The 57,671-nt window shown below is 29.8% G+C and carries 53 protein-coding genes and 1 other RNA gene (2 of these 54 running past the window's edge); 33 read left to right on the top strand and 21 right to left on the bottom strand.

The annotated features are described in order from the left end of the window. The 4 genes from WH52_RS10000 to WH52_RS09985 form a co-directional block, all read left to right on the top strand. Positions 1 to 107: the 3' end of an OmpA family protein gene (locus WH52_RS10000; protein ID WP_086030807.1), read on the top strand. The gene continues 838 nt to the left of window position 1, outside the view; 107 of the gene's 945 nt are visible here — the last part of the coding sequence; its start codon lies off the left edge, out of view; it ends in the stop codon at positions 105 to 107. Positions 108 to 129: 22 nt separating this feature from the next. Continuing rightward, entirely contained in the window at positions 130 to 621 is a 492-nt protein-coding gene (locus WH52_RS09995; protein ID WP_143592135.1) for a hypothetical protein, read from the top strand. A gap of 56 nt (positions 622 to 677) precedes the next feature. Continuing rightward, the gene (locus WH52_RS09990; protein WP_086030805.1) at positions 678 to 1,085 is read left to right on the top strand and encodes a lipocalin family protein; all 408 of its coding nucleotides are present in this window, start codon (positions 678 to 680) and stop codon (positions 1,083 to 1,085) included. A 69-nt stretch (positions 1,086 to 1,154) separates the two neighbouring features. Further along, positions 1,155 to 1,535 carry a lipocalin-like domain-containing protein gene (locus WH52_RS09985; RefSeq protein WP_086030804.1) on the top strand — a complete coding sequence of 127 codons (381 nt, stop codon included), beginning with the start codon at positions 1,155 to 1,157 and terminating at the stop codon, positions 1,533 to 1,535. Positions 1,536 to 1,572: 37 nt separating this feature from the next. Here WH52_RS09985 and recR read toward each other — a convergent pair whose 3' ends face one another. Then, on the bottom strand, positions 1,573 to 2,190 hold the full coding sequence (gene recR / locus WH52_RS09980; RefSeq protein WP_086030803.1) for a recombination mediator RecR: 618 nt from the start codon (positions 2,188 to 2,190) through the stop codon (positions 1,573 to 1,575). A 71-nt stretch (positions 2,191 to 2,261) separates the two neighbouring features. Between recR and WH52_RS09975 the strand changes: the two genes are divergently transcribed. The 17 genes from WH52_RS09975 (at position 2,262) to WH52_RS09895 (ending at position 21,937) form a co-directional block, all read left to right on the top strand. After that, on the top strand, positions 2,262 to 3,728 hold the full coding sequence (locus WH52_RS09975) for an aminoacyl-histidine dipeptidase (protein ID WP_086030802.1): 1,467 nt from the start codon (positions 2,262 to 2,264) through the stop codon (positions 3,726 to 3,728). Between the two features lie 63 nt (positions 3,729 to 3,791). After that, positions 3,792 to 4,376: an acyl carrier protein phosphodiesterase gene (locus WH52_RS09970; RefSeq protein WP_086030801.1), complete on the top strand. Its 585-nt coding sequence runs from the start codon at positions 3,792 to 3,794 to the stop codon at positions 4,374 to 4,376. A gap of 9 nt (positions 4,377 to 4,385) precedes the next feature. Continuing rightward, positions 4,386 to 6,071 (top strand): gamma-glutamyltransferase, encoded by a 1,686-nt coding sequence (gene ggt / locus WH52_RS09965; protein WP_086030800.1) that lies wholly within the window; start codon positions 4,386 to 4,388, stop codon positions 6,069 to 6,071. Between the two features lie 11 nt (positions 6,072 to 6,082). Continuing rightward, a complete protein-coding gene (locus tag WH52_RS09960) occupies positions 6,083 to 6,952 on the top strand; it encodes an RluA family pseudouridine synthase (RefSeq protein ID WP_086030799.1) in 870 nt (289 codons plus the stop codon). Between the two features lie 44 nt (positions 6,953 to 6,996). Then, positions 6,997 to 7,677: a tRNA (guanosine(37)-N1)-methyltransferase TrmD gene (gene trmD, locus WH52_RS09955; protein ID WP_086030798.1), complete on the top strand. Its 681-nt coding sequence runs from the start codon at positions 6,997 to 6,999 to the stop codon at positions 7,675 to 7,677. Continuing rightward, the gene (locus tag WH52_RS09950; protein WP_086030797.1) at positions 7,667 to 8,425 is read left to right on the top strand and encodes a glycosyltransferase; all 759 of its coding nucleotides are present in this window, start codon (positions 7,667 to 7,669) and stop codon (positions 8,423 to 8,425) included. Before trmD ends, WH52_RS09950 begins: the two co-directional genes overlap by 11 nt. Positions 8,426 to 8,433: 8 nt before the next feature. Then, entirely contained in the window at positions 8,434 to 9,831 is a 1,398-nt protein-coding gene (locus WH52_RS09945) for an ArnT family glycosyltransferase (RefSeq protein WP_086030796.1), read from the top strand. 146 nt (positions 9,832 to 9,977) lie between these two features. Continuing rightward, positions 9,978 to 10,328, top strand: coding sequence for a 50S ribosomal protein L19 (gene rplS, locus WH52_RS09940; RefSeq protein ID WP_086030795.1), 351 nt, complete (start codon positions 9,978 to 9,980; stop codon positions 10,326 to 10,328). 675 nt (positions 10,329 to 11,003) lie between these two features. After that, positions 11,004 to 13,229 carry an NADP-dependent isocitrate dehydrogenase gene (locus WH52_RS09935; RefSeq protein WP_086030907.1) on the top strand — a complete coding sequence of 742 codons (2,226 nt, stop codon included), beginning with the start codon at positions 11,004 to 11,006 and terminating at the stop codon, positions 13,227 to 13,229. An 82-nt stretch (positions 13,230 to 13,311) separates the two neighbouring features. Then, positions 13,312 to 14,127, top strand: coding sequence for an N-acetylmuramic acid 6-phosphate etherase (murQ, locus tag WH52_RS09930; protein WP_086030794.1), 816 nt, complete (start codon positions 13,312 to 13,314; stop codon positions 14,125 to 14,127). Then, complete coding sequence (locus WH52_RS09925) at positions 14,120 to 14,359, top strand: DUF6095 family protein (RefSeq protein ID WP_086030793.1); 240 nt, start codon at positions 14,120 to 14,122, stop codon at positions 14,357 to 14,359. Before murQ ends, WH52_RS09925 begins: the two co-directional genes overlap by 8 nt. Positions 14,360 to 14,362: 3 nt before the next feature. After that, positions 14,363 to 15,418, top strand: a complete 1,056-nt coding sequence (locus WH52_RS09920) for an ATP-grasp domain-containing protein (protein WP_086030792.1) — start codon at positions 14,363 to 14,365, stop codon at positions 15,416 to 15,418. Positions 15,419 to 15,499: 81 nt separating this feature from the next. Next, positions 15,500 to 16,459, top strand: coding sequence for a hypothetical protein (locus WH52_RS09915; protein WP_086030791.1), 960 nt, complete (start codon positions 15,500 to 15,502; stop codon positions 16,457 to 16,459). A 39-nt stretch (positions 16,460 to 16,498) separates the two neighbouring features. Continuing rightward, positions 16,499 to 17,200: a hypothetical protein gene (locus tag WH52_RS09910; protein ID WP_086030790.1), complete on the top strand. Its 702-nt coding sequence runs from the start codon at positions 16,499 to 16,501 to the stop codon at positions 17,198 to 17,200. A gap of 14 nt (positions 17,201 to 17,214) precedes the next feature. Next, positions 17,215 to 18,528: a hypothetical protein gene (locus WH52_RS09905; protein WP_086030789.1), complete on the top strand. Its 1,314-nt coding sequence runs from the start codon at positions 17,215 to 17,217 to the stop codon at positions 18,526 to 18,528. Between the two features lie 87 nt (positions 18,529 to 18,615). Next, positions 18,616 to 20,778 (top strand): hypothetical protein, encoded by a 2,163-nt coding sequence (locus WH52_RS09900; protein ID WP_086030788.1) that lies wholly within the window; start codon positions 18,616 to 18,618, stop codon positions 20,776 to 20,778. A 1-nt stretch (position 20,779) separates the two neighbouring features. Continuing rightward, complete coding sequence (locus WH52_RS09895; RefSeq protein WP_086030787.1) at positions 20,780 to 21,937, top strand: gliding motility-associated C-terminal domain-containing protein; 1,158 nt, start codon at positions 20,780 to 20,782, stop codon at positions 21,935 to 21,937. Between the two features lie 9 nt (positions 21,938 to 21,946). On the opposite strand, the gene WH52_RS09890 is transcribed toward WH52_RS09895, so the two are convergent. Next, entirely contained in the window at positions 21,947 to 22,441 is a 495-nt protein-coding gene (locus WH52_RS09890) for a DinB family protein (RefSeq protein WP_086030786.1), read from the bottom strand. 217 nt (positions 22,442 to 22,658) lie between these two features. On the opposite strand from WH52_RS09890, the gene WH52_RS09885 reads away from it, so the two are divergent. Then, a complete protein-coding gene (locus tag WH52_RS09885; protein WP_086030785.1) occupies positions 22,659 to 23,408 on the top strand; it encodes a hypothetical protein in 750 nt (249 codons plus the stop codon). Positions 23,409 to 23,470: 62 nt separating this feature from the next. On the opposite strand, the gene rny is transcribed toward WH52_RS09885, so the two are convergent. From rny to WH52_RS09865, 4 genes are all read right to left on the bottom strand, one after another. After that, a complete protein-coding gene (gene rny / locus WH52_RS09880) occupies positions 23,471 to 25,036 on the bottom strand; it encodes a ribonuclease Y (RefSeq protein WP_086030784.1) in 1,566 nt (521 codons plus the stop codon). Between the two features lie 47 nt (positions 25,037 to 25,083). Continuing rightward, a non-coding RNA gene (ssrS, locus tag WH52_RS09875) (6S RNA) lies at positions 25,084 to 25,191 on the bottom strand. Between the two features lie 55 nt (positions 25,192 to 25,246). Continuing rightward, the gene (locus WH52_RS09870; protein WP_086030783.1) at positions 25,247 to 25,534 is read right to left on the bottom strand and encodes a cell division protein ZapA; all 288 of its coding nucleotides are present in this window, start codon (positions 25,532 to 25,534) and stop codon (positions 25,247 to 25,249) included. A 14-nt stretch (positions 25,535 to 25,548) separates the two neighbouring features. Beyond that, positions 25,549 to 25,839 (bottom strand): hypothetical protein, encoded by a 291-nt coding sequence (locus tag WH52_RS09865; protein WP_086030782.1) that lies wholly within the window; start codon positions 25,837 to 25,839, stop codon positions 25,549 to 25,551. A 149-nt stretch (positions 25,840 to 25,988) separates the two neighbouring features. Between WH52_RS09865 and WH52_RS09860 the strand changes: the two genes are divergently transcribed. The 3 genes from WH52_RS09860 to WH52_RS09850 are packed head-to-tail and all read left to right on the top strand — an operon-like array spanning position 25,989 to position 31,367. Further along, entirely contained in the window at positions 25,989 to 27,680 is a 1,692-nt protein-coding gene (locus WH52_RS09860) for a M23 family metallopeptidase (protein ID WP_233131544.1), read from the top strand. Between the two features lie 22 nt (positions 27,681 to 27,702). Further along, positions 27,703 to 30,147, top strand: coding sequence for a TonB-dependent receptor (locus WH52_RS09855; RefSeq protein WP_086030780.1), 2,445 nt, complete (start codon positions 27,703 to 27,705; stop codon positions 30,145 to 30,147). Between the two features lie 41 nt (positions 30,148 to 30,188). After that, positions 30,189 to 31,367 carry a DUF5018 domain-containing protein gene (locus tag WH52_RS09850; RefSeq protein ID WP_143592134.1) on the top strand — a complete coding sequence of 393 codons (1,179 nt, stop codon included), beginning with the start codon at positions 30,189 to 30,191 and terminating at the stop codon, positions 31,365 to 31,367. A gap of 35 nt (positions 31,368 to 31,402) precedes the next feature. Here WH52_RS09850 and lgt read toward each other — a convergent pair whose 3' ends face one another. The 8 genes from lgt to WH52_RS09810 form a co-directional block, all read right to left on the bottom strand. Then, positions 31,403 to 32,257, bottom strand: a complete 855-nt coding sequence (lgt, locus tag WH52_RS09845) for a prolipoprotein diacylglyceryl transferase (RefSeq protein ID WP_086030778.1) — start codon at positions 32,255 to 32,257, stop codon at positions 31,403 to 31,405. A gap of 8 nt (positions 32,258 to 32,265) precedes the next feature. Then, positions 32,266 to 32,517 carry a membrane protein insertion efficiency factor YidD gene (gene yidD, locus WH52_RS09840; protein WP_086030777.1) on the bottom strand — a complete coding sequence of 84 codons (252 nt, stop codon included), beginning with the start codon at positions 32,515 to 32,517 and terminating at the stop codon, positions 32,266 to 32,268. Further along, positions 32,518 to 33,990: a cysteine--tRNA ligase gene (cysS, locus tag WH52_RS09835; RefSeq protein WP_086030776.1), complete on the bottom strand. Its 1,473-nt coding sequence runs from the start codon at positions 33,988 to 33,990 to the stop codon at positions 32,518 to 32,520. It lies immediately after the preceding gene. A gap of 57 nt (positions 33,991 to 34,047) precedes the next feature. Then, entirely contained in the window at positions 34,048 to 34,488 is a 441-nt protein-coding gene (locus tag WH52_RS09830; protein ID WP_143592132.1) for a hypothetical protein, read from the bottom strand. Then, complete coding sequence (locus tag WH52_RS09825) at positions 34,485 to 35,963, bottom strand: hypothetical protein (RefSeq protein ID WP_086030774.1); 1,479 nt, start codon at positions 35,961 to 35,963, stop codon at positions 34,485 to 34,487. Before WH52_RS09825 ends, WH52_RS09830 begins: the two co-directional genes overlap by 4 nt. Further along, the gene (locus tag WH52_RS09820) at positions 35,920 to 36,498 is read right to left on the bottom strand and encodes a hypothetical protein (protein WP_086030773.1); all 579 of its coding nucleotides are present in this window, start codon (positions 36,496 to 36,498) and stop codon (positions 35,920 to 35,922) included. The genes WH52_RS09825 and WH52_RS09820 overlap by 44 nt, the downstream gene beginning before the upstream one ends. Then, the gene (locus tag WH52_RS09815; RefSeq protein WP_086030772.1) at positions 36,491 to 37,039 is read right to left on the bottom strand and encodes an RNA polymerase sigma factor; all 549 of its coding nucleotides are present in this window, start codon (positions 37,037 to 37,039) and stop codon (positions 36,491 to 36,493) included. The genes WH52_RS09820 and WH52_RS09815 overlap by 8 nt, the downstream gene beginning before the upstream one ends. A 158-nt stretch (positions 37,040 to 37,197) precedes the next feature. Next, on the bottom strand, positions 37,198 to 39,708 hold the full coding sequence (locus WH52_RS09810) for an FG-GAP-like repeat-containing protein (protein WP_086030771.1): 2,511 nt from the start codon (positions 39,706 to 39,708) through the stop codon (positions 37,198 to 37,200). A gap of 109 nt (positions 39,709 to 39,817) precedes the next feature. On the opposite strand from WH52_RS09810, the gene meaB reads away from it, so the two are divergent. After that, positions 39,818 to 40,888, top strand: a complete 1,071-nt coding sequence (meaB, locus tag WH52_RS09805) for a methylmalonyl Co-A mutase-associated GTPase MeaB (RefSeq protein ID WP_086030770.1) — start codon at positions 39,818 to 39,820, stop codon at positions 40,886 to 40,888. Between the two features lie 61 nt (positions 40,889 to 40,949). On the opposite strand, the gene WH52_RS09800 is transcribed toward meaB, so the two are convergent. From WH52_RS09800 to WH52_RS09785, 4 genes are all read right to left on the bottom strand, one after another. After that, the gene (locus tag WH52_RS09800) at positions 40,950 to 45,692 is read right to left on the bottom strand and encodes a T9SS type A sorting domain-containing protein (RefSeq protein ID WP_086030769.1); all 4,743 of its coding nucleotides are present in this window, start codon (positions 45,690 to 45,692) and stop codon (positions 40,950 to 40,952) included. A 92-nt stretch (positions 45,693 to 45,784) separates the two neighbouring features. Next, complete coding sequence (gene rlmF, locus WH52_RS09795) at positions 45,785 to 46,639, bottom strand: 23S rRNA (adenine(1618)-N(6))-methyltransferase RlmF (RefSeq protein ID WP_086030768.1); 855 nt, start codon at positions 46,637 to 46,639, stop codon at positions 45,785 to 45,787. Then, complete coding sequence (gene bshC / locus WH52_RS09790; RefSeq protein ID WP_086030767.1) at positions 46,639 to 48,231, bottom strand: bacillithiol biosynthesis cysteine-adding enzyme BshC; 1,593 nt, start codon at positions 48,229 to 48,231, stop codon at positions 46,639 to 46,641. Before bshC ends, rlmF begins: the two co-directional genes overlap by 1 nt. A 36-nt stretch (positions 48,232 to 48,267) precedes the next feature. Then, on the bottom strand, positions 48,268 to 48,930 hold the full coding sequence (locus WH52_RS09785) for a class I SAM-dependent methyltransferase (protein WP_086030766.1): 663 nt from the start codon (positions 48,928 to 48,930) through the stop codon (positions 48,268 to 48,270). Between the two features lie 122 nt (positions 48,931 to 49,052). Here WH52_RS09785 and WH52_RS09780 point away from each other — a divergent pair, with 122 nt between their 5' ends. The 5 genes from WH52_RS09780 to WH52_RS09760 are packed head-to-tail and all read left to right on the top strand — an operon-like array spanning position 49,053 to position 54,219. Then, entirely contained in the window at positions 49,053 to 50,990 is a 1,938-nt protein-coding gene (locus tag WH52_RS09780) for a BatA domain-containing protein (RefSeq protein WP_086030765.1), read from the top strand. Next, on the top strand, positions 50,987 to 52,243 hold the full coding sequence (locus tag WH52_RS09775; protein ID WP_198938428.1) for a dihydroorotase: 1,257 nt from the start codon (positions 50,987 to 50,989) through the stop codon (positions 52,241 to 52,243). Before WH52_RS09780 ends, WH52_RS09775 begins: the two co-directional genes overlap by 4 nt. Before the next feature lie 5 nt (positions 52,244 to 52,248). Continuing rightward, a complete protein-coding gene (locus WH52_RS09770; RefSeq protein WP_086030763.1) occupies positions 52,249 to 52,575 on the top strand; it encodes a hypothetical protein in 327 nt (108 codons plus the stop codon). A 3-nt stretch (positions 52,576 to 52,578) separates the two neighbouring features. Next, complete coding sequence (locus tag WH52_RS09765; RefSeq protein ID WP_086030762.1) at positions 52,579 to 53,217, top strand: alpha/beta hydrolase; 639 nt, start codon at positions 52,579 to 52,581, stop codon at positions 53,215 to 53,217. A gap of 39 nt (positions 53,218 to 53,256) precedes the next feature. Beyond that, on the top strand, positions 53,257 to 54,219 hold the full coding sequence (locus tag WH52_RS09760) for a sterol desaturase family protein (RefSeq protein ID WP_086030761.1): 963 nt from the start codon (positions 53,257 to 53,259) through the stop codon (positions 54,217 to 54,219). 21 nt (positions 54,220 to 54,240) lie between these two features. Here WH52_RS09760 and WH52_RS09755 read toward each other — a convergent pair whose 3' ends face one another. Continuing rightward, the gene (locus tag WH52_RS09755) at positions 54,241 to 54,627 is read right to left on the bottom strand and encodes a response regulator transcription factor (RefSeq protein WP_086030760.1); all 387 of its coding nucleotides are present in this window, start codon (positions 54,625 to 54,627) and stop codon (positions 54,241 to 54,243) included. Between the two features lie 260 nt (positions 54,628 to 54,887). On the opposite strand from WH52_RS09755, the gene WH52_RS09750 reads away from it, so the two are divergent. Both WH52_RS09750 and WH52_RS09745 read left to right on the top strand, forming a co-directional pair. Next, complete coding sequence (locus WH52_RS09750; RefSeq protein WP_158091373.1) at positions 54,888 to 56,525, top strand: sensor histidine kinase; 1,638 nt, start codon at positions 54,888 to 54,890, stop codon at positions 56,523 to 56,525. 2 nt (positions 56,526 to 56,527) lie between these two features. Next, complete coding sequence (locus tag WH52_RS09745; RefSeq protein WP_086030758.1) at positions 56,528 to 57,154, top strand: response regulator transcription factor; 627 nt, start codon at positions 56,528 to 56,530, stop codon at positions 57,152 to 57,154. Between the two features lies 1 nt (position 57,155). Here WH52_RS09745 and WH52_RS09740 read toward each other — a convergent pair whose 3' ends face one another. Further along, on the bottom strand, positions 57,156 to 57,443 hold the full coding sequence (locus WH52_RS09740) for a hypothetical protein (RefSeq protein WP_086030757.1): 288 nt from the start codon (positions 57,441 to 57,443) through the stop codon (positions 57,156 to 57,158). Positions 57,444 to 57,576: 133 nt separating this feature from the next. Continuing rightward, positions 57,577 to 57,671 carry the 3' end of a helix-turn-helix transcriptional regulator gene (locus WH52_RS09735; protein ID WP_086030756.1) on the bottom strand. It continues 640 nt past the right edge of the window, so only the last 95 of its 735 coding nucleotides appear in the window; its start codon lies beyond the right edge, outside the window; its stop codon occupies positions 57,577 to 57,579.

Genomic DNA, 57,671 nt, shown 5'->3' with positions numbered 1-57,671 from the left:
CTTCTAAAATAAAAACAACTTCTAAAGGAGAGAATATTCCTATTGATGATAACACTACTAAAGATGGTAGAGCTAAAAACAGAAGAATTGAAATAACTATTAAATAACAATCCCCTAAACTACTACAACATGTCTTTAATACAACTAACCTTAACTTATAATCTAGAACTCTTTTTATGGATGCTTGGAGCTTTTTTAATTGGTTATTTTTTTGCGATGAGTTACTATAGTAAAAAGAATAATCAGATTAAATCTACCAATACTGAAGAGACTATTATTACAAGCGAACCTACTGAAGAAACTCAAGAAGACTTGCCTCCAGTAATAAGAGCTAAAAAGACTGTTGAAAGAGGAGGTATTGAAATTAAAGAACCTAAATCTTTAAATTTTGATTCCATTGGTACAGCTACGGAAGATGAAAAAGACGACCTAACCAAAATTAAAGGAATAGGAAGTTTTATTGAAGAAAAACTAAACGCAATTGGAATTTACACATACAATCAAATAAGTAATTTAACTGAAAAAGATATTGATACTATTACAGATTTAATTCAGTTTTTCCCTGGAAGAATAGTTAGAGATAATTGGAAAGAGCAAGCTAAAAACTTGTTGAAAAATTAATTATTATAACGTCAGAATATATCTATATATTCGCGGACGAATTAAAAAACCCTACTATGAAAAAGTTCTTATATATAATCGGTATTATTTTAAGCTTAATCTCTTGTACAGACAACCAAGATAATAACACAAAAAAAGATCCTATTATTGGTAAATGGTATCTTTATAGCCAAAATGGAAAAGAAGTTTCAAGTTGCAAAAAAAAGAATACTACAGATTTTTCACCAAGTGGAGAAGCTTATATAGAAACATATTCAAAAAGTAATAATCCATCTTGTCAATTAATAAGTAATTACCAAGGAAATTGGCTTAAGAATCAAGACGGAACATATACCTTAAAAATTAAAGATCAAAATTCTTCTATACCAATTATTGCTATATTTAATTTAGAAAACACAAATACTCTAACTATTATAAATGGGAGTCCGACTGTAGGTGTAAATTCAATCTTAAAAAAAATATAATTTCCCAAAAACTCATCTATAATACAGTTAAGTAACATATATTAGCTGTTAAATTTAAAACAAAAAAATATGAAAAAAATCTTATTCTTATCAATTGCTATTTTAAGTATAGTCTCTTGTTCTTCAGACGATGAAAATTTTGATCCTTTTGTAGGTACTTGGGGGCTATTTTCAAGAAACAATAATGAAGTGAATGATTGTGAGAAAAGAACTACTGTCATTATTAATCAAAATGGAAGTTTTTCTTCGACATCATATGAAGAAGTAAACGGAATCTGTTCTACAGATGTTAAATCTACTGGCACATGGACAAATAAAGGAAACGGAGTATATACTACAAAAGAGAGCAGTAGCAATACCGAAGAACCTGCTAACCTAACATTTACAAACAACAACAATACCCTAATTGTTAATTTCAGTAATAGTAAAACAACTTTTAAAAGAAAGTAATAAAATAAAAAAACGAAGCCTTAGAGCTTCGTTTTTTTTAAGCCTTTAAACTATTTTCAAAAGGAATTCTGTTTACAATACTTCTCCCCAGCGTCACTTCATCTGCATACTCTAACTCATCCCCCACAGAGATTCCTCTTGCAATGGTAGAAGTTGTAATATTATATTTTTCAATCTGCTTATAAATATAAAAGTTGGTAGTATCACCCTCCATGGTAGAGCTCAAAGCGAAAATAAGTTCTTTTACTTCTCCATTCCTCACCTTTTCAACCAAGCTTTCTATTTGTAGATTTTGCGGACCAATTCCTTCTATAGGAGAAATTTTCCCTCCTAAAACATGATACAAACCTTTAAATTGTGCTGTATTTTCAATAGCCATTACATCTCTAATATCTTCCACCACACAAACAACCTCTGTATGTCTATTCGGATTTGCACATATTTCACATAAAATAGTATCAGAAATATTATGGCATTTTTTACACGATTTCACCTCATTCCTTAAAACAGACAAAGCTTCTGTTAAATACTTTGTATGCTCAGTAGGTTGTTTTAATAAATGTAATACCAAACGTAATGCTGTACGCTTTCCAATTCCAGGTAAACGACTCACTTCATTTACCGCATTTTCTAAAAGTTTAGAAGAAAAATCCATACGGCGAAATTACAATTTTAACAGCTAAAAACGTACCTTTGAAACATCAAAAATTTAACAAACAATTTAAGATGAGTTCAGAAATTAGAAACCTAGAACCTAAAGCAGTTTGGAATCATTTTGCCGATTTAAACTCGGTTCCAAGACCTTCTAAAAAAGAAGAAAAAGTAATTCAATTTATGATTGATTTTGGTAAGAAATTAAACTTACCAACCGAAGTAGATAAGGTAGGAAATGTAATTATTCGTAAACTAGCAACTACTGGTATGGAAGACAGAAAAACGGTAGTAATGCAAAGTCATTTAGATATGGTTTGTCAAAAAAATGCAGATACCGATTTTGATTTTGATTCTGAAGGAATTAAAATGTTTGTTGATGGTGATTGGGTAAAAGCACAAGGAACTACACTTGGTGCCGATAATGGTTTAGGAGTAGCTTCAATCATGGCAGTTTTATCTTCCACCGATATTGCACATCCAGCAATCGAAGCTTTATTTACTATTGATGAAGAAACAGGTATGACAGGTGCTATGGGATTAGAAGGCGGTATTTTAACAGGAGATATTTTATTGAATTTAGATACTGAAGAAGATGATGAAATTGGTATTGGTTGTGCTGGTGGTGTTGATATTACTGCTACTAGAACTTATACTGAAGAAAATACTCCAGAAAACACTACTGCTTTTGAAATTTCTGTTACTGGATTAAACGGTGGGCATTCTGGAATGGATATTCACAAAGGCTTAGGAAATGCTAATAAAATTATGAATCGTTTATTATTTGACGGATTCACAAATTACGGTTTGCGTATTACTGAAATTAACGGTGGAAGTTTACGTAACGCTATTCCGCGAGAAAGTTTTGCTACGGTTGTTATTGATACAGTTTCAAAAGAACCTTTCTTATTCGAATTTAACGAGTTGATAAATACAATTAAGAGTGAATTTGCTTCATTAGAAGAAAACTTAACCATTGAATTAAAAGAAGTAGAAACACCAAAAACGGTAATGAATTTAGGAGTTCAAGAAGGACTTATAAAAGCAATCTATACTGCTTTAAATGGCGTATACCGTATGAGTCCAGATATTGAGGATTTAGTTGAAACTTCCAACAATATCGCACGTGTAATTGTAAAAGATGGAGCTATTAAAATAGGTTGTTTAACACGTTCTTCATCAGAAACTAATAAGTGGGATTTAGCAAATTCATTACGTTCTGCTTTTGAATTAGCTGGTTTCGATGTTGAATTTTCAGGATCGTATCCTGGTTGGTTACCAAACGTAAATTCAGAAATCTTAAAAGTATTAACCGATTTATATGTAAAAATGAATGATGGAGAGCAACCTCACGTTGCCGCTTGTCACGCAGGTTTAGAATGCGGTATTTTAGGAACGAACTATCCTAATATGGATATGATTTCTTTTGGTCCAAATATCAGAGGAGCACATTCACCAGATGAACGAGCACAAATCTCATCAACTCAAAAATTCTGGAAGTATTTATTAGAAATTCTAAAGAATACTCCATCAAAAAATTAAGGATGTTAACATCTAATTTAAACCACAGCTTTTTAGTTGTGGTTTTTTGTTTACATTTATCAAATGAATTTTTTGGCGCATTTATACCTTTCTGGTAATAATAAAGAGTTAATGATTGGCAATTTTATTGCAGATCATGTAAAAGGAAGAAATTTTTCTCATTTCTCAGAAGAGATTCAAAAAGGAATTACTCTACATCGACAAATTGATAGTTTTACCGATTCCCATGAAATTGTTCGTAAAAGTAAACACAGACTACATGAAAGGTACAGACATTACGACGGAGTAATTATCGATATTTTCTACGATCATTTTTTAGCTAAAAACTGGAAGAATTATTCTGAAATTCCGTTAGGTGTTTATGTAAACTCCGTGTATCAATTACTAAATGAGAATATTAAGATACTTCCAGAAAAAACTCAAGAAATGTTACCGTATATGATTCAATATAATTGGTTGTATAATTATCAATTTGCCAAAGGAATTCAAGAAGTTCTCAACGGTATGAATCGTAGAACCAATGGTAAGTCTCAAATGAACTTAGCTACAGAAGATTTACTAAATCACTATTCCGATTTTGAAAAAGACTTTACTTCATTTTTCAAAGAATTAAAAGAATTCGCTTCACAGTACCAATTAACTGTCTAACCTATTTTTATGAAAAAACTATTTATATATAGCCTATTTGCTATTGCTATTTCTTCGTGTAAAAAGAATCCTGAAAAAATTATAGGATTAATTTCTGATAAAGCTATGGTAGTTTCTGCACGTGAAGAAGCTTCAAAAATTGGTGTTCAAATTTTAGAAAAAGGTGGAAATGCATTCGATGCAATGGCTGCTACAGAATTGGCGCTAGCAGTTGCTTATCCGTATGCAGGAAATATAGGTGGTGGTGGATTTATGGTTTATCGAAAAAACAATGGTGAAATAGGTGCATTAGATTATAGAGAAAAAGCACCTCTTTCTGCTCATAAAAACATGTACCTCGATAGCTTAGGAAATGTAATTAAAAACAAAAGCACACTGGGGGCTACTGCCGTTGGAGTACCAGGTACTGTAGCTGGTGTCTTCGCTTCACATAAAAAGTTTGGTTCTTTGCCTATTGAAGAAATTATGCAGCCAGTAATCGATTTAGCTAAACGAGGTGTTATTGTTACTCAAAAACAAGAAGACCGTATAAAAAAATACCAACATTACTTTTTACAAGCCAACAAAGACAGTATCCTTTTTGACAAAGCTTGGAAAAAAGGAGATACCATAAAATATAATGCTTTAGCAGAAACTTTAACTCGTATTCAACAAAATGGAAGAGATGAGTTTTACAAAGGAAAAACTGCAAAAAAACTAGCTTCTTTTTTACAAACCAATGGCGGCTATGTTACCGAAGAAGATTTAGCTAAATTCGAAGCTAAATGGAGAACTCCAATTACTTTTCAATATGATGATTTACGAGTAATTTCTATGTCTCCTCCTTCTAGTGGTGGAATTTGTTTAGCGCAAATAATGAACGCTATTGAACCTTTTGATTTAGACAAATTAGGACACAATACAACGAAATCTATTCAAGTAATTACAGAAGCAGAAAGAAGAGCTTATGCAGATAGAAGTCACTTTTTAGGTGATCCTGATTTTGTAAAAATCCCTATGAAAGAGTTAATATCAAAAACATACTCTAATGATAGAATGAAGAGTTTTTCATTCGAGGTTCCTACAAAATCATCAGAAGTATCTCATGGAAATATCCAAATGGTAGAAAGTGATGAAACAACCCACTACTCTATCGTAGATCAGTTCGGAAATGCTGTTTCTGTTACTACAACAATTAACGGTGCTTACGGTTCAAAATTATATTGTTCTGAATTAGGTTTCTTCCTTAATAATGAAATGGATGATTTTAGCAGTAAACCAGGTGTACCTAATATGTTTGGTTTAATTGGTGCTGAAGCCAATGAAATTGAACCAGAAAAACGTATGCTAAGTTCTATGACTCCAACAATTGTTGAGAAAAATGACAAACTATGGATGGTTGTTGGAACTCCAGGTGGTTCTACAATTATCACTTCAGTATTACAAACTATTTTAAATGTTCACGAACACAAAATGGGAATGCAAGAAGCTATTAATCAACCACGTTTTCATCATCAATGGTTACCCGATGTGATTAAAATGGAACCTAACGGATTTCAACAAGAAGTGAAAAATGAGTTACAACAATTAGGATATACTTTAGACGAAACAAACTCACCTGTAATTGGTAAAGTTGAAGGAATTTTAGTATTACCTAACGGAAAATTAGAAGGAGGTGCTGATCCTCGTGGAGATGATAAAGCCGCTGGATTTTAATCTATTTTTAATTGAAAGAAAAATCAATCATAGAATCTCATTTAGTTCCTGAATTAGAAACTCCTATTCGTTTACAAGAATATGGTGTAGGCATTTTTAAAACTTTACCTACAAAATCGGGATTTAAAAAAGCTATTAAAAAAGAGTTAATTTTTGTCAATGATACAATTGGAACTACAGCATTATTTATTAAAGGTGGAGAAACTATTACTTTATACCAAGTTAATGAACTCCCAAAAGCTATTGACAAATTAAAAGTTCCTTTAAAAGTTCATTATGAAGATGATTTTTTAGCTGTTATTGAAAAACCTCCCGGAGTTGTGGTAAGCGGTAATAGTTTTGTGACTATTTATAATGCGTTACCTCAAAACTTACAAAAGAGTACGCAGCCTGATGCTATTCGCCCCACTCCTATTCACCGATTAGATTATCCCACAAGTGGTTTATTATTAATTGGAAAAACGAGTTCTAGTATCAGAATTTTATCCAAACTTTTTGAAAATAAAGAAATTCGAAAGGCTTACTACGCTATCAGCATTGGTAAAATGGAATCTGAAGACGAGATTAACCTTCCTTTAGAAAATAAAAAAGCTATTACTCAGTTTAAAGTAGAACAAACAGTAATTTCAGAACGTTTTGAGTTTTTAAACCTAGTACAACTTTTTCCTATAACAGGAAGAAAACATCAACTAAGAAAACATTTATTTTCAATTGGAAATCCGATTTTAGGAGATCGAGAATATCATTTAAAAGATAAGCTGTTAAAAGGTAAAGGTTTGTATTTACATGCAAATTCCTTACAATTTACACATCCTTTCACCCAAGAAAAGCTAATAATTACATCTGAACTTCCTAAAAAATTTAAAAAGATTTTTCCTTAATATTTATCTATTCAAATTCATAAGAAAACACCTACTTTTGCACTATGCGAATTGATATTATAACTGTAGAACCCGATTTAATAAAAAGTCCTTTTGAAAACTCTATGATGAAAAGAGCTATCGAAAAAGGATTGGCAGAGGTACATTTTCATAATTTAAGAGAATACGGAATTGGTAATTACCGACAAGTAGACGACTATCAATTTGGTGGTGGCGCTGGTATGGTTTTAATGATTAAACCTATTTCTGAGTGTATTGAAAAGTTATTAGCTGAACGTAGTTATGATGAGATCATTTATATGACTCCAGATGCAAAAACGTTAAATCAAGCAACTGCAAACACGCTTTCCTTAAAAGAAAATATTCTTATTTTAACAGGGCATTACAAAGGTGTCGATCAACGTGTAAGAGATAAATATGTTACCAAAGAAATTTCTATTGGCGACTATGTTTTAACAGGTGGAGAATTAGCTGCAGCGGTTTTATGCGATGCTGTTATTCGATTAATCCCAGGAGTTCTGGGAGATGAAACATCAGCATTAACTGATAGTTTTCAAGACAATTTACTTTCGCCTCCTGTTTACACAAGACCTTCAGAATTTGACGGAATGAAAGTTCCTGAAGTATTACTTTCGGGTAATTTTCCAAAAATTGAAGAGTGGCGAAGTGAACAAGCTTATAAACGTACACAAGAAATAAGACCCGATTTATTAGATGATAACTAATAATTCTAATACATATCAATTAGTTATTGTAGTACCTTGTTATAATGAAGAAACAAGGTTACCTATTCAACAGTTTAAAAGCTTTGTTGAACAAAAAGAAAACAATAACATTCTTATTTGCTTTGTTAATGATGGTTCGCAAGACAATACCAATGAAGTTTTACAACGATTGTCTGAAGAACACCCAGCATCTATTACTTTTTTATCCTTAAAAGAAAATGTTGGAAAAGCTGAAGCGGTAAGAAAAGGATTTCTTCATTGTAATGAACATTTTTGTTATGATAAAATTGCTTACTTAGATGCCGATTTAGCTACTTCTTTAGAAGAATGTATTCGAGTAAGTAACTTTGTAAATGATGAAGTAATTTTTGCTTTCGGATCAAGAATTTCTAAACTCGACAACAATATAAAAAGAAAGTTTTATCGCTTTTTTATAGGAAGAATTATCGCTACTCTTATTTCCTTACAATTAAGACTAAAAGTTTACGATACTCAATGTGGCTGTAAAGTTTTTAAAACAGATTTAGTTCCTTCAGTTTTTAAAAACAGTTTTATATCAAAATGGTTATTTGATGTTGAAATTTTTCATCGATTAATTAAAATGTATGGTAGAAAACAACTTCATACACTTACTAAAGAAGTTCCTTTAAAAGCTTGGTTGGACACCGATGATTCTAGAGTTGAATTTACATACATGTTCAAACTTTGGTTCGATTTACTTGCTATAGGAAGACAATATAAAAAATAACTACTCTTATGAATACTCCATTTTTTAAGAAACACTTTTTTACTATATCGGTACTTTTATTAATTCTTTTAAGATTAGTATTAAACAGTGGTATTCCTTTAATGGATAAAACCGAAGCTCGTTATGCAGAAATAGCTCGTATAATGGCTGAAACGAACGATTATATAACTCCACAAATAGATTATAATGTTCCTTTTTGGGCAAAACCACCACTTTCTACTTGGTTATCGGCTTTAAGTATAGAAATTTTCGGTTCAAATGAATTTGCTGTAAGGTTACCTTATTTGATCTTATCAATCATTATTATATTTTTAATCGGTAAATATGCTAAGAGAGAAGATTTACCTTTTTATTTACCTGGATTCATCGCCTTAACTATTCCTGAATTTTTAATTCATGCTGGGGTAGTTTCTACAGATACATCACTAATGTTTTGTGTTTCATTAGTTATGCTATCCTTTTGGGAAGGAATGCACAACAACGAGAATAAAATATGGAAACATTTAGCTTTTGTCGGAATAGGGCTAGGACTTTTAGCTAAAGGACCAATCGTTTTAATCTTAACGCTTCCGCCAATATTTTTTTGGTCACTTTATACCAAATCATTTTTTAAAATATTTAAACAATTCAACTTTTTTACAGGAATAGCTATAATTGCCATTATCGCTTTACCTTGGTATTATTTAGCAGAACAAAAAACACCGGGTTTTATCGATTACTTTATAGTTGGAGAACATTTTAAACGTTTTTTCGATAGCTCTTGGAGTGGTGATAAATACGGATTTCCAAAACAGCAGCCTTTAGGTATGATTTGGTTATTCTTATTAGCTTTTGCCTTACCTTGGATTCAAGTTATCATAGGAAAAATTTGGAAACATAAAACTGATATCAAAAACAATTCTTGGGTTATCTTTTTGTTCTTTTGGTTATTATGGACACCTATTTTCTTCACCATTTCTAAAAGTTTAATCCATCCGTATATAATGCCAATAATGGTTCCTATTGCTTTATTAGTAACCCATTTCTGGAAAAATATTAAACAACAAAAACTTGTCATTGGTATTTCTTTAGTCATACCAATTTTAGCGCTATTTGCTTTTATTTATGGAAGCTTTTCTAATAAAATTGAAACCTTATCTAATACAGATAAATATTTAATAGAACAAAATATTAAAGACGATACAGTTATTTATTTTCATCCAGAAAAAAGTTACTCAAGTCAATTCTATTCAAAAGGAAAAATCAAAAATATTTCAGAAGAAGAATTAATTCAATTAATAAACAACAGTACTCCTTTTTACTTAGTTCTTCCAAAAAACCAAGAAAAAAACACTTTAAATATCATTGGTAAAAAGCTTATTATGGTTGATGAGAACAAAAAAAACAAGCTATTTAGAACTAAATAACTATATTTCAACCTTGTAGAATCAAAATATTTATACAATAAATTCTTTGAATTAATTAAAAATTTCTAAATTTGCAGCCACAAAATCAACCTCTGACGAAAATCGTGCATGTTGCTTTTGATTAACACCATATAAATATTTATAAAATGGAATCTTTAATTAAATTTGTTCAAGACGAATTTGTAACAAAAAACGAATTACCAGAATTTGGAGCTGGAGACACTATTACTGTTTACTATGAAATTAAGGAAGGTAATAAAACTCGTACTCAGTTCTTTAGAGGAGTTGTTATTCAAAAAAGAGGAAGCGGTTCTTCTGAAACATTTACAATCAGAAAAATGTCTGGTACTGTAGGTGTAGAGCGTATTTTCCCAATTAACTTACCATCTATTCAAAAAATTGAAATTAACAAGAAAGGTAAAGTTCGTAGAGCTCGTATCTACTACTTTAGAGGTCTTACTGGTAAGAAAGCAAGAATTAAAGAAAGAAGAAACTAAGAAACTCTTAGTTCTTACACATTATAAAAGCAATATGATTTCCATCATATTGCTTTTTTTATTAACAATTGTTAAAAACACCAGTTCATAACTTGTTGATTTTTAAAATGTTAATATTTACTTTTAATTAAATTCCATTCTTATATTTGGTACAGATTTTACTAAGAAACATCAAAACTTAGTAATTTATAAAGTAACGTTCTTTATATATATGGTTTTTAAACGTAGTATTTCCTACTAGTTGATTTAGGATAGAGTTATAAAATATTTTTGTGATTTATAACTTTAAAAATACAAGCAAATTATTTGATTAGTTAAGCTTGGAGTTCGTTTAAAAACTTTGGAACATATGTATTTTAATAAGTAGAATGCTTGTAAAATAGTAATGTTCCAATTTTTGAAGCTAATCATCAATCTACGTAGTGTAGTTGGTTCTAAGTAAAAGTTAGCTTCGGAGAAAGCCATGTCAGGATAAGAAATTATTTGATATGGCTTTTATTTTTAATAACACTTTCTCATTTTAAGCTTTTATTTTTATCATATTTTTAATTAAAGAGACTAATTAATAACAATTTAGCATTAAAAATCTCGCTTTGAATGCTTAAATTTGCACCGCTTCAAAACAAAAATTTATCGTTAAATATTACACACTTTGGTGTGTTAAAACATAAACATATGAGTAAAACAGCTAAAATTATGTATACTAAAACGGATGAAGCACCAGCTTTGGCTACTCGTTCGTTTTTACCAATTGTAAAAGCTTTTACAAAATCTTCAAATATTGAAATTGAAGTTAAAGATATCTCTTTAGCAGGTCGTATTCTTGCTAATTTTTCTGACATGTTACCAGAAGACCAACGTGTAGAAGATGCTTTAGCTTTCTTAGGTGAGTTAGCAACTAAACCAGAAGCTAACATTATTAAATTGCCTAATATTTCTGCTTCTGTTCCTCAGTTAAAAGCTGCGGTTGCAGAATTACAAGCTCTAGGATATGCATTACCAGATTATCCAGAAGATGTAGAAACTGAAGAAGACAAAGTAATTTTAGCTCGTTATAATAAAGTAAAAGGTTCTGCTGTAAACCCAGTATTACGTGAAGGAAATTCTGATCGTCGTGCTCCAAAAGCAGTAAAAAATTACGCTAAGAAAAATCCACACAGAATGGGTGCTTGGAGTTCAGATTCTAAAACACACGTTTCTACTATGACTGATGGAGATTTTGCTCATAGTGAAAAATCTGCTACTGTTCCTGCAGCTACTAATGTTCAAATCGTTCACACAGACGCAAACGGAACAAAAACTGTCTTAAAAGAAAAAGTAGCATTATTAGAAGGTGAAGTAATTGATGCTGCTGTAATGAGTAAAAAAGCTTTGTTAGCCTTCTTAGGTGAGCAAGTAAAAGATGCTAAAGACAAAGGTGTTTTGTTCTCTTTACACATGAAAGCTACTATGATGAAGGTGTCAGACCCTATTATTTTTGGTCATGCAGTACGTACTTTCTTCAAAGATTTATTTGAAAAACATGGAGAAACTTTCGAAGAAATTGGAGTTGATGTAAACAACGGATTCGGAAACTTACTAAGTAATTTAGAAGAAGTTTCAGCAGAAAAAAAAGCTGAAATCTTAGCAGATATTGAAGCTATTTACGCTCAAAATCCTGATGTAGCTATGGTAGATTCTGATAAAGGAATTACGAACTTACACGTACCATCAGACGTTATTATTGATGCTTCTATGCCAGCAATGATTCGTACTTCGGGACAAATGTGGAATAAAGAAGGAAATCAACAAGATACAAAAGCTGTAATTCCTGATAGTTCTTACGCTTCATTATACCAAGCAACTATCGAATTCTGTAAAGAACATGGTGCTTTCGACCCAACTACCATGGGAACTGTACCTAACGTTGGTTTAATGGCTAAAAAAGCTGAAGAATATGGTTCTCATGATAAAACATTCCAAATTGCTTCAAACGGAACTGTTGAAGTTGTAGATGCAAACGGAACTACGCTAATTTCTCACAATGTTGAGGAAGGAGATATCTGGAGAATGTGTCAAACTAAAGATGCTCCAGTGCAAGACTGGGTAAAATTAGCAGTAACTAGAGCGAAAGCGACTCAAACTCCTGCTGTTTTCTGGTTAGACAAAAACAGAGCTCACGATGCTGAGTTAATCAAGAAAGTTGAAACTTATTTACCAAACCACGATACTACTGGATTAGAAATCCATATTATGTCTGTTGCTGAAGCTACTAAATTTACTTTAGAAAGAACTAAAGCTGGCAAAGACACTATATCAGTAACTGGTAACGTATTACGTGATTACTTAACAGATTTATTCCCAATTTTAGAATTAGGTACTTCTGCTAAAATGTTATCTATTGTTCCATTAATGAATGGTGGTGGATTATTTGAAACTGGTGCTGGTGGTTCTGCTCCAAAGCACGTTCAACAGTTTGTAAAAGAAAATCACTTACGTTGGGATTCTTTAGGAGAATTTTTAGCTTTAGCGGTTTCTTTAGAGCACTTAAGCGAAACAAATAACAACGCTAAAGCAAAAGTATTAGCAGATGCTTTAGACGAGGCTATCGAAACTTTATTAGACAACAAAAAATCACCTTCTCGTAAGGCTGGTGAGTTAGATAACAGAGGTTCTCATTTCTATTTAGCAATGTACTGGGCGCAACAATTAGCTTCTCAAAATACTGATGCTGAATTAAAAGCACAGTTTGCATCAGTTGCAGACGCTTTTGCAGCAAATGAAGCTACTATTGTAGATGAATTAAATCAAATTCAAGGAGATGCGGTAAATATTGGCGGATATTACGAACCAAAAGATGAGTTAGCAGATGCTGCAATGCGTCCTAATAACACATTAAACTCAATCTTAGCTAAGATTTAATAAGAATTAAGAAATATAATTTCGTTTTAAAGCAGACTCAAATGAGTCTGCTTTTTTATTGTTTTATATGTACATTTGAAACATGGATTTTATTAAAACTACAGAACAAGATTCTAACTATAATAATTTAGAAAACATGAGTATTTCTGAATTATTAACCAACATAAATAACGAAGACAAAACCGTTCCTTTAGCAGTTGAAAAATCGTTACCACAAATAAAGAAACTAATAGAACAAATTGTTGAAAAGTTAAAAAATGGTGGACGTCTATTTTATATGGGAGCTGGAACTAGTGGACGCTTAGGAGTTGTTGATGCAAGTGAATGCCCTCCAACTTTCGGTGTTCCTCATGAGTTAGTTGTTGGATTAATTGCTGGCGGTGATTCAGCAATTAGAAAAGCTGTTGAGTTTGCAGAAGATTCTACCGAACAAGGTTGGAAAGATTTACAAGAACATAATATCTCAGAAAACGATGTTGTTGTAGGTATTGCTGCTTCGGGTACCACACCATATGTAATTTCAGCATTAGAAAAATGTAATCAAGAGAATATAGTAACGGGTTGTATTACTTGTAATAATGATAGTCCGTTGGCACTTACTGCTCAATTTCCCATAGTAGTAATTGTTGGTCCTGAGTTTGTTACGGGTAGCTCAAGAATGAAAGCAGGTACTGCTCAAAAATTAGTATTAAATATGCTTTCAACCGCAACCATGATTCAATTAGGAAAAGTAAAAGGAAATAAAATGGTTGACATGCAATTATCTAACAATAAATTAGTAGATAGAGGTGTTCGTATGTTAGTTTCTGAATTAAATATCGACCAAGAAACTGCAAGTAATTTGTTAACTCAATATGGTAATGTAAGAGAAGCCATTAAAAATTATAGAAATGAGTAAACCAAAAACTATTGAAACTGGAGTTAAACAAATTTTAATTTTATTAGGTCTTTTAATAGCATCGCCATTAGTAGTAAGCTTTGGTGTGAAAGCTTTAAGGGTTTACAAAGAGAGTCCTGAAAACATAATTGCGTATATTTTACTAACTTTAGGTACTTTGTTAGTTTTATTTACTGTGTATTATGGTTTTAGAACCTTTAAAACATTATTAGATATTCTTTTTAATAGTTAACGTTTGAAAACACAATCGGCCACATTAGAAAAAGTTTTTAATTGGGAGCATTGGCCTTCTTCAATGTTTTATGTTCCTAACCTCCCCTATGCTTTTTACTTAGCATTAAAAGCCCGAAGCTTAACATTTTTTACGGCTGCAAATCCTGCTATTAAAAGTTCTGGAAATGGCACAGAAAGTAAATACAAAACAATTCAATTAGTACCAGAAAAATATAGACCAAAATCTGTTTTAGTAAAGCCTAATTCAAATTTTGATAATGTTGTAAAAGAGCTACTGCAAAATAAAATCACTTACCCTTTAATTGCAAAACCAGATATTGGTTTTAGAGGCTTATTGGTAAAAAAAATATATTCAGAAGTTGAATTAAAAAAATATTTAGAAAAATATCCTTTAGATATTATTATTCAGGAGTTTTTAGATTATGAAAATGAGTGTGGTATTTTTTACCACAGACTTCCTAATTCAAAAACAGGTAAAATTACCTCTTTAACTCTAAAACAATTTATTACCGTAACTGGCAACGGAATTAATACTCTAGAAGAATTGATTTTAACTGATGAAAGAGCCAAATTGTATATCGATTTGTTTAAAGATATTCATCAAGAAACTCTGTATAAAGTTCCATCAAAAGACAAAATTGTAAAATTAACCGCGATTGGAAACCATTCAAAAGGAACACAATTCATTAATGGAAATCATTTAATCTCTGAAAAATTAGAAGCTACTTTTGATGAATTAAATAAGAATATTGAAGGCTGGTATTATGGAAGAATTGACTTAAAATACAACACTTTTGAAAACTTAGAAAACGGTTCTGACTTTAAAGTTATTGAGATAAACGGAATTATTGCAGAACCAACACATATTTATGATAGTGAGAACTATAGTTACTTTAAAGCTTTAAAATCAATAAGAAATCATTGGAAAAATTTATTTGAAATATCTTCAATAAATCACTCAGAAAAAAAGACTCCTTACATTAGTCCTTTTGTTTTTTTGAAAGAAATGTTTCAATTGAAAGGTTATGTTTCAAATATTAAAAAACTAAATACTTAAACTATACGTGACCAAACCAAAAACACTGTGTCTAATTAAAAAAAAAGTATTAATATTGTAATAACAATCCCCCAATCAAATATGAAGTTTAAATCCCTAATACTACTTCTTATTTTTTCTACATTATCTATTTACTCTCAAGTAAAAATTGGGGATAATCCTTCGTCTATACATAATGCTTCAATATTAGAATTAGAAAGTTCTGATAAAGTATTAGTTATTACTAGAGTATCTACCGCTCAAATGAATGCTATTACACCTAGTAATGGAGCTTTAGTTTATAATACCGATACTAATTGCATTTATTATTATAATACATCATGGAATAGCTTGTGTAATTCATCTACAAAAGTTACTACTGCTAATACGCCTCCAACAGGTAATAATACTGGTGATTTTTGGATAGATAGTTCAAACAATAATTCTGTAAACTTATGGAACGGTACTTCATGGGTTTCTATAGATAATAATCCTTCTAGAGGTAACGGACCTCCTATGCTAAACACTTCTTTAACTCCTATTGCTGGAGATGTTTATGTTGATCAATCTAACGGAAGAATATATGCATACAATGGAACTAATTGGGTCGCTGCTGGGAATAATTCTGGTGGTAATACCAATATTAATGCAACTAATGGTTTAAATTCAGTTACAAATAGTTCTGGTACTACCATTGAATTGGGAGGTGTATTAATAAAACCTACAATTATTGAGACTTCTGCAATAAACACACTGGCTATTACTGGTTTATTAAACGGTAACACAAACGAAGATGATATTGTAACTGTTAATAGAACTACTGGTGTACTTAGAAAAGTAAGTACTTCTAACTTATTAAGAGAAGAAATAACTGAAATAACAGCAACCAATGGTCAACTAGAATTTACAGGATTAAATCTTAGAGGAGCCACTGATAAAATATCTGTATATCGAAATGGAGTAAGAATTAGTTTCACCATAAAGAATAATACAACAATAGAAATAGAACCTGAAGCCATTTGCTATCAAGGAGATCAAATTAGAATAGTACAATTTTATTAAAAATAAAACCCTCAAACATTAAAAAGCAATTTTTATATTATGAAAACAATTACAAACAAATTTAAATTAGCGTTAGCTGCAATTGGTTTATTAGCCATCGGGTCTGTTAATGCCCAACAAACATCTGGTAATGTTACAAAACAAGATGGTGTAAACTACGGTACAACCGCTTTAGGTGGATCTATCAAAGTAATAGATAATAAAGGTACAATCAAATACTTACAAGTTAAAAATGGTTTAACTCAATTAACTAATACTACAGGTGATGTAACTACTACCACATGGCAATTAGGAGGTTCTTTAACAGACGACACAACCATAACACTTGGTAGTCAATCATTTACATTAGATGGAGCTGAAGTTCGTTTATCAGGAACAGATGCTGTAGATACTACTACTGAATCTGCTGCTACATCAGCAACAGCTACAACTGGTTACATGCTTTTAACTAGAGATCAAGCTAATGGGAAAGTTAAAAGATTATTATTAAGTGATTTAATTCAAAGCGTACAAGCTACTGTTGAAGTATCTAATACAACTACAGATTTAACATATACAACTTCTTTTGAAGCTCCTTTAAATAAAATTTTTGTATTTAGAAACGGTGCTAAATTAAGAGCTGGACAAGACTACACTGTATCTGGAACTACTATTACTTTAGTCCCAGAAACAGATAATACAAGTAGAAACTACTGGACTTTAATGAATGGAGATGAAATAGAATATCAATATTCTAAATAATCTTAGCCTATTTAATGCCTAAAAACATTAAACATATAAAACCTTTTATACTAACTTGTGCACTAGCTTTATTTTTATTTTCAAAAGCTAGTGCGCAACAAGTTAGAGTTATTGATAATAAAGGTACAATACAAAGCGTCAACAACAACAATGTTACTTCGTCTAATACAGCTCCTACAAATCCTATAGAAGGAGATGTTTGGTTTGACACTAATTCTTCTCCCACTACAATAAAAATTTGGGATGAACAATTTGGACCAAGTGGGGATTGGCGTAATCTTAGTGACGCAATCGGTGAATGGAAGTTATCCGGAAATTCGGGTACTAATTCATCAACCAACTTTTTAGGTACTACTGATGCCCAAGATTTAGTTTTAAGAGCTGGGAATGTTGAAAAGTTGAGAATAACCAACGATAGAGGACAAGTAAGAATTAATCAAGCTCCTGTTTTCAATAATCATCCTTTAGTTATTAGGGCAAATGGTGATGATGTTTTGGCATTTCAAGATAATACAGGAACTCCACGTTGGCATTGGAATTTACTATCAAACGGTTTAAACTTTGTAGAAAGTAATGTTCTTGATTTCAGACTTTTTTTAGAAAATGGTGGTAATGTTGGTATAAATACCAATGATCCTACAGAGCGCTTAGATGTTAATGGAAAACTAAGAGTTAGAGACATTACTACTGTAATCACAAATAATGAAATTTTAACAACAGACTCTAATGGTGTAGTTGAAAAAAAAGCTTTAGTAGCAACTGAAACTAATAATCAAATTACAACCGGAGCTAATGGAGGTATATATTTAGGACCAACAGTCTTTACTGGATCTTTTACTATAAGCGCTCCAGTTGGCACAAATGATACTACAACTTTTCTTCAAACTATACCTGGTTTACCTTTTCAACCATCGCAAATAACTTTTGTTGCACACCCTAACATAGAAAGCTTAGAACCCGACACAGATGCTAATAATGGAGTAGGTAATAATACTGCCACTCTACAAAATACGTTTGGAACCATGAACGGTTTTGCTAATAACTCAAGTGGAACATTAACACAAGCTACTATGTTTGTTGGAGGTAGTGGTACTTCTATTAATAATATTTCTAGATATTCTTCAAACGATTACTGTATAGGTATACGTTATACAGATCAAAATGCACGAGATTTAGGAAAAATTCGTGCTTCTTTAAACTCTTTTAACGCAAGTGGATTTATACTTAGCGTAACTTATAATATAGGTGCAGCTGGTACCGGTAATTTAGCTTTTAGAAGACAAATTTTTAATGAAGATTTAGTAGTATTCTATACAGCTTATAAATAAAAATTACAGTTTTATGTTTTTCTGATAAAAAACAATAAATCAAATTTTACCTAACACACAATACATTAGTTTTTACTATTATAGAATATGAAGAAGCATTTTATTTATAATTATAATATAACAATTAAGTTTATCTTAATTATTTTTTTATATCATAATATAATTAATGCTCAAGAAGTTAGAGTTATAGATAACAAAGGAACTAGACAAATTGTAAATAACAACAATGTATTTACAAGTGCTACAGATCCTAATATTCCAACTCAAATAGCCGTAGAAAATGATATTTGGTTTGATACTAGTACTACTCCCAATACTTTTAGAATTTGGGACGATACTACTTCTACATGGTTAAATATTAGTGCAACCTCTAGTGGTTGGTTAATTAATGGAAATTCTGGCACTACAAATACTAATTTTTTAGGTACTATTGATGATGTTAGAATGCAAATTCGTTCATTCAATATTCCAATTTTAGAATTTGGAAGACGAGGCACTCTTGGCTTAGTTGATGCTGGAAGAACCGATTATGATAATGCTAATCAGTCTTTAGTATATGTTAATGGTGAAAATGGGGTTTCTGCACTGCAATTTAAAGCTGATGGTGCAGCTTTTTACAACCCTATTTTTTTTACTACTCCTAACGGAAGTTTTAGATTAAAAGGAAGTTCTGGAGTAAGTGATTTCTTTGAAATAGGTTCTGCAGGTCCAAATAATGATGGACGATTAGAATTCATCATAGCCGATGATGGTAATGAACCTATTGTTTTTAAACGTTTTGATTATAGAAGCGGAGAATTCTATAGAGAGTTTTTTAGAGTTCAAGGTTCTAATGCTACTGAGAATGCAAAAACACGTTTTGGAATTAATATTAACCAAAACAACTACCCTGTTAGTGGAAATATCACAGCAGCTTCAAATGGTGGAAGTCCTGCAAAGGTAATGGCTAACTCTACTTTTCAAGTAGAAGGATCTATTTCTAAATCTATTCAAGATGTTTCTAGTAATTTAACTTTAACAGAAGATCATCACACAATTTCTGTTACAGCTAATGCTACAATTACTTTTCCTGCAGCGAATAGTTGTGAAGGAAGAATATATGTAATAAAAAATATTTCTGGTGGAACTATCAATAGTTCAAATTACCAAAATCAGGCTAATACAACTACTTCAACAATAGCTAATAATTCTGTCATTAGAATTCAAAGTGATGGAACAAATTGGATTAGTATAAACAACAATAATTCATCTACTAACAACAACTGGAGTTTAACTGGTAACTCAGGAACTAATCCTACTAGTAACTTTGTAGGTACTATAGATGCTCAAGATTTAGTTTTAAGAACTAATAATACAGAAGCTTTACGTATAAATCAAACAAATCAGTATGTAGGTATTGGTATCACTCCTACTAGCCCTTTACATATTAGTGAAGATCTACCAGATGGTGTTGGTATTCTTAGAGTTCAAGGCACAGAACCTGATATCATTTTTAATGATACTAATGGAGGTTTCAACACATTTACTTTTGAAAATGCTGGTACTCCAAGATTTGCTTTCGGTAGAAGGAATACTAATGCTTTTTATATCACAAGAAATGATGGAACTTGGCATGATGAAACCTTCAACATATTAAACAACAATGGTTTTGTTGGACTGAATACTGATGCTCCAACTGAGCGATTAGATGTTAATGGAAAATTAAGAGTTAGAACACTAGATGATCAAACTGCTTTAACTAATACAATAGTAACTGCAACCACAACAGGTGTAATTGAAAAATCAAAAATAAATTTTGGTGCTCGCTGGACTAATGCAGATACAACTACTGATTTAAACGTTGACAACACTTCTGCCCCTATTTTTGGTACACAAGACTATAATGATGATACTACTTTATATTCTATAACAAACTCAAGAGAGTTAGAAGTAGCCGAAACCGGTCGCTATGATATTAGAGCAAATATATCATTAATCGCAAATGACACCTCTGGCTCTAGTGAAAGAACAAATGTTAATGCTCGAATATTTGTAAATGGAAATGCTATTGGTGCTATAGCATCAACAGGATATATTAGGTTTAGACCTAATACAGATAGGCATGAACAATCTAGTCTTCATTTAAGTGAAATCCTTCAACTAAACGCAGGTGATGTAGTTACAATTAGAACTTTTAGAGAAGCTAATGTTGGTATAGTTAATTTTAGCGGAGCAAATGAATCTACTGTAATGATTAACAAACTTTATTAATATGAAAAAAGAACTAACATTTTTAATTTACTTTTTTTCACTAATTGTTTGTGCTCAAACTGCTTTTCAGAACAATGGTAATGTAAGGATCCATTCTGATGGGAAAATAGGTTTTCACACCAACCTTGTTAATAATGGAGATTTTACCAATAATTTAGGTTTTGCTGGTTTTTACGCTTTAAATGAAATAAGAACTGTATCGGGTAGCCAAAGAGCTGAATTTTTCGATGTAGATATAGATGCTTTAAATAATTTAGAATTACAAACATCACTTGGAATTACTAACGATTTATCTTTTATCTCTGGTAAAGTAATAACTCCTAGAAATAATAAAAACATTTCTTTAGACTTTATAAACTATCGTTTGTATGCTGGTGAAGGAGATGCTAATCATGTTGACGGTTACAGTTCTATTATTAGTGATACTGAATTTACTTTTCCTATTGGAGATGATGATAGACTTAGAGTAATGCGAATTCCAGATCAAAACAGTATTACAATATTCAAAGGAGCTTATTATTTTTCGGACCCTAATTCAACTCAACCTAACTTTTCTAATAATACTTTCACAACTTCTGAAAAGCAAATTTTCTTACAAAACATAAGTAATATTGAATTTTGGGATTTAGATGGAAGTGCAGAAACCACGGTTACACTTACTTGGGATAATCAAAGTGACATTACTACAATTACTAATGATTTAAGACAATTAAGAGTTGTTGGCTGGAACGAAACTGAACAAAAATGGATTGATTTAGGTCAATCTAATATTAATGGTGATTTAAATCAAGGAGAAATTACTTCAAACATATTTATTCCTAATGATTATGTCGTTATTACATTAGGCTCTGCTGCTAATACAGACGATTTAGCTAATGATAATATATACATAAGCCCTAACGGAGATGGTAAAAACGATGTGTTAGTTTTTGAAGGTTTAGAACAATACAAGCAAAATAATTTAGAAATATTTAATCGTTGGGGAAATAGTGTTTACAAAACTGTAAATTACACTAACAACTGGGGAGGAATTTCTAACAATCCTAATACAGTTGATGTAAAAGATGGATTACCAACAGGAACTTATTTTTACATCCTTAAGTTTGGAAATTCAGAACTTGATAAAGTTTTAAAAGGTTGGGTTTATATAACTCGATAAACTTCCCTCCTATTTAACTGTTACTTTTTTAGGTGTTGTAGGATTATATCCAAAATCTGCATCTGGTAATTCAATTCCTAATTGATTTATAATAAAACCAATACTTGCATAATGATGTATGGCATGACTATGTGCTTGAATTAAAGCACTACCAACAGTATAACTTGCAGTAACTTTTCCTGTACCCAAATCATCTGTAACAGAAATTATTTTATCAAAATCATCCGGATTCAATTTATATAATTGATTCAAAACTTTCTCAAAATAAACGATTCCTGCCCTAGTTTCTTGTTCAGCTAACGTGTTTCTCTCTCTATCAGAAAAATCTACTCTGCCACTTTCTAAACCATTAAAAATACAAGAAAACACATCGAGAATGTGACGCATATTACAACCTATACTAGAATAGTAAGGAGGAATTGTGTTGTTACTATATTCTTCATCAGAAATAGAATTTAACAACTTTACTCCTCTCAATAAGTTTTTTTCAATTGCGTCAATCATTTTTTTACTTAAATTTTAAAGTATGTCGCATAAATATAGAACATTTTACGGCGAATTATAAATTTTATCTACTTTCTTATCAATAAAAAAATAAACAACTGACTAACAATTAGTTATGATTTTTCATCTTTTTTGGCACGCAATTTGAAAATTGATACACAAATGCGGAAGCTGAAAAGCATACAGAGTAAGCAATAAACCCTAAAATTTAGCAATTATGAAAAAAGGTGTACTATTATTATTAGGCTTAATGACATTTGCAACAGGAAGTTTTGCAAGCACAAATCACAAATCAACTAGCAAAATTGGGGTTAATTATCGTTATGATGATGTAATCTCATTTGTAGAAAGAGGTGTAAAATTCCACGTTTTCTTAAATGGAGACTTCGATTTTAATACACATCCTAATTCTACTAGATATTACGACTATAACGGACGTAGAACTCGTGTAAATAGAGGTGTTAGGATTGAACGTGATTTTAGAGGTCGTGTTAGACGTGTAGGAAATTCGTTTATTAATTACGATTCTAGAGGAAACGTAAAACGAATTGGTAGTGTTTACATCGATTATAGATTCGGACAAATGACTCGAGTAGGAAATTTAAAAATTCGTTACGACCGTTGGGGAAACCCAAGATTCTTTGGAAATGTAAAGTTTAACGATTATTGTGAAGATGATGTATATTACAACGACAATGTAGGAATTGATATTGACATTAATATTGGAGATGTTTGCGATTATGACGATGTATATTTTTATAGAAGAGATTTTAGAAGAAATTACAGACAGTTTAAAGAAGATAATAACTTCTACTACTATAGAGCAGTTCCGAATGCAAAAATTGGTAAGAGAAGTAAAGTTTTAAAGAGAAGAAAGCCAAAAAAGATTGATAGATACAATGACGACAATCTTTACTTTAAAAAAGATATAAAAAAAGAAAAAGGTAGAAATAAAAATAGAAGGTAATCATAAAAAAATCCGATGAAATTTTCATCGGATTTTTTATGTATTTATTAAAAAGCAAACTCTTACTTAGCTACATTTACAGCTCTAGTTTCTCTAATAACAGTTACTTTAACTTGACCTGGATAAGTCATATCATTTTGTATTTTTTGAGAAATATTGAAAGATAATTCCGCTGCCTTCGTATCATTTACTTTAGCACTTTCAACCATTACACGCAATTCACGTCCAGCTTGAATAGCATATGCTTTTTGCACACCGTTAAATCCAAAAGCAATATCTTCTAAATCTTTTAAACGTTGAATATAACTATCTAAAACTTGACGACGAGCTCCTGGTCTTGCCCCAGAAATTGCATCACAAACCTGTACTATCGGAGCAATTAAACTCTTCATTTCTATTTCATCGTGGTGAGCTCCAATTGCATTACATACATTTGGCTTTTCACCATACTTCTCTGCCCATTGCATACCTAATAATGCGTGTGGCAACTCACTTTCTGTTTCTGGTACTTTACCTATATCGTGTAATAAACCAGCTCTTTTAGCAGCTTTAGCATTTAAGCCCATTTCAGCAGCCATAATACCACATAAGTTTGCTACTTCACGAGAGTGCTGTAATAAGTTTTGTCCGTAAGAAGAACGATACTTCATACGACCTACTGTTTTAATTAATTCAGGATGCAAACCATGAATTCCTAAATCGATAACTGTACGCTTACCAACTTCAATAATTTCTTGATTGATTTGCTTTTCAGTTTTACGAACAACTTCTTCAATTCTTGCTGGATGAATTCTTCCGTCGGTAACTAATTTATGCATCGATAAACGAGCAATTTCACGACGAACAGGATCGAAACACGATAAGATAATTGCTTCAGGAGTATCATCAACAATAATCTCTACTCCAGTAGCAGCTTCTAAAGCACGAATATTACGCCCTTCCCTACCAATAATTCTACCTTTTACATCATCTGACTCTAAGTTGAAAACAGACACACAGTTTTCTACTGCTTGCTCTACTCCTACTCTTTGAATGGTATTTAAAACAACTTTACGAGCTTCTTGCTGTGCGGTCATTTTAGCCTCTTCAACAGTGTCTTGAATAAACGACATTGCATCTGCTTTTGCTTCATCTTTTAAAGACGCTACAAGCTCTGTTTTCGCTTCGTCTGCAGATAAACCTGAGATTTGCTCTAACATATCTACATGACGTTTGTGAAGCTTTTCTATTTCAGATTCTTTTTTGTCTAAGAACTCTAATTTATAATCGAAATCTGCCTCTTTCTTTTCAAGAGAGCGATTCAATTTTTTGTTTTTATCTAACTCTGAAGAAACCTGACTTTCTTTATCTCTAACTCTTTTTTCTACATCAGAAACTTTCTTTTCACGAGCTAAAATTACTTTTTCATGCTCAGACTTAAGTTCTATAAACTTTTCTTTTGCTTGAAATATCTTGTCTTTCTTAATTGCATCAGCCTCAACTTTTGCTTCTTTAAGAATATTCTTAGCTTCTTTTTCTGTTTCTTGTATTAATTTATTCGCCTTCGATTTTTCTAACATTTTAGCAATAAGAAAACCTATTACTAAACCAATAATTCCTGCTAATGCAGGAAATACATATCCTTCCATAATTTTGATTAATTGTATAAAAAAAGCCTACATCAGTAGGGTCTTATAAACTCCTGAAAAACAGGTTTAGGACTAACTGGCTGATCAAGGATCCGAATAAAATCGGCATGCTTTACTAACCAAGACTCATCCTTTTTAATTGTATAGCGTTGAGTTTATTAAACAATGTACTAATGTAGGCAGTATATTAAAATTTTTATTTTAAAGAACTTACAAATGCTTATCTAATAAGCTTGTTAATTTGTTTATTTGTTGTAATGCTTTTTCTTCTTCGTTTGAACTAAATATCTTGTTTATTTGCTGTTTTGATGCAAATTGTAATGCACACATTGCTAATACATCTTGCTTATCGGACACAGCATAATTTTGTTCAAATTTAGCAATTAATTCATTAATTTGTTTTGCTGCCTTACGCATTCCTTCTTCCTCTTCAGTATTTTGCACAGTTAAAGGATATGTTCTACCAGCTATAACAACATTAACTTTTAGTTTTGCCATGTAAAGAACTTATTTTACGAATTCAAGAGTGTAATACATTTATCTATCTCTCGAATTAAAGCATTTATTTTGAGTTTTGTTTCTCGTGTATTTTCGTTACTGCCCTCTATAGTTTTCGCAATTTTCAACAATTTATATTCTTCTTCTTTTGCTTCTAATTCCGATTGTTTCTCTTGTAATAAGTATTGCAATTTAGCATTACTGTTAAGTAAAACCTCGTTTTCTTCTTTTAAAAACTCATAATTTACCAGTAGTTTTTGCAACCTATCTTCCAGTAAATGAATTGCTTCTAAGGTCTTACTCATGTACTTTTTGAGAATATAACTATTTTCACAAAGTTATTAATCTCAAACTACATTCACAAAAATTTCACTCATTTTTACTAACTCCCTTAGTATTAACCTACTAAATCTTTGGTTATTTTTTTAGTATTTTTGTTATAAACCGTTGCAGATTGAGAGTATTTATTTCATTTTTAATGACTTTTTTTTGTTGCGCTGTAATTGCGCAGAAACAATATCCTAAACACTATTTTTCGGCTCCTTTAAAAATTCCGATTATTCTTTCGGGAACTTTTGGGGAATTGCGCAGTAATCATTTTCACTCTGGAGTTGATATAAAAACCTTAGGTAAACAAGGAATTCCTATTTATGCTCCAGCTGATGGATATATTTCTCGACTAAAAGTTTCTCAATATGGTTTTGGAAAAGCTTTGTATATGAATCATCCTAATGGATATACAACTGTGTATGCACATTTAAAAAAATATGCTCCAGAAGTTCAAGCTTATATCAAAAAGATTCAATACAAAAAGAAGAAATATAGTACTGGTAATATTTTTCCAAACCCTGAAAAATTTCCTATTAAAAAAGGGCAACTTTTAGGATATACAGGAGATAGCGGAAGTTCTGGAGGTCCTCACCTACACTATGAAATTAGAGATACTGAAACCGAACATATCATAAACCCAATGTTATTTGGTTTAAAACCTTCAGATACTAAAGTTCCTATTTTTAGAAAATTAATGGTTTATCCGCTTTCTGAAGATGCTCGTATAAATAATACAGCTCAAAAAACCGATTTAGAAATTAAAAATTTAGGCAGTGGTAAATACATTGCTAATAGAATTTCTGCAAGTGGTACTATTGGTTTTGGGGTAAATGTTTTTGATCGTTTAGATGATGCTCTTAATAAAAACGGTGTATATAGTTTAGAAATGAAAATAAATGGTAATCGCGTGTATTATCATGATTTAGAAACTTTTTCTTTCCCTGAAAGTAAATACATTAACTTACTAATTGATTATCCTCACTATGCTAAATACAGAAGTAGAATTCAAAAAACGCATAAAGTAAAAGCCAATAAGCTTAGCATTTATGAAGATTTAATTAATAACGGAAAAATTGACATTGAAAATGGTTACAATTACAATATTGAAATCATCGCTAAAGATTTTGTGAACAATACTGCTTCTATAAAAATTCCTGTACAAGGTGTAGCAAGCAATACTCTTTTAAAAAAAATTGATACCACAGCATATAAAATTAAGCACAAAGAATTTAATAAGTTTCAACAGAAAAATGTAACTATTGCTTTTCCTAAAAATACTTTTTACGAAGATTGTTTTTTAGATTTTTCAATAGATAATGGTATTGCTAAAATTCATGAACCTACAATACCTCTAAACAAAAGATATACGCTAACATTTTTTACCGATCATTTAAATTCTCAACAAAAAAAACAAGTATATATTGCCAATGTTACTCGTAAAAAATATCCGAGATACACATCAACACGTAAAAAAGAAAATAAAGTCTTTACTACTACCAAAAGCTTAGGTAGTTATACTTTAAAATACGATTCTATTCCACCTACTGCCTATTTAGTTAACTTTAAAAATAAGCAATGGGTTTCTAAACTTTCTGCATTGAAAGTAAAAATTAAAGACAAACAATCTGGCATTAATGATTATGTTGCTACCATTGATGGTGACTGGGTTTTAATGGAATATAATCATAAAAAAGGAATTCTTACTTACGATTTTAATGACAAAAAGTTGGTAGGTAGCAAACATCTTTTTAAACTTGTAGTTTCTGATAATGTAGGGAATACCAAAACCATTTCTGCTACGTTTTTTAGAAAGTAACTAATTCATCACTGTATTTATTTTGAGAAAACTACTTATACTATTGTTATTTCCTGCGCTAGTTTTTGCGCAAAAAACAGCCACAGTAAAAGGTAAAATTATAAACAAGTATAACCAACCTATTGAAGGAGTAGCAATTACTTACTTAAAAGACGGAACAACTACGAATAAAAATGGTGAATATCAATTTACTATTCCTGTAAGAAAAACGGTTTCGGTTACATTTACACACGTTTCCTATAAAACTATTAGTAAAAAATTCACAGCCAGAGGAAGTAGAGTTTTTAACTTCTCTCCTACGTTAACTTTCAAGACGCAAGAGTTAGAAGAGGTTATTGTAAAAAATCAAAAAAACGAAGCACAAGGAATTACTAAAATAGAAACTAAAAAGGTAAATACCTTAGTAGGTGCCAATTCAGGTGTTGAAAATGTGTTAATGACTTTACCAGGAGTTAGCAACAACAACGAATTAAGTACACAGTACAATGTTCGCGGTGGAAATTTTGATGAAAACTTGGTATATGTAAATGGTATTGAAGTTTACCGTCCTTTTTTAATCCGTTCTGGTCAGCAAGAAGGATTAAGCTTTATAAACACACATATGATTCAGAATATTAAGTTTTCTGCTGGTGGATTTCAAGCAAAATACGGAGACAAACTTTCTTCTGTTTTAGATATTACTTACAGAAAGCCTAAAGAATTCGGAGCTCGTATTGATTTAAGCTTATTAGGTGGAGGAATTACTGTAGAAGATACTTTTTTAAACAATAAACTGAGTGCTATTTTAGGAGTTCGATATAGAGACAACAGCCTTTTTGTAAATAGCAAACAAACCGAAGTTAATTTTAGACCTAAATTTACCGATGTACAAACATTTTTAAGTTATAAAGCAAACGAAAAGTTAACCTTAAACTTTTTAGGAAACTTTTCTTTAAACGATTATAACTATAAACCTCTAACAAGGCGAACTCGTTTTGGTACAGTTGCAAATCCGTTAGAATTGATTGTTTTTTATCAAGGGCAAGAAGAAGACCAATTTAAAACATTGTTCGGAGCATTTTCTGCGGAATATCAAGTAAATGAAAATTTAAAGCTTACAGGAACTGTATCTTCGTTTAACACGCAAGAGCAAGAATATTTTGACATCGCTGCTGCTTATGCATTAGGTGAAGTTGATGGTAATATTGGTTCTGAAAGTTTTGGTGAAGTTCAATTCGCTCAAGGAATTGGTTCGCAAGTAAATCATGCTCGTAACGATTTAGATGCCTTAATTAGTAATGTACAGTTAAGAGCTACATTGAAAGATGGAAAAAATGAATGGCGAGCTGGAGTTAAATATCAAAAAGAAAATATTAAAGACCGAATTAAAGAATGGGAAGTAATCGATTCGTTAGGTTTTTCTATTCGTCCGCCTCATCATACAGGAAATAATCAACCATATGAGCCTTTTACAGGTCCTATAGAACCTTTTCAAAAAGTAGATGCTCGAAATAATGTAGACATTAACCGTCTTTCTGGATTTTTACAATTCAGTAGAAAAACAAATTGGAATGATAACGAGATATGGTTAAATCTTGGTGTAAGAACTCATCATTGGACAGTTTCAGACAATATTACCTCATCTAAAAGTCATACAACTTTTAGCCCAAGAGCTCAATTCGCTATTAAACCAGACTGGAATAGCGACATGCTTTTCAGACTTTCAGGAGGATGGTATTCTCAACCTCCTTTTTATAAAGAGTTAAGAGATTTTGATGGTAAAATTCATCCTGAGGTAAAAGCGCAAAAATCAATTCATATAGTTGCTGGTAACGATTATAGTTTTACACTTTGGGAACGACCTTTTAAACTAACTACCGAATTATATTATAAAGATTTATCAAACGTAAATGCCTATTCAGTAGATAATGTAAGGGTTCGTTATAGAGCAGATAATGTTACTGAAGCTTACGCTTACGGATTAGATATTCGTTTAAATGGAGAATTTGTTCCAGGAAATGATAGTTGGGTGAGTTTTGGATATTTAAAAACTGAAGAAAATATCAACAATCGTGGTTATATAGCAAGGCCCACAGATCAACGTTTAAAGTTCGGTGTACTTTTTCAAGATTATGTTCCTAATTTACCAGATTTAAAAGCTTATTTAAATATTGTTTACAATACTGGTTTACCAGGTGGAGCACCAGCATATTCTGATGTTTATGAGTTCCAAAATCGTTTAAATGACTATAAACGTGCAGATTTAGGACTCTCATATATTTTTGTTGATGCCAATAAAACACCTACAAGTAAATTTTTACAACACTTTAAAGAATTTACTGTAGGTTTAGAATTATTCAACATTTTTGATATTAAAAACTCTAACACTAACACTTGGGTTCGAGATGCATATAGTAAAAGACAATACGGAATTCCTAATTTTATGACAGGCAGAGTTTTAAACTTTAAAACGAGTATGAGTTTTTAATCCTATTTTTACCTCAAAAAATAAACATTTAAATTCTTGTTATGAAAAATAATTTTAATACTCTAATCACTTATCTTTCCATATTGATATTATCTCTTAGTTTCTCTTGTACCAAAAACGGTATTCAACTGAATGAAAATAATCAAATACTTTCATTTACCATGAATAAAGGAAGCTTTTCTAAAAACTTTACTATTGAAGGAAACTCTATTATTGGTGAAGTTGATTGTGATTTCGACTTAGAAGATATAACTCTAGATATACAAATTCCTCATAAAGCTTCTATATCTCCTGACCCGCAACAAATAACTTCTTTAACTAAACCTATAAACTTTACTATAACAGCTGAAAATGGACAAAAAAACACTTACACTGTTCTTATCACAAAAAAAACATGTAATGATAATTATATTTTAGAGTTTCAAATAAATAGTAATAATTTTACAACAAAAGCAACTATTGATAATAATAAAAACATAATTACTCAAAGAATACCTCCATATGTTAATTTATCAAATTTAAATACTACCATCTTTATTTCTGAAAAAGCTACTTTAAATCCAATAAACATTTCTGATTTCTCTTCAGATGTAGCTATTACTGTCACATCACAATCAGGAATAAAACGTACATATAACGTTAAGATTTCTCATATGGATGAAAGCTTTATGCGTACATGTAATGAGATGAACGCTTGGAAATGGTTCGGAGGAGATGATAGAGATTTTGTTACTGGTATTATACCTTATGATAGAAATGTTGGAACTGGTCAAGCAATTATCCTTGAAAAAGACCTAAGTCCAACTTCATTCAGTATTCATTTACGTGAAGGGTTTAGATATGATAGCAACGACAATCTTTATAATCAACCAGTAAAAATTAAATTAAACATTAGAAATACTAATGAAGAAATTATAGCTACCACTATTACTGAAGTATCAAGTAATTTTAATGGTGGATTTATTCCTTTTGATTTAGAAAGTAAAAAACTTTTCTTTAAAAAAAATGAAAAGTATATTTTTCAATGGTATTTAATTGATGGTCAAAAACTAGGAATAACAGCTTCGAGTTCAGGAAACACTAATAAATCATCTGGGTTTTGTTTTAATGGTGGTTATACTAGCACTTCACATAAAAGATTTAATAATAACTTGAACAAAGCTGATTTATGGCATGAACATGATTGGAATTTCAATATAAAAATTGAAGGTCTGCAATAAAAGAAAAGCTCTTAGTTAAACTAAGAGCTTTTCTTTTATTTTGCACTTGGTGATTTTCTAATCATCAACCAAACACCTATTAAGATTAACGGAATACTTAATAATTGACCAGTATTTAATCCTAAAAGAATATCTTCTCTTCCTTCAACCTGTGGTTCTTTTAAATATTCTATGGTTAAACGTAATCCCCAAAGAACTATCATAAACAACCCGAATAAAAAACCTTCTTGTTTTTTCTTATCTGTTTTCCAATAAAAATACCACAATGCAAAGAATAGTATTAAATAACTAAATGCTTCGTATAATTGTGTTGGATGGCGCGGAACCGTTTCCCCAGCTCCTTTAAAAATCACTCCGAAAGAACTACCCGTTGGTTTTCCATAGATTTCTGAATTAAAAAAGTTTCCAAATCGGATAAAAAATCCTGCTAAAGCAACCATAATCCCCATTCTATCTAAGATAAACAACCATGATTTTTGTAAATGTTTTTTAGCATAGAAATACAAAGCTATTGGAATAGCAATTGCTGCCCCATGGCTAGCAAAACCTGTAAAACCTGTAAACTTCCATCCTTTTATTATTCCAAAAAGAGCCTCTGCTCCTACTTGCTTTTTAAATGGTAAAATAATCTCTAATAAATTATTTTGATAATAACCCCAGTTATAGAAAAAAACTTCTCCTAAACGCATTCCTATTAACATAGAAACAAATACGTACATAAATAACGGATCCAATTTATCTGGATTTATACCATCATTTATATAAATTTTCTTCATTAAATGTAATCCTAATACAAAGGCTATTACAAACATTAAACTATACCAACGAATGGTAAAAAAGCCTAAATCTATTCCTATTGAAGGATCCCATATTATTGATAAATAATTCATTTAATTAGTTAATTTTTATGATTTTTTATTTCTTTTTTGTCTGGTACAGGGTCATAACCACTTCCTCCCCAAGGATGACAGCTAAAAATACGTTTTGTAGCTAACCATCCACCATAAAAAAGTCCGTGTTTTTGTAATGCTTCAATTGCATAATGTGAGCAAGTTGGTGTATATCTACACGTTGCTGGTGTAAAAGGAGATATTGCCGTTTGATAAAAACGAACCAATAAAATAAACGGATATGCTAATATCTTTTTCAATTAGTTTATTGTAAAAGTAGTGCCTTCTCTACCGTCTTTTAACTGAATACCTAAAGCTAATAACTCATCACGAATTTGATCTGACAATGCCCAATCTTTATTGTCTCTTGCTTCTTTTCTAAGTTTAATTAACAACTCTACAACTCCATCAACTTTATCTGAACCTTGTTGTTTTTCTTCGTCTAATAAACCTAAAACTTCAAATACAAAAGCATTAAGTGTTTCTTGTAAATCTTTTAAATCTTCTTCTGAAACTTTTGCTTTTTTATCTCTTAATAAATTAATGAATTTAACAGCTTCGAATAAATGAGATATTAATATTGGTGTATTAAAATCGTCATTCATAGCATCATAACACTTCTGCTTCCATTCTTTAACATCAAAACCTGAAGATGAATCAGCAACTACAGTTTTTAATGTTTTAAGAGCTTCCATTAGTTTATTATATCCTTTTTCTGAAGCCAATAGTGCATCATTAGAAAAATCTAAAATACTACGGTAATGTGCTTGCATTATAAAGAAACGAACAACTCCTGCCGAAAATGCTTTGCTTAAAATTTTATTCTCTCCTGTTAAGATTTCTCCAGGTAAAATATGATTTCCTGTCGATTTAGACATTTTTTGACTATTCAACAAAAGCATATTAGCATGCATCCAATAATTTACTGGCTGCACACCTGAGCATGTATGAGATTGTGCAATTTCACACTCGTGATGTGGAAATTTTAAATCCATTCCACCACCATGAATATCAAATTGTTCTCCTAAGTACTTAGAACTCATTACTGAACATTCTAAATGCCAACCAGGGAAACCGTCACTCCAAGGAGAAGGCCAACGCATGATATGACGCTCATCGGCTTTTTTCCAAAGTGCAAAATCTTGTGGATTCTTTTTATCTGATTGTCCGTCTAAAGTTCGTGTATTGTTGATAGCATCTTCAATAGTTCTACCCGATAAAATTCCGTAGTTATGATCTTCATTGTATTTTAATACATCGAAATACACCGAACCATTTACTTCGTAAGCAAAACCTTTTTCCATGATTTCTTTAATCATTTCAATTTGCTCAACAATATGCCCAGTTGCAGTAGGCTCAATACTTGGTGGTAAGAAATTGTATAATTTAGTAACCTCATGAAAATCTACTGTATAACGCTGTACAACTTCCATTGGTTCTAATTGCTCTAAACGAGCTTTTTTAGCAATTTTATCTTCATCTGCATCATCTTCTAAATGACCTGCATCAGTAATATTTCGAACATAGCGAACTTTGTAGTCTAAATGTTTTAAGTAACGAAATACCATATCGAAAGACATAAATGTACGTACGTTACCTAAGTGTACATTACTATACACGGTTGGACCACAAACATACATTCCTACTCTACCTTCGGTTACAGGTACAAAAACTTCTTTACTTTTTGATAGCGAATTGTATATTTTAAGTTGATTTTCTTTGTATAATTCCATTGAAAAAAATGACTAATTTCGAATGGTAAATATAGGCACTTTTATGCTATTTATTAGTTAAAAGTTTTCTAGTTTTATGTGTAACCAAGATTCTAACAATACTTGATTATTTTTTAATGTTGGTGAGAAAAAGTCTTTCGTTTTAACTTTGTTGATAAAGGAGCAACCTGAACAGATAAAAACCTCATCATTTGAGTTTTTTATGTTATTTTGTTGAATTTCTTCTTCTTTAGATAGTGTTATTGATTTTTTAGAAGCTAAGAAACCTAATATTTTAGCTGATAATAATCTCTCTTCTTTTTTCGATGAGAATAGTTTTTTTCTTATTTCCTTTTCATTTTTATTTTTAATCAATCTTTCAAACTGTAAGATAATTTTTGTTTGCCTTCCTGAATAAAAGCATGAAGTTCCTATAATTGTGTTTTTATCAAAAGCTTCTTGGGAAAATGCATAAACTGAAAAAAAGCATATTATTATGAATAGTATTTTTCTTATCATTTTTCAATATCAATTTTACTATATTTCCCCTTTATTTTTATGCTATTATCTTCTGTGGTAATATTAAAATTCCCTGTAGATGATATTCTATTCTCTCCATAAAACATTGTAGGCTTTTTGGTTAAATATTTACTAAACCCTTCTTTATTAAAACTAGCTTTTAGTATTTTTTTAAGCCCATTAAATTTAATTTTTGCCACAGAAGAATTTAAGTTTATGAAAAGTTTTTTATAGTCCCTATTGACATTCTCTATTCTCAATTCTCCAAAATCATCTACAACTTCAGAATTCTCTATAAGATTATCAATCTTGATTACAGATGAATTACTATTTAGAATCATATTTGATGCTGAAGTTATTTTAGCATCTTGTACGTTGTTTAAAAACAACGTACAAGCATTTAATGTTTGAATAGTTACTGGAGATCCTATTATTTTCAAGTTTCCTCCATTTAGTTCGTCTGCGTTAAAGCTTCCGTAAGAAACTTTACCTACCGCTTTGGTTTTTGGTAACTTTACTTTACAATGACGAGTATTTAAATTAAAAGTAGCATTCTTAGGTACTCTAATTTTAATCTTCTTGGTTATTTTTACTTTTTTATCATTGATTGTAAAATTATTATCACTAGAAAAATAATAGTTGAAACGTGTATTTTTTAACGCTTTTCTAGCTTTAGCGATATCCTTTCTAATCTTTTCCTTATCAAGTTTTTTTATTTCTATTCTTGCCTTTGCTAAAGCTTTTTTTATTTCTTTTTTATCTATCTTTTTCTTTTTTAATTCTCTTAGCTGTTTTGCTAATTCTTTTTTTCGTTTCGCTTTTTCTTTTTTATACTTTTTATACTCTTTAGTTTTTTTAAATTTTTCCCATTCTTCTTTAGATTTAATGGTTATATCATTAACTCCATCTTTCCACTGAATAAAATAATTATCTCCATCTTCGTCGTATTTGTCAAAGTCAAAATCAAGATTATCTAATGCCGGAGTGATTAAAGCATCAAAATCTATATCAGGAATTAGTATTTCTGGTAACCCATCCTCTGCTATAACTATTACATCTTCATCTAACTCTTTACCAAAACCTATTGTTTCTGGTAAATTATTATTTGAGTTAAAAAACACAAAATTATCTTTTCCGAAAGCATGAAATTGATTACTGCTTGCGTTTATTTTCACTGTTTTTTTATTTCCTAACGCTTCAAAATTCCAGTTTTCCAAATACTTTTCTGCCTCATCTTTTTCTAGCCCTTCAACTTCTATATAGGCATTTACTTCAACTTCATTTTTATTCCATGTTGTTACTTCAATATCTGCATTACTTGCATTAATATTGATTTCTACATCTTTATTTGTGTAAAACTTTTCGTTATATTTTTTTTCTACTTTTTGTGCTAATAGCATGCTAGAAAATAACAATGCTACAGCTGTTAGTTTAAACGGATTGCATTTCATTTTGAGTTGGATTTTTAAATTCATGTAATTGTTTTTGCATACGTTTTAGTAATTGTAAACGTAATTGCAGGTTTCCAATCAATGCATTGATAGTATTATCGTTAACTCCTTTTGTATTGAGCTCTTTGGTTAACGATTTATATTCTTGGGTTAATTCTTTTAATTTATTTAGATAGCCATCGAATAATTCTTTGTTTTCATCTGTCAACTCTAATTGACTCAATTCATAGTTAATAGAATTTGTATAATAGGCTTCAATGGTTTTTAATTCTGGTGAAATAGTACCTAAACTAATTTGAGTATTGGTATCTTCATTTAAATCGACTATTGGTGTTGGTGCTTCTATTATGGTATTTTCTGTTGGATAAAACCTAATTACTAATGAAACCAATAAGACTATTGATGCTGCTACATACATCCATCTAAAACTTTGCTTCTCTTTAGGTTTTAAATGTAATTCAGTTTGTAGTTTATGCTGAAAACGCTCACGATGATTCATCGATAAGTTTGCCTTATTTTCAACTTTTTTATCTAATATTTCTCTAATATCTTTAGGCATGTTTTAATGCTTTTAATTCTTCCTGTACTAACTTTTTCCCTCTCATTAAGTGTGTGCGAGAGGTAACTTCAGTAATTCCTAATATTTGTGAAATTTCTTTATGATCATACCCTTCTAACAAGAACAGTGTAAGTACCAATCGGTATTTTTCTTTTAATTGCTGAATGGTTTTTACGATTTCTTCATAAGTAATACTAGGAACTACATTCCAATCACCTTCGTCTACAATTGAAGTTATTTCTTCATTAATAGATACTAATGATAATTTCTTCTTTTTTAACCAATCTATACTTTGATTAATAGTTATCTTCTTTAACCAAGCCCCAAACGCTACTTCTTCTCTGTAAAACTCTATGCTTTTAAAGGCTTTAATAAATGCTTCTTGCATCACATCTTCAGCAACAAAAGAATCTTTTACGTATCGCAACGCAACTGTATACATAGCTTCACAATACAAATCGTACAATTGCATTTGTGCTTTGGCATCGTTTTTTTTACAAGCCTCTATTACAGATCGATGTAGTTGTTTGGTTGATTTCATTTTAGATCTCTTGCCTTAAATACGATGTATTTTTAACTACGTTGCATTTTTACAAAAAATATTTATTTTTTATCTTCATAAATTTTATAATAATATAAAAAAAGCATCAATTCTTGTTGAATTGATGCTTTTTTTATTTTTCAAATAAATAAAACTTCTTATTGTTTTATAATAGTTTTTGTGATTTCTGAACCATCTTCTGATTTTAGTTTAACAAAATAAATCCCTTGATTTAAACCTCTAAAACTTATTATTTTTTTATTATTTACTTCTTTTTTCTTTTGACCTAGACTATTAAATATTTCAATACTTTTGATGTTTAACTTAGATTCTATACTTAAAAAATCTTCTACAGGATTAGGAAATACTTTAACTCTATTATTTAGTAAGGATTCAGAAACATTATCATCAATAGATAACGTTCCTTCTGAATTTATACCCCAAGTGTATTGCAAATAAGTAATTGAGGAAAAATATCTAAATAAAATATCTGTTGCACCATCATTATTAATATCTGCTATTGTTGCAATACCATTGTGCCAAGCATTATTAGATAAAATCATTGTTTCTCCACTTTCAAATGTTTTATCACCTTTATTCTTGTACCACAATGATTTTTCTAGTCTATTATTCGAATCTACTAATAAATCTTTCTTATTATCATTATCAATATCTATGAAAAAAATACCGTAAAGGTTTGGATACTCTTTATCGTCAACTACAGTAGAAAAGTCACCGTCTTTATTTTCTAATACTTTTATGTGATTAGGTTTAAAACCTATAGCTATATCCTCATCTTCATCATTATCTATGTCTCCCACAGTAAAACTACCTATTGATTCCGATTGAGATAATTCTAAAATAACTTGTAAATCACTAAAAGTTCCTTTTCCGTCTGTGTTTTCATAGAAACCTATTAAGTTTTTACTTGATGATCCATAAGTTTTTCCATTACTAGAACCAATTATAATATCGAGGTCTTTATCTAAATCGATGTCAGAAACTACTATTTTAAAAACATCTAATCCATCTAAAGATTTAAAAGTTGATTGCTTCTCAAAACCTTCTCCTTTATTAATATTTTTATACCAATTTTGTATTGTTATTACATCAAGTTGGTTATCATTATTAATATCTGCTAAAACTAAATCATTTCTATAATAATCTGAGGTTATTGTTTTTTTATCATTAAACAACAATTTGTTTTGCTCTTTCTTAAGCCAAACTATTCCATTTTTTGTTTTACATACTAAATCAGGATTATTATCATTATTTAAATCTCCAATTCGATAATAAGAGCTACGATCAAAATCTCCTACTTCTATTTGATGTCTTGCTAATTTTCCGTTTATATTTTCGTGCAAATAAATGTAATCTCCAACAGGACCATTAAAAGTATCCATATCACCGTCATTATCTATATCAACAACTATAAACTCTGAAGCTATATTACCTTTTTTGGATATAATATTCATATTACTAAACTTCTCATCTCCCAAACCTTTATACCAACCAAATAAACCTTCGTCATCTTTAGAAGAAGATAATATAAAGTCTAGTTTTCCATCATTATTAATATCTGAAGTATCAACTACTTCTATATCTTCTGTTACTATTCGGTCTAAAAAAACAGAGTTATCTCCAGCATTATTATCTATAAAGTTACCTTCTCCATCGTTTTTCATCCACATAATTCCATAACCAACTCCTCTATTACCAACTAAATCTGGAGCATTATCTCCATTCATATCTAAAAAAAACACATCTCGCATTTGTCCATCATGAATAGATAATTCTTTACTATCTTCAAAAGTTAAAGTATTATCTATATTCTTAATCCAAAAATGATTGGAATTAGTTCTATTAACTGTATAACAAATATCTAAATACGAATCGGGGTAAATATCAGCTACTGTAATAGAGGTAATTTCTTCTGAAGCTGTAACTAACGTTTTTATTTCATTATAAAAAGCACTAGAATTTATTTTGTCTAATATAGATACTTTATAAACATTATCATCTCCAACTGAGATTACTAAAAGTTCAATATCTTCATCATTATCAATATTTATTGGTAATAATTTCCTTATTTTTTGATTAGTTAAGAGCGATGCACTTCCTATTCCAGTAGTTTCAAAATTATTTTGTCCAATGTTTTTAAACATACTAGTAGAGTGTATAATATCTTTATCACCATCGCCATCTAAATCGTAAACCTCAACAAGCGAAGGTGTTATAAGGTAACTATATGATACTCCGTATATTTTTTTAGAGGTATCATAATTTCCGTTTGAATTTATATGTAAAATAATATAGGAACGACTTACACTTAGAATATCTAAATCATTATCTCCATCAAAATCAGCTACCAAGATTTTTTCTATTGCTATAGCCCCATGAGTATCTTCAATATAAATCGGTAAACCAAAATTTCCTTTCCCATTAAGATTTTCATGCCAAACCAATTTTTGCCCATTATAACTAGAACTACTAATAATGTCTTTATCTCCATCTCCATCTATATCTACTGCCTTTGAATAAAGAACAATCTTTTGCTCTTTTTGTTTCTTATAAATATTCTTACTCTCAAAAAGAGTTTGTGAAAAAATATAAACTGGAATAAAAAAAATGAAGAAAAGTAATTCCTTTTTGATATAACTAAATTGCATAGTAATTTTTATTTTAAAGATGCAAATATATCGTACAGAGATAAACTAAAAAAACTTAGCATTTTAATTTAATCTCTTATAAATAATTTCTTTTATTTTTACTGTTAGAATGAGCAAAAAAAACAAGTCTGCACTTACCGAAAAAGATGGGGTTTCTCAACCAGAAACTACCAGTAAAACTTCTGCAAAAAAAATTCAACTAAAGCGTAGGAAACAAACTCCTACTTCTGAATATGTTACACAAATTTTAAAAGGAAACATTACCTTTTTAAGTAAAGCTATTACGCTAGTAGAAAGCACAAACGCTAAACATCAAAAAAAAGCAAATGAAATTTTAGAAGCCTGTTTACCCTATGCAAATAAATCTGTTAGAATCGGAATTACTGGTGTTCCTGGAGTTGGTAAAAGTACTTTTATTGAATCTTTTGGAAAACACCTTACTTCTCTTGGTAAAAAAGTAGCCGTTTTAGCGGTTGACCCAAGTAGCTCGGTTAATAAAGGAAGTATTTTAGGTGATAAAACTCGAATGGAACAATTGGTGACCGATGAAAATGCGTTTATTCGCCCTTCTCCTTCTGGAACTTCACTTGGTGGTGTCGCTCAAAAAACTCGGGAAACTATTATTTTATGCGAAGCAGCTGGTTTTGATACCATTATTATTGAAACTGTTGGTGTAGGACAAAGTGAAACTGCTGTTCATTCTATGGTGGACTTCTTTTTACTGTTAAAATTGGCAGGAGCTGGTGATGAACTTCAAGGAATTAAACGAGGAATTATAGAAATGGCAGACGCTATTGTTATTAATAAAGCTGATGGTGATAATGCTAAAAATGCAAAAATTGCCAAAGTTGAATTTAATCGAGCCTTACATCTTTATCCTCCAAAAGAAAATGGATGGGTTCCAAAAGTTTTAGTAGCTAGTGCATTACAACATAAAGGAATAGACAATATCTTTTCGATGATAGATACCTATATTACTGATGCTAAAAAATCTGGTTTTTTTAATGAAAAAAGGAATCAGCAAAATAAATATTGGTTACTGGAAACTATCAACCAACAATTAAAGGATAATTTTTATAACAATCCAGACATTAAAAATTTACTAGATAGTGAAATAAAAAAGCTAAAAGAAAGTAAAACCACTCCTTTTAACGCAGCAAAACGTTTGTTAGGAAAATAAAAAGAATGACTTACAAATTAATGTAAATCATTCTTTATCATAAACCAAGTTAACAATTATCTTAATTCTTAATTATTTTTCTTTGTAACTCTCCTTTATTAGTTGAAACCCTTAATAAATACATTCCTTTAGAGAAGTTACTTGTATTAATTTCTAATACAGATTTTGTTTTAAATATTAGTTTTCCTACAATATTATATAAACGAATTTCTTTTACTTCAACTTGATTTTTAATATCAATCTTTAAAATATCAGAAACTGGATTTGGATAAATTAATATTGAATCTTTAACATCTATTAACTCTTCTGTAGATAAACTTCTTTCACAAACAAGGTTATAATCTGCAGTGTTATCTTTTGTCCATCCGTTATTATTGTTTGCTTTGTCTACATCATCAACTTGAATACAACCTAAACTCGAATTTCCTGTAGCATTAAATGTAGTTAGAATAATATTATGTCCATTACTAATACTTAAGTAGTTAAGTTTGTTATTTGAAACATTCAACGTAGTTAATGTATTTAATGATTTTAACTCACTAATATCTATACTTTCAATTTCATTATTACTTACATCTAATGTCTCTAAACCAGTAAACTCTTGTCTTGCTATTTCTTTCTTTTGCTTTTTACCTCTCGATGCTACTACAACCGTAGATCCATTAAGTAAACTACTAATATCTGTTATACTATTTCCTGAAATATTAATACTCTTAGCATTGGTAAACGCTTCTAAACCTGTTATGTCTGTAATGTTTTTACCACTTAAATCTAAATCTCCTGTAAAATTTTGAGCTTCTTCGTAGGTAATTACTCCATCTCCATCCGAATCTACACCAGCAGCATTAGCAATAGCGTCTTCTAAATTTGAATCTGTAGTATACACTTCCCAAATTGAAGAACAATCTTCATTATAACTAGTTTGATTATCTTTTTGAGTCCAATTGTTAGTAGACCAAGTAGCATCATCTACAGCAACACATTCAAGATTTGCGTTATTTCTTATGTCGAAATCAGTAATTAAAGCATTTGCTTCATTGATTAAATACGCTCTTTCTAACTCATTATTCTGTAAATGAAGTTTTTTCAACTTGTTGTTATTAGAAATATCAATGTTTATAATTTTATTATCATTCAATATCAACTCTTCTAACAAATTATTTTTTGAAACATCAACGCCTGTTATCTGGTTTTCATTTAACCACAATTGCTTTAATGACGTGTTTTTAGATACATCTATTGAGGTTAAACTACTCTTATTCATATCTATCCTCGTTAATAGAGGATTGTTTGATACATCTAACGTACTAATAGCATTTTCTCCAGCTCTTAAATCTGTAAGTTTTGTGTTTTTGCTAATATCTAAATTTGTTAATTGATTTGCTGAAAGATATAGCCTCGACAATTCTGTTAACATTGAAACATCTATTGTTGTCAACTTATTTTGCCATAAATGTACTCTCCATAACTTTAAATTATTAGAAAAATCAACGCTTGAAACTTCATTATTCAAGTCTAAATTAATCTGCTCTAATAAAGTATTTGATGAAACATCTATTGACGAAAAATTATTTTCATGCAACCACAAAACTTTTAGATTAGAGTTACTAGAAACATCTATTGAAGTTAATTTATTTTTTGCGGCATAAACTCTTTCTAGCTTAGATAATCCCGCTACATTTAATGACGTTAATTCATTATCTGAAGCATAAATTCTTTCTATAAGAACATTATTACTTAAATCTAAATCAGTTAAACTATTACCCTCAACATTTATCCATTTTAATTTTGTGTTTTTAGATAAATCAACAGTAGTTAAATTGTTTCCTTTAATATTTAAACCTGTAATATTTATAAAAGCTTCAATTCCTGTTAAGTCTGTAATTCCTAAATTTTCTCCTTTATCAATATCAGCATTTATAGCTTCAGCTTCATATACTTGTATTTCGCCATCTCCATTTGTATTAATTTGATTATCTGCTAATAATGCGTTTTTCATATTCACATCAGGAATGTTTACTATTTCTGGAGTTGTATAACCACAATCAATATTAAAAATAGAAGAATTATCTACATTTGTCCAATTATTTGTAGCATAAGAAACATCATCGACTTGTACACAAGTGAGTTTAGGATTATTATTTAGTTCAATTGATGCAATGTTTTTATTACCTCCGTTAGCTAGGTTAATTTTTGTCAAATTAGGCATATCCTTAGCTAAAAGTGTCTTTATTGGTTGAGAACCTAAATTTAGCTCTATAGTTGGATTTTCAGACAGTTCTAAAGTTGATAACTTATTGTTTTGGCTTAGATTTAAATCGTTTAAGTTATTAGCTCTTATATATAGCTCTGTAAGGTTAATATTATTACTAAAATCTAATGTAGAAAGGTTATTATTTATAGCCCAAAGTTTTTGCAAATTTGTGTTGTTAGTTACATCTAAAGCATTAAAATTACTATCACTAACTCCTAATTCTTTTAAGTTTAATAACTGACTTACATCTATTGTTCCTAACTCATTATCCCATAAATATAAAAGCTCTAAAGATGTTATTCCATTTAAATTTAAGGTTGTTAAATCTATTTTTTGTTTATTTAAATTTAAAGTTTTAATTTTTGAATAAGTTGTAGCATTAAAATTAGCAAATGAATTCTCTTCTAAACGTAAATGTTCGATATTAGAATTGCATAAAAAGCGATTTTCATTTAAATTATTTTTACCAGCTCCTATTGAAATTATTTTCGTGTTCATCGAAGCATCTAATGTTTCAATATTATTACCGCTAACATCTAAATGTAATAATTCGGTTAAATTTGATACATCTATTGATGCTAAACTATTATCAGGGATATAAAATTCGGTTAATTTAGAATTGTTAGACAAATCAATAGATGTGATTTTACTATATCCTAAATGCAAACTTTTTAAATTTATATTGTTAGACAAATCTATTGACGATAAGTTACTCAAGCCTGCTTGCATCCAATCTAAATTAGTACACCCCGAAATATCTAAATCTGTTAATTTGTTATTAAAATTTAAATTTAACCTAACCAAATCTGGGTTGTTTCCTAAAGTAACAGTTGTTAAGTTTGAACAAGAAGTTCCTCCTACTCTGTTTAGCTTTGAATTATTAGATAAATTAATAGAAGGCATTAAATTTTCAGAAAAATTGATGTAAATTAAATTATTAAAAGTTTCTATTCCAGTAAAGTTTTCAATTTCTTTTTTAGATACTTTTAAACTATCAATACTCTGAGCGTCAGACAAAAGTAATGTACCTCCTAAACCGTTCGTATCTTTTCCTAAGTCTATTAATGCTTGTTCAAATTTCACATCTGGTATTGTCACTAAATCTACTTCATTATATCCACAATCATTATTAAACGAGCTTGCATTACCAATAGTTGTCCAATTAGAAGTTGCGTATGCTACATTATCTACCTGAACACAATTTAAATTTGGAGTATTACCAAAATTTAGTTCAGTAATTTTACCATTATTTCCATTGTTTAAATTGATTTTTGTTAAACTCGAGTTATCATTTACAAACAACTGTTTTAAATCGGTATTATTTCCTAAATCTATCTCAGTTACTTCTGTGTTATCAACTCTTAATTCTTGTAAAGTATTCATATTACTTACATCAATAGTAGTTAATCCTGAGTTTCCTCCTAATACCAAGCGAGTCATTTTTGAGTTATTAGATAAGTCTATATTAGTAATGCTATTTGCTGAAGCAAAAACCTCCTCTAAATTTGGCGCATTTGAAAGATTTAAACTACTAATGCCAGTATTATCAACACCGATCTTCTTTAGACTAGGAAAAATTGATGCATTAAAAGTTGGTAATTGATTATTTCCAATAAAGATATATTCTAACCCTGTATTATTTGATAAGTCTAAAGCTATTAATCCATTATTTTGAGCTTCAAAAGTTTTAAGTTTTGTATTATTACTTAAATCTATACTTGTAGTTTGATTATCTGTCATTCTTAAATGCTCTAAATCTGGTAACATTGTAACATCTATACTAGATACTTTGTTATTCCACATCCAAATAGAAATTAATTTAAGATTGGAAGAAAAATCAACAGAAGTTACCTGATTATTTGCTATTGTAAACCATTCTAAATCTGGGCTATTACTAGCATCTACAGCTGTTAACTGATTATCAGTTACCACTACTCTTTTTAAATTAGACATTGAGCTAAGATCTATAGCAGTTAGCTTATTAGACCAAGCATAAAATCGCTCTAGGCTTGCTTGTGTTCCTGTAGTAATTGAAGTTAATTCATTAGAGTAGGCGTATAACCAAATTAAATTAGGGCTATTAGTAACATTTAAAGTTGTCAACTTATTTTCATGCACAAACAAATGTGTTAACTTAGTTAAGTTAGAAATATCTATTGCTGCTATCTGATTATACATTACTCCCAATCTTACTAAATCTGTGTTATTAGAAACATCAATACTAGTTAGCTGGTTTCTATCTACAAAAACTTCCTTCAATTTAGTATTTGCAGTTATGTTTACTGTAGTAATACTATTAGACCCAGCTTCTAATTTTTCTAAATTTATCATCGCTTCTATACCAGTTAAATCAGAAATATTTTTCTCAATTATTGATAAAGTGATAATTTTTTCTGCATCAGTTTGCAGAATGTTTCCGTTTTTCCCATTCGTATCTAAACCAAGATCAATTAGAGCTTGTTCAAAATTTGAATCGGGAATGTTAATTGTTTGAGAAAACAATGTTATGCTCAACAACATTGTTAGTAAGAAAAGTAGTTTTGTTTTCATTTTCGTTTTCTATTAAAATAATTATAAAACTCTGAAAACTAAACTGCAAAGTAAATACTTAACATTAGGTATTTTTAAAATCATCACTCAGTTTAAAACCTCCAACAAGCAATTCGAGTTACTTTATTTCCTTGATGCATTGGGATAGTTTTAAACTCAACAACGCCCAACTTTTTTGCTGATTTTTGTAAACTTTCAATATTCTCTTTCTTTGAAACCAAGCTGGTAAACCAACTACTTTTATTTGGCATTAAAGAACTTTCGTATAAATATGTATGTAAAAAAGCTTTCTCACCACCTAAATACCACAATTCATTAGAATTCCCTGAAAAATTGCGGACAGTATTATTCCCTAAATTTCGAGACTTTCTCCTATTAGCTCCTCTTGCTTCTTCTTCTGATTTATAAAATGGCGGATTACACATTGTTAAGGAAAATGAGTCTTCTTCCTTTAAAACTCCTTTTAAAATATGACTTTCATCTTTTTGAAAACGTAACTCAATAGAATCATTTAAATTATTTTTATCAATAATTCTTTGAGCGTTTTTAAGTGATTCTGTACTTACATCAGAAGCAACAAAACTCCAATTATAAGCAGTAGTTCCTAACAACGGATAAATGCAGGTAGCACCTGTACCAATATCTAAAACTTTAACGTTTTTCCTACTCGGAATTAAATCAGCTATATGATGAATATAATCTACTCTTCCTGGAATTGGCGGACATAAGTTTTCGTCAGGAAAATTCCAGTATTGTATTCCATAATACGAAAATAAAATAGCTTTATTTAACTCTTTTACAGCAATTGGATTCGAAAAATCAATGGTTTCTTTTTCATGTTTTTCTACAATAAAACTAGATATTTTAGGGTATTTTGTTTTTAAAAAATCAAAATCATATCCCTTTTTATGAATGTTATTTTTGTGTAACCCTTGCTTAAGTTTCATTATAGTATAAGTACTGTGAATTCCAATTGCAAAGGTTGTAAATTATCTTTTAATACGCTTATAAAATCTGTTCCGTATTCTAAAAAGTATTCTGAGAAGTTACGTTGACGCTCTTCTAAACTTTGATTCGGCAACAATTTATTTTGAAGTAATATTATTCTATCAACCAAATCTTTTTGTCTACGTTTTTCAGCTCTCACTAATCGTTTTTCTAAATTATCAATCCCTTTTAATTGCTTTTTCTCTTGTGCGTTTACAGCTCCAATAAACGATTGATCAGTTTTTTCAGCAACTATTCTTAACTCATTAAATTGCTGTTGTAAATGCTCTTTTTTCTTTTGAAAATCTATAGAAACATCTGAGTTCTCAACAACCTTTTCTTTTAGTAAATCATGCTGCTTTTTAAAAACATCTTGAACTGACATTTGCAACTTCTCTAGCTTTTTAGCTTGCTTTTCAGAAATAACTTGTACCGAGTTCCTCAACAACAATACAGGAAAAGGAATGTTTACTGCTTTAAAATAGCTCTTCAACTCCATCCAATAAGCTAATTCTCCTCCTCCTCCAATGTATACCAAGTTTGGTAAAATAACCTCTTGATACAACGGACGCATGATTACATTTGGAGAAAAACGTTCAGGGCTTTCTGACAACTCTTTTTTTAATCCCTCTAGGTCCCAAGAAATATCAGTATTGATTACTCTAAAAACTCCATTTTCTTCAATAATGCGTTCTCGTAATGTATTGGTTATATAAAACTGGTTAATCTCCCTCGGATTTACTTGGATTTTATAGAATTCTACTAAGCTTTTATTGGTTTCAGTAACATTAGTATAAGAAACATTTTCAGTGAACTCTCTTTCTACATAAGGAACAAAAAGCTGTTTCAATTCTTTATGATCTGCATCCACAACTACTAAACCGTAAGATGAAAACAATTCATTGGCTATATAACGTGTTGCATCTGCTAAATTCTGATGATGGATATATCCCTTTTTAAACAAGTCTTTTAAATATTCAGCATTTCTAGAAGTGCCTAAATCTTGAGAGAACACTTTAAATACTTCTTCTAATCCTTCTGTAGAAAATCTTCCTACTGGGCCAATTTGATCTGAATTCCATTGAACTTTTTTCCCTTTAAAATTGAAATAATTTATTTCATCAAAATCATGATCTTCGGAAGCCATCCAATAAATAGGAACAAAATTATGCTCTAGATTTTTCTCTCTTAATTCTTCACATAAATTAATTGCGGAAATAATTTTATATAAAAAATATAAAGGTCCTGTGAACAAATTTAATTGATGCCCAGTAGTAATTGTAAACGTATTTTCTTTTGCTAAAAGTTCAATATTTTCTTGAGTTGATTCGCTTGTTTCAACATTTTTATATTGTTCTTTTAAAACCTTTACTAATACATTTCTGTGATTTTTAGGAAAAGACTTTTTCTTTTCTTCTAACTGCTTTTCAATTCCGTTTATATCAGAAAAATTATGGTAAAAAGGTTGTATGTTAGGTGACTGATTTAGATAATCAATCATCGTTTTTGAGAAAAATCCCGTTTCCTTAAAAGGTATATGAGTTACTTCCAAAAGTTCTTGTTTAAGATTAGTTAGTTGCTTTAAATACTACTTATGCATTCTTTTGAATAAAGTATAAACATAAGGTCGTTCTCCTCCGTATGGATTTATAAAAACATGGTCAAAACTTTCTTGAAGTTCAAAATCACTACCTAGTTTTTCTTTTAACATTTCAACATCATAACGTTGTAAGGGTAAACCACAACATTTTTCAGCTCCGTCTTTTGAAAATACTGCTATAATTACAAATCCGTCTTTAGCTACTTTATTTTTCAGTAAATCAAAATACGCTTTTTGTTCCTCTTCCTTTAAGAAAAAATGCAATACTGCTCTATCGTTCCATAAAGCCACTTCCTCTAGTGAAGTTAACTTTGTTGAGTTCGTTAAATCATCAACAATAAAAGTAACATCATTTGCTTTTTCTTTCAATCTGATTTTAACATCTTCCAACGCTTTTTCAGATAAATCATTTGCGATTAAATTCGTGTATCCTTTATCAAGCAAGTCATCAATTAAAATTGAAGAGCCAACCCCAACATTTAATATTAATGCGTTTTTAGGCAAATTTGTTTTCTCAATTAATTGAATGGTTTGGGTAGAATGTTCTTCGTACCAACCTAATTTATCTGTAGTATTTTTATTATAAGCTGTATTCCAGTGCTGTTGATAATCTTTTTGCTCAGGAAGCTTACAGTCTTCTTGTGTAGTCATAGGTCAAAAATACTAAAATTTGATTTTTGGTCGGAATCCTTTAAAAGTTCTAACAGATTTTTAACGATTCATTTTACTTTACGATTCTAAAATATTTATTTTTACCCTCAGTAACATAACATATGCAATTTAAACATCCTGAAGTTTTATATTTTTTAGCACTATTAATCATTCCTATTCTAGTGCATCTTTTTCAACTACAACGTTTTGAAAAAGTTCCTTTTACCAATGTTGCTTTTTTAAAAAAATTACAGTTACAAACTCGAAAAAGTTCTCAGTTAAAAAAATGGCTAGTCTTATTAACAAGAATACTTCTTTTAACAGGAATTATAATTGCTTTTGCACAACCTTATTTTAGTAATAGAACTGCTGAAGAGAAAACGCATTACAATATTTATTTAAACAATTCTTTAAGTTTAGATTCGAAAGGAAGTAAAGGGAATTTATTAAAAACTGCCACGCAAGAAATTATTGAAAACACTCCCAAAGAAGCTACATACACACTAATAACAAACGCTAACTACTACCATAATATTGATTATAATCGTTTAAAAGAGCATCTATTAAAATTAAAACCTGTAGCAAAAGAAAAGTTACCAGAAACGGTTTTTTTACAACTAAACAATACTAACAATCAACAATCGAAAACTGTTTTTATTTCTGATTTTCAAAATACTAAAAAGAGTGATTTTACAAATGTTCCGAAGAACACAACTTTAATTCAATTATTACCTGAACAACAAAACAATTTGAGTATTGATAGCCTATTTGTGAATAGTAAAGAAGCAACCAATTTAGAAGTTAATATTGTTGTTCAAAACCAAGGAAATGCTAAAAAGAATGTTCCCATTAGTATTTTTAATTCTGACAAACTGATAAACAAACAAACTTTTTCAATAGAGAAAAATACTACAGAAACTGTACAGTTTTTAGTGAATAAAACCGATACTTTTAACGGAAAAGTTTCTATAACGTTTAATGATACCTATTCTTTCGATAACACCTTTTATTTTTCGGTAAACAGTACTGAAAAAACCAACGTATTAGCTATTGGTAACAATAATGACTTTTTAAAACGTATCTACTCGAAAGATGAATTTAATTTTATCGAAAACAAAGAAACTGGCATCAATTACAACTTGATTAACAATCAACAATTGGTAATTTTAAATCAGTTGGAATCTATTCCGCAACCCTTAATAAGTAGTTTAACTACTTTTAGTAACAATAGCGGAAATATTATTCTTATTCCTAATAAAGAAAGTAACACGAATAGTTATAATGCTCTTTTTGGCAAACTAAATATTGGTAATATTTCTAAAAAGAAAACTGATAGTTTAAAAATCACAAACATCAACTATAAGCATCCATTTTTTAGTAATGTTTTTGAGAAAAGAGTTCGTAATTTTCAATATCCAAACTCACTTATTCAATACCCAACTAGCTTTAGAAAGGAAAGCAGTTTGATTCAATTTGAAAATAATCAAGCTTTCTTAAAGGAGGCAAAATTGCCATCCGCTAGGTTGTTTTGGTTTGCTTCTCCTTTAGACAAAACCAGTTCTAACTTCACCAACTCTCCTTTAATTGTTCCTGTTTTTTATACTATCGGATTACAAAGTTTAAAAACCACTCAATTGTATTATACGATTGATAAGGAAAATACTATTGAAGTTCAAAAACAGTTAGGAAAAGACGAAATACTTTCCATTAAAAATAATGAAAGCTCATTTATTCCTTTACAAAGAGCTTATCAAAATAAAGTTACGCTAACTACGAAAGAACAACCACAACTTGCAGGAAGTTATAACATAAATAAAGAGCAACAACTCATAAAAAAAATTGCTTTTAATTACGCTAAAGATGAAAGTAAATTGGAGTTTTTAAACAGCAACGAATTAACAACACAACTAAATAAAATTATTATTTCTAACTCGGTAAAAGATGCTATTGAAAGTATTGAACAAAAAAATAAAGTTCATTGGCTTTGGAAATGGTTTTTAGCCTTAGCCATTGTATCTTTGCTGTTAGAAATTTTGATTATAAAATTCTTCAAACCATGACAACGCTGCTAAAATCGGCAACAATAATCGACAAGTCGAGTCCTTTTCACAAACAAACAAAAGATATTTTAATTGAAAATGGTGTCATTCAAAAAATTGATGATACGATAAATCCTTCAGAAAACACTCAAATTATTGAGTTAGAGAACTTACATATTTCAACAGGTTGGTTCGACACCAGTGCTTCTTTTGGTGAACCAGGTTACGAAGAAAGAGAAACCATAGCAAATGGTTTAACTGCTGCAGCTAAAAGCGGTTTTACCGCTGTTGCTGTAAATCCAAATACGCAACCTATTGTTGATAACAAAGCAGCTATTGAGTTTCTAAAAAACAAAGCTACTTTTTCTGCGACAGAACTTTATCCTATTGGAGCTTTAACACAAGAAAGCAAAGGAATTGAAATGGCAGAATTGTACGATATGCAACAATCTGGAGCTATCGCTTTTGGAGATTACAACAAACCTATTAGCAATGATAATCTACTAAAAGTTGCCTTATTATATGCTCAAATTTTTGATGGATTAGTACTTAGTTTCCCTAAAAACAAAAGCATTGCTGGAGACGGAATTGCACACGAAGGCGTTAATGCTACTCGATTAGGTTTGAAAGGAATTCCTGCTTTAGCAGAAGAACTTCAAATTGCTAGAGATTTATTTTTGTTAGAATATACAGGAGGTAAATTACATATCCCTACTATTTCAACTAAAAAATCGGTTGAATTAATTAAAGAAGCTAAAAGCAAAGAATTGAATGTTACCTGTAGTGTTGCTGTTCATAATTTAGTTTTAACGGATAAAGAGTTAATAGGTTTCGATGCCAATACAAAAGTAACTCCACCACTTAGAACTCAAGAAGATGTAAATGCTTTAGTTGAAGGAGTTAAAAATGGTGTTATAGATATCATTACTTCAGATCACAATCCGATTGATGTTGAGTATAAAAAAGTAGAATTTGCTATTGCTAAAAACGGAACTATCGGTTTAGAATCTGCATTTAGCGCTTTAAATACAGTATTAGATACTGAGACTATTGTTGAATGTTTAACGACAAAACCTAAAAACCGATTCAATATAAATACCGAATCAATTAACGAAGGAGAAAAAGTAAATATTACACTTTTCAATCCTAACGGAACTTTCACTTTTACTGAAGACCATATTTATTCAACTTCAAAAAACAGTATTTTCTTAGATAAAGAATTGAAAGGAAAAGTGTACGGAATTTTCAATAAAAATCAATTAATTTTAAATTAATAACGATGAGTAATCAAACAGTTAACGACGGAAAAACAAGCGCTATAATTAGTCATTTTTGGATTTTAGGAACCATAATTGCTTTCTTTTTAAACCTAAATAGTAAAAACTCTTTTGCTAGCTTTTATATAAGACAAATGATTGGATTACACTTACTTTCATTTTTAAACGGATGGTTAGTATATAAATACATAGGAGGTTTTATTGGCTGGGGTATTGGTGTAGTTTTATTCATTTTTTGGATAATTAGTATCCTTGGTGCTTTTGGTGGTGAGAAAAAGTTATTACCTGTATTTGGTGAGCATTTTCAAAACTGGTTTAAATCATTATAACTCATGAGCCTTAACTATATTGTTAGACAGCCAAAAACAAAGGCTGAAAATCCTCCGTTATTAATTTTACTGCATGGTTATGGTAGTAATGAACAAGATTTATTTTCTTTCGCTGAAGAACTTCCAGATGAATTATTAATAGTAAGTGCGCAAGCTCCTTACGAGATGGGATATGGTGGTTATGCTTGGTATGCTATTAACTTTGATGCAAATAATGATAAGTTTTCAGATTTAGACCAAGCAAGAGAATCTGTTCAAAAAATTTCAGCTTTTATTGATGAAGTTAAAGCTAAATACAATACCAATCCCGCTAAAACTTTTTTATTAGGCTTTAGTCAAGGAGCAATTTTAAGCTATGCGTTAAGTCTTAATTTACCAAATAAAGTACAACATGTTATTGCTTTGAGTGGATATATTAATAATGATTTATTACCAAAAGAGATTTCTAATACGATAAAAACCGATTATTATATTTCTCACGGAACTGTAGATCAGGTATTACCTGTGCAATGGGCAAGAAAAGCTCCCGAAGTGTTAAAATCATTAAATTTAAGCAACGAATATTCAGAATACCCTGTAGGTCACGGAGTTGCACCACAAAATTTTTATAGTTTTAAGAGTTGGATTGAACAAAGGTTGTAAATAATATTGTACTTTTGCACACCGAAATTATGATGTAGTATGGAAATTTTTACACACGAGAATGCTTACAAATGGTTTGTACCTATATGTGCGCTTGCCATTTTTTTAGAAATGTATTTTAGCTACAAAAGAAAAGCTAAGAACTACGAATTTAAAGATGTGTCTACCAATGTGTATTTTGCTTTAGTTAATGTAGGTTTAGATGCATTAATGTATGGAGTTTCTTTTATTGTCATGAATTTCTTTTATCAATATAGATTTTTTAACTGGGAAAACACGGGCTTCATATATTGGTTTATAGCTTTTGTTGGTCAAGACTTTTTATACTATATACATCATTACGTTGACCACCATTCTCGCTTTTTTTGGGCAGTTCATGTAACACACCACAATTCAGAGTTTTACAATATCACAACAGGATTCCGTTCCCCTGTATTACAACCATTTTATCGATTTATGTTTTTAATTCCGTTAATTTTAATCGGAATTGCACCGCTACACATTATGTTTGCTTATGCAATGAATCAAAATTATGGAACATTATGTCATACAAACTTTATTAAAAAGAATAACAAAAAAGGATTTGTTGGTTTTTTACTAAGTGTTTGGGAATACATTTTTGTTACACCTTCTCATCACCGAGTACACCACGCTTCTAACACCAAATATTTAGATAAAAACATGGGAATGTTTTTAATTATTTGGGATAGGATGTTTGGTACCTTTCAAGCTGAAGAAACTGAAGAAGAATACGAAAAATTAAAATTCGGACTTACAACGAATCTTGTCGACAAAGGTCCTGTTAATGTTATTTTCCATGAATGGAAAGAAATTTTTAAAGACTTTTTTAGTAGAAAAAAACATTTGCCAATTGGTACTCGATTAAAGTATGTTTTTATGCCTCCAGGTTGGAGTCATGATGGAAGTACCATGACAAGTAAACAATTACAAGCTCAACTCCGTAAAGAAGAAGCTGCTCGAAAAAAATCGAAAGCAGCTTAACTATTTTCTTCTAAAACTACGTTAACTAGCTAGTTTTTTATACTCAGAAAAGGAAGCATAAAAACACCAATCTTTAAAGGTTTTTATATCTAGTTTTTTTATGATATTTCTTCTGTGAGTTTGTGCTGTAGAAACTTCTATAAATAGTTTTTCTGCAATTTCTTTTGGTATTAAACCATCACAAATTAAAAAGAATACTTCCAGTTCTTTATTGGTTAAAGAATTAAACTTATAACTGTGAGTTAAGAAATTATCTTCACACTTTATATTTAATGTATTTTTTAGTAAAAGAAGTTCTTTTGTAGATAGCTCCATATGCACTAAATCACTCATTAACTTTCTAAAATTTTCTTTTTCAATATGGTTGTTTTTTTTATTAGTCTCGTTTTCTAATTTTAAGTAATCCATATTTTAGATAATTAACTTTGACAAAACTAATTTGTTACTGAAAAAAAAAATCATACTTTAGTATGGTTATTATATATTAAATGTATCGTTTTTTATTAGTAATTATCTTCTTAAATCTTAATCTTTCTTTTGTTAACTCTCAAGAAAGTACTATTGAGACTCCTTTATATAAATCAGTTACTTTTTTAAATTTTAAAAGTGACACTTTATCAATACACAATATTATTGAACTACATAAAAATGAGATGTTTTCCATACCTATGGAAAATAAACTATTTTATGAAGTTCAAGGCAAACCTGCAACATGGTTACATTTTAAATTAAATTCATTACAAAAGGATAAATATTTATGTATTTGGAATACATTTTTAGATTATAGTAAACTTTATATACAGTTTGAGAATGGTAAATTAGTTGAAGAGAAAGAATTCTCTTTAATTGAAAAAAATAAATTTCCTATAGGTTTTAGATCTCCAACATGGAAAATTAACAAAGACTATTCTAATGCAGATGTTTTTATAAAAGTTAAGGATTTTAATACTAAAACAAACCTTAATCTATTGCTTTTAAATTTTGAACAATACAATAATAGGCTTCAAAAAGAAAATATAATAATTATAGCTCAGACTATATTTTTATCACTACTTCTTCTCTTTATTTTGATTCTCTTCATTGCTAAAAAAGAGTTAAGCTTATTGTGGTATGCACTTTATATAGTATTCTTTTTGTTTGACTTTTTATTTCATATGGGAGTTCACAATCAATTTGGCATACTTAATTTTCCTATTTTTCAGGCTAGTTCTCAAATGCTAGTCCCTAATATTGCAATGTTTTTTGCTTCATTATTTTTCATAAACTTTTACTCGTATAATAAAAGGACTAAATGGATACAGAAAGGTTTTATTTATTTCTCTTACTACTTTGCTATAGTTACTATAATCTTTGGAATATTCTTTATTGCCAACAAAATGTTATTCCCTAAGGAAATAATAATTTACTCAGCTAGAGCTGTAATTATATTAATATTAATTTTTCATATACTTTTAGCTATAAGAAAAGTAATCCCTTATTACCTTGCTTTTGCATTTATACTTCCTATAATTTCATTTTTTATTTTTGTTAATGACGAACCAGACTTTCATACTTCTATTAATGAGGTTTTCTTATTTGATTATTTAGTATATATAGCAACCAGTATAGAAATTTGTTTGGTCATTTATTACATTATAAAGCAGCTGATTAAAAATGAATTTTTGGCCATAACTCTTAAAAATGAAAATTTGATTTTGAGAAACTCTTTTCAAGAAAATATTTTAAGAATTCAACAAGAAGAACGCAACAAGTTATTTAGAAATATTCATGATAGTTTCGGAGGTTATTTAGAAGCTTTAAAACTTCGATTATTAAATAAAACTGAAAGAACTCCAGAACAAATCCAAGAAATAATAGGCTCTTTCGATAAAGATTACCGTTATTTATTAAACAACTTATATTCTCCTAAAATAAACTCAGAAAACTTTGTTGAGACTCTTCAAGAGTTTTGTTCTAAAATTAACCAAGCAACCAATAATATTATAAAATCAACATTTAAAGTTGATAATACTCAATTAACTCCTAATCAATGTTTTTTAATTTATCGTATTATTTCTGAACTTATTACCAATTCAATTAAACACTCTAAAGCCTCAGAAATAAATGTCAATGTATCAAAAACTTCAGGTTCAAAACTTGAAATTATAGTTTTAGATGACGGTATCGGTTATGATCAACATATGATTAGGAAAAACTCATACGGAATACAAAACATTAAGTATATTGTTAGTGAATTAAAAGGAAATATATTTATAAACTCCCCAAAAAACAAAGGAACATCAACAACAATTAATATTCCTATTTAAGAATGAAACCTACTACATTATCTGTTATCATTGCTGATGATAATAAATTCTTTTGCGAAGCTTTAAGAGATAAACTAAATACTTATGAAGAACTTGAGGTAAAAAATATTTTTACTACTATAGATGATTTAATAAAATACACTCAAAATTATAATTTTGATATTTTAATTTTAGATGTAAACTTTAATGGTGTTAGCTCTTTAGAGTATATCAACGAAATAAGAACTCATAAAAATTCATTTAAAATAATCTCACTAACCACGTTAAATAACAACTATATTAAGTCAGAGGCTATAAAAAAAGGAATTGATTTTTTTGTAAGTAAAGATTCTGACCTATCGGTTTTTAAAGATAAAATCTTAGAGTGCTATAATGCTAATAAACCTGATTTTATCAATAAAACTTCAAAAATAAAAATAGGTAATTTAACATTCACAAATAGAAAATTAGAAATCTTGCAAGCACTTTACAAGCATTCTGATAAAAAAGAAAAAGCACTTTCTGATATTTTATCAATCTCAGAAAGTGCTTTAAAATCTCATAAACGAGAATTATTTGAGATAACCAATACCAATAGTACTCCAGATCTGATTAAATTTGGAATACAAAATGGATTAATTATAGCTTAAACTATTTACTTCCTTCCCAACACAGTTTTTCACCAGGAACAAATTTATTATCATAATAATTATACGTAATTTCATCCACTTGAGTATCTACAGCACTCGTTATATCTTTCCCTATTTTAACAAAATAAGTCGTTACTCCTCCAGGAGGAGAATTCACAGAAAGTTCCCATACAAAAACTGAACACCCAGTATCTGCTTCATCTGTTGCAGAATCTGAGCAAGACAATGAAATTAAAAAAAAAGTCATTACACATAAAATTCTAAACTGTTTGTAGATTTTGTTCTTCATAAATATTTAAATTTTAAGTTTCATCAAATCTATAACCACAAATCAATTTACAAAATACCCAACCTTAGGTATTTTTTAATAAGAAAAAAAAAATGCTTTAAAGATTATCTCAAAAGTAAACTTTATCACAACCTTAAAACATACTAAATAATTCACTCTTTTTATTTATCCCTAACTTTAAATAAATATTCTTACAATGTGTATTTACTGTATGTACTGAAAGATGAA

The organism is Tenacibaculum holothuriorum (assembly GCF_002120225.1).
GTDB lineage: Bacteria > Bacteroidota > Bacteroidia > Flavobacteriales > Flavobacteriaceae > Polaribacter > Polaribacter holothuriorum.
This window is presented reverse-complemented; position numbering and strand designations above follow the sequence as displayed.

Coding starts and splice junctions, on each gene's coding strand:
- WH52_RS09995 (WP_143592135.1), top strand. CDS start 130: ATGTCTTTAATACAACTAACCTTAACTTATAATCTAGAACTCTTTTTA.
- WH52_RS09990 (WP_086030805.1), top strand. CDS start 678: ATGAAAAAGTTCTTATATATAATCGGTATTATTTTAAGCTTAATCTCT.
- WH52_RS09985 (WP_086030804.1), top strand. CDS start 1,155: ATGAAAAAAATCTTATTCTTATCAATTGCTATTTTAAGTATAGTCTCT.
- recR (WP_086030803.1), bottom strand. CDS start 2,190: ATGGATTTTTCTTCTAAACTTTTAGAAAATGCGGTAAATGAAGTGAGT.
- WH52_RS09975 (WP_086030802.1), top strand. CDS start 2,262: ATGAGTTCAGAAATTAGAAACCTAGAACCTAAAGCAGTTTGGAATCAT.
- WH52_RS09970 (WP_086030801.1), top strand. CDS start 3,792: ATGAATTTTTTGGCGCATTTATACCTTTCTGGTAATAATAAAGAGTTA.
- ggt (WP_086030800.1), top strand. CDS start 4,386: ATGAAAAAACTATTTATATATAGCCTATTTGCTATTGCTATTTCTTCG.
- trmD (WP_086030798.1), top strand. CDS start 6,997: ATGCGAATTGATATTATAACTGTAGAACCCGATTTAATAAAAAGTCCT.
- WH52_RS09950 (WP_086030797.1), top strand. CDS start 7,667: ATGATAACTAATAATTCTAATACATATCAATTAGTTATTGTAGTACCT.
- WH52_RS09945 (WP_086030796.1), top strand. CDS start 8,434: ATGAATACTCCATTTTTTAAGAAACACTTTTTTACTATATCGGTACTT.
- rplS (WP_086030795.1), top strand. CDS start 9,978: ATGGAATCTTTAATTAAATTTGTTCAAGACGAATTTGTAACAAAAAAC.
- WH52_RS09935 (WP_086030907.1), top strand. CDS start 11,004: ATGAGTAAAACAGCTAAAATTATGTATACTAAAACGGATGAAGCACCA.
- murQ (WP_086030794.1), top strand. CDS start 13,312: ATGGATTTTATTAAAACTACAGAACAAGATTCTAACTATAATAATTTA.
- WH52_RS09925 (WP_086030793.1), top strand. CDS start 14,120: ATGAGTAAACCAAAAACTATTGAAACTGGAGTTAAACAAATTTTAATT.
- WH52_RS09915 (WP_086030791.1), top strand. CDS start 15,500: ATGAAGTTTAAATCCCTAATACTACTTCTTATTTTTTCTACATTATCT.
- WH52_RS09910 (WP_086030790.1), top strand. CDS start 16,499: ATGAAAACAATTACAAACAAATTTAAATTAGCGTTAGCTGCAATTGGT.
- WH52_RS09905 (WP_086030789.1), top strand. CDS start 17,215: ATGCCTAAAAACATTAAACATATAAAACCTTTTATACTAACTTGTGCA.
- WH52_RS09900 (WP_086030788.1), top strand. CDS start 18,616: ATGAAGAAGCATTTTATTTATAATTATAATATAACAATTAAGTTTATC.
- WH52_RS09895 (WP_086030787.1), top strand. CDS start 20,780: ATGAAAAAAGAACTAACATTTTTAATTTACTTTTTTTCACTAATTGTT.
- WH52_RS09890 (WP_086030786.1), bottom strand. CDS start 22,441: ATGATTGACGCAATTGAAAAAAACTTATTGAGAGGAGTAAAGTTGTTA.
- WH52_RS09885 (WP_086030785.1), top strand. CDS start 22,659: ATGAAAAAAGGTGTACTATTATTATTAGGCTTAATGACATTTGCAACA.
- rny (WP_086030784.1), bottom strand. CDS start 25,036: ATGGAAGGATATGTATTTCCTGCATTAGCAGGAATTATTGGTTTAGTA.
- WH52_RS09870 (WP_086030783.1), bottom strand. CDS start 25,534: ATGGCAAAACTAAAAGTTAATGTTGTTATAGCTGGTAGAACATATCCT.
- WH52_RS09865 (WP_086030782.1), bottom strand. CDS start 25,839: ATGAGTAAGACCTTAGAAGCAATTCATTTACTGGAAGATAGGTTGCAA.
- WH52_RS09850 (WP_143592134.1), top strand. CDS start 30,189: ATGAAAAATAATTTTAATACTCTAATCACTTATCTTTCCATATTGATA.
- lgt (WP_086030778.1), bottom strand. CDS start 32,257: ATGAATTATTTATCAATAATATGGGATCCTTCAATAGGAATAGATTTA.
- cysS (WP_086030776.1), bottom strand. CDS start 33,990: ATGGAATTATACAAAGAAAATCAACTTAAAATATACAATTCGCTATCA.
- WH52_RS09830 (WP_143592132.1), bottom strand. CDS start 34,488: ATGATAAGAAAAATACTATTCATAATAATATGCTTTTTTTCAGTTTAT.
- WH52_RS09825 (WP_086030774.1), bottom strand. CDS start 35,963: ATGAATTTAAAAATCCAACTCAAAATGAAATGCAATCCGTTTAAACTA.
- WH52_RS09820 (WP_086030773.1), bottom strand. CDS start 36,498: ATGCCTAAAGATATTAGAGAAATATTAGATAAAAAAGTTGAAAATAAG.
- WH52_RS09815 (WP_086030772.1), bottom strand. CDS start 37,039: ATGAAATCAACCAAACAACTACATCGATCTGTAATAGAGGCTTGTAAA.
- WH52_RS09810 (WP_086030771.1), bottom strand. CDS start 39,708: ATGCAATTTAGTTATATCAAAAAGGAATTACTTTTCTTCATTTTTTTT.
- meaB (WP_086030770.1), top strand. CDS start 39,818: ATGAGCAAAAAAAACAAGTCTGCACTTACCGAAAAAGATGGGGTTTCT.
- WH52_RS09800 (WP_086030769.1), bottom strand. CDS start 45,692: ATGAAAACAAAACTACTTTTCTTACTAACAATGTTGTTGAGCATAACA.
- rlmF (WP_086030768.1), bottom strand. CDS start 46,639: ATGAAACTTAAGCAAGGGTTACACAAAAATAACATTCATAAAAAGGGA.
- WH52_RS09785 (WP_086030766.1), bottom strand. CDS start 48,930: ATGACTACACAAGAAGACTGTAAGCTTCCTGAGCAAAAAGATTATCAA.
- WH52_RS09780 (WP_086030765.1), top strand. CDS start 49,053: ATGCAATTTAAACATCCTGAAGTTTTATATTTTTTAGCACTATTAATC.
- WH52_RS09775 (WP_198938428.1), top strand. CDS start 50,987: ATGACAACGCTGCTAAAATCGGCAACAATAATCGACAAGTCGAGTCCT.
- WH52_RS09770 (WP_086030763.1), top strand. CDS start 52,249: ATGAGTAATCAAACAGTTAACGACGGAAAAACAAGCGCTATAATTAGT.
- WH52_RS09765 (WP_086030762.1), top strand. CDS start 52,579: ATGAGCCTTAACTATATTGTTAGACAGCCAAAAACAAAGGCTGAAAAT.
- WH52_RS09760 (WP_086030761.1), top strand. CDS start 53,257: ATGGAAATTTTTACACACGAGAATGCTTACAAATGGTTTGTACCTATA.
- WH52_RS09755 (WP_086030760.1), bottom strand. CDS start 54,627: ATGGATTACTTAAAATTAGAAAACGAGACTAATAAAAAAAACAACCAT.
- WH52_RS09750 (WP_158091373.1), top strand. CDS start 54,888: ATGGAAAATAAACTATTTTATGAAGTTCAAGGCAAACCTGCAACATGG.
- WH52_RS09745 (WP_086030758.1), top strand. CDS start 56,528: ATGAAACCTACTACATTATCTGTTATCATTGCTGATGATAATAAATTC.
- WH52_RS09740 (WP_086030757.1), bottom strand. CDS start 57,443: ATGAAGAACAAAATCTACAAACAGTTTAGAATTTTATGTGTAATGACT.